56 protein-coding genes, 1 tRNA gene and 2 pseudogenes (1 of these 59 running past the window's edge) are annotated in these 56933 nt (G+C 70.0%); 30 read left to right on the top strand and 29 right to left on the bottom strand.

Annotated features, from left to right (window positions below):
• The 4 genes from WBA97_RS40350 to WBA97_RS40335 form a co-directional block, all read left to right on the top strand.
• Positions 1–517, top strand: the end of a protein-coding gene (locus tag WBA97_RS40350; RefSeq protein ID WP_424236575.1) for an AMP-binding protein. 626 nt of this gene lie to the left of the window's left edge; only the last 517 of its 1143 coding nucleotides appear in the window; its start codon lies off the left edge, out of view; the stop codon is at positions 515–517.
• A gap of 62 nt (positions 518–579) precedes the next feature.
• On the top strand, positions 580–1635 hold the full coding sequence (locus tag WBA97_RS40345) for a CHAP domain-containing protein (RefSeq protein WP_424236573.1): 1056 nt from the start codon (positions 580–582) through the stop codon (positions 1633–1635).
• Positions 1632–1928 (top strand): YbaB/EbfC family DNA-binding protein, encoded by a 297-nt coding sequence (locus tag WBA97_RS40340; protein WP_424236571.1) that lies wholly within the window; start codon positions 1632–1634, stop codon positions 1926–1928. The genes WBA97_RS40345 and WBA97_RS40340 overlap by 4 nt, the downstream gene beginning before the upstream one ends.
• Positions 1925–2341: a hypothetical protein gene (locus WBA97_RS40335; RefSeq protein ID WP_424236569.1), complete on the top strand. Its 417-nt coding sequence runs from the start codon at positions 1925–1927 to the stop codon at positions 2339–2341. Before WBA97_RS40340 ends, WBA97_RS40335 begins: the two co-directional genes overlap by 4 nt.
• 6 nt (positions 2342–2347) lie before the next feature.
• Here the strand turns inward: WBA97_RS40335 and WBA97_RS40330 are convergent, their stop codons facing one another.
• The 4 genes from WBA97_RS40330 to WBA97_RS40315 all read right to left on the bottom strand — a co-directional run bounded on the left by WBA97_RS40330 (position 2348) and on the right by WBA97_RS40315 (position 6624).
• On the bottom strand, positions 2348–3481 hold the full coding sequence (locus WBA97_RS40330; protein ID WP_424236567.1) for a glycosyltransferase family 4 protein: 1134 nt from the start codon (positions 3479–3481) through the stop codon (positions 2348–2350).
• Positions 3482–3490: 9 nt separating this feature from the next.
• Complete coding sequence (locus WBA97_RS40325; RefSeq protein WP_424236565.1) at positions 3491–4846, bottom strand: hypothetical protein; 1356 nt, start codon at positions 4844–4846, stop codon at positions 3491–3493.
• Positions 4847–4923: 77 nt separating this feature from the next.
• Complete coding sequence (locus tag WBA97_RS40320) at positions 4924–5997, bottom strand: C40 family peptidase (RefSeq protein WP_424236563.1); 1074 nt, start codon at positions 5995–5997, stop codon at positions 4924–4926.
• Positions 5998–6408: 411 nt separating this feature from the next.
• Entirely contained in the window at positions 6409–6624 is a 216-nt protein-coding gene (locus WBA97_RS40315) for a hypothetical protein (protein WP_424236561.1), read from the bottom strand.
• Between the two features lie 190 nt (positions 6625–6814).
• Between WBA97_RS40315 and WBA97_RS40310 the strand changes: the two genes are divergently transcribed.
• On the top strand, positions 6815–8473 hold the full coding sequence (locus WBA97_RS40310; protein ID WP_424236559.1) for a D-alanyl-D-alanine carboxypeptidase family protein: 1659 nt from the start codon (positions 6815–6817) through the stop codon (positions 8471–8473).
• Here WBA97_RS40310 and WBA97_RS40305 read toward each other — a convergent pair.
• Positions 8470–9024 carry an isochorismatase family protein gene (locus WBA97_RS40305; protein ID WP_424236557.1) on the bottom strand — a complete coding sequence of 185 codons (555 nt, stop codon included), beginning with the start codon at positions 9022–9024 and terminating at the stop codon, positions 8470–8472. The genes WBA97_RS40310 and WBA97_RS40305 overlap by 4 nt on opposite strands.
• Positions 9025–9054: 30 nt before the next feature.
• A complete protein-coding gene (locus WBA97_RS40300; protein WP_424236555.1) occupies positions 9055–10413 on the bottom strand; it encodes an NYN domain-containing protein in 1359 nt (452 codons plus the stop codon).
• A 72-nt stretch (positions 10414–10485) separates the two neighbouring features.
• On the opposite strand from WBA97_RS40300, the gene WBA97_RS40295 reads away from it, so the two are divergent.
• The 4 genes from WBA97_RS40295 to iolB are packed head-to-tail and all read left to right on the top strand — an operon-like array spanning position 10486 to position 14836.
• A complete protein-coding gene (locus tag WBA97_RS40295) occupies positions 10486–12198 on the top strand; it encodes a DEDD exonuclease domain-containing protein (RefSeq protein WP_424236553.1) in 1713 nt (570 codons plus the stop codon).
• Entirely contained in the window at positions 12191–13135 is a 945-nt protein-coding gene (gene iolC / locus WBA97_RS40290; RefSeq protein ID WP_424236551.1) for a 5-dehydro-2-deoxygluconokinase, read from the top strand. The genes WBA97_RS40295 and iolC overlap by 8 nt, the downstream gene beginning before the upstream one ends.
• Positions 13125–14039: a Cgl0159 family (beta/alpha)8-fold protein gene (locus WBA97_RS40285; protein ID WP_424236549.1), complete on the top strand. Its 915-nt coding sequence runs from the start codon at positions 13125–13127 to the stop codon at positions 14037–14039. Before iolC ends, WBA97_RS40285 begins: the two co-directional genes overlap by 11 nt.
• 5 nt (positions 14040–14044) lie before the next feature.
• The gene (iolB, locus tag WBA97_RS40280; protein ID WP_424236547.1) at positions 14045–14836 is read left to right on the top strand and encodes a 5-deoxy-glucuronate isomerase; all 792 of its coding nucleotides are present in this window, start codon (positions 14045–14047) and stop codon (positions 14834–14836) included.
• A gap of 241 nt (positions 14837–15077) precedes the next feature.
• Here iolB and WBA97_RS40275 read toward each other — a convergent pair whose 3' ends face one another.
• The 5 genes from WBA97_RS40275 to WBA97_RS40255 form a co-directional block, all read right to left on the bottom strand.
• Positions 15078–15926 (bottom strand): tat pathway signal sequence, encoded by an 849-nt coding sequence (locus WBA97_RS40275; protein WP_424236545.1) that lies wholly within the window; start codon positions 15924–15926, stop codon positions 15078–15080.
• A gap of 17 nt (positions 15927–15943) precedes the next feature.
• On the bottom strand, positions 15944–17629 hold the full coding sequence (locus tag WBA97_RS40270; RefSeq protein ID WP_424236543.1) for a cytochrome b: 1686 nt from the start codon (positions 17627–17629) through the stop codon (positions 15944–15946).
• 73 nt (positions 17630–17702) lie between these two features.
• Positions 17703–18833 (bottom strand): ubiquinol-cytochrome c reductase iron-sulfur subunit, encoded by a 1131-nt coding sequence (locus WBA97_RS40265; protein ID WP_424236541.1) that lies wholly within the window; start codon positions 18831–18833, stop codon positions 17703–17705.
• Positions 18830–19636, bottom strand: coding sequence for a c-type cytochrome (locus WBA97_RS40260; protein ID WP_424236539.1), 807 nt, complete (start codon positions 19634–19636; stop codon positions 18830–18832). Before WBA97_RS40260 ends, WBA97_RS40265 begins: the two co-directional genes overlap by 4 nt.
• A 58-nt stretch (positions 19637–19694) precedes the next feature.
• Positions 19695–20240, bottom strand: coding sequence for a cytochrome c oxidase subunit 3 (locus WBA97_RS40255; protein ID WP_424236611.1), 546 nt, complete (start codon positions 20238–20240; stop codon positions 19695–19697).
• A 224-nt stretch (positions 20241–20464) separates the two neighbouring features.
• Between WBA97_RS40255 and WBA97_RS40250 the strand changes: the two genes are divergently transcribed.
• Positions 20465–20872, top strand: coding sequence for a hypothetical protein (locus WBA97_RS40250; RefSeq protein WP_424236537.1), 408 nt, complete (start codon positions 20465–20467; stop codon positions 20870–20872).
• Between the two features lie 6 nt (positions 20873–20878).
• On the top strand, positions 20879–21913 hold the full coding sequence (trpD, locus tag WBA97_RS40245; RefSeq protein WP_424236535.1) for an anthranilate phosphoribosyltransferase: 1035 nt from the start codon (positions 20879–20881) through the stop codon (positions 21911–21913).
• Positions 21914–21976: 63 nt separating this feature from the next.
• Here trpD and WBA97_RS40240 read toward each other — a convergent pair whose 3' ends face one another.
• A complete protein-coding gene (locus WBA97_RS40240; RefSeq protein WP_424236533.1) occupies positions 21977–22378 on the bottom strand; it encodes a cytochrome c oxidase subunit 4 in 402 nt (133 codons plus the stop codon).
• Between the two features lie 20 nt (positions 22379–22398).
• Entirely contained in the window at positions 22399–23373 is a 975-nt protein-coding gene (locus WBA97_RS40235) for a cytochrome c oxidase subunit II (protein ID WP_424236531.1), read from the bottom strand.
• A 152-nt stretch (positions 23374–23525) separates the two neighbouring features.
• Between WBA97_RS40235 and asnB the strand changes: the two genes are divergently transcribed.
• Positions 23526–25448, top strand: a complete 1923-nt coding sequence (gene asnB / locus WBA97_RS40230; protein ID WP_424236529.1) for an asparagine synthase (glutamine-hydrolyzing) — start codon at positions 23526–23528, stop codon at positions 25446–25448.
• A gap of 6 nt (positions 25449–25454) precedes the next feature.
• Here the strand turns inward: asnB and WBA97_RS40225 are convergent, their stop codons facing one another.
• Together WBA97_RS40225 and WBA97_RS40220 are read right to left on the bottom strand one after the other, a co-directional pair.
• Entirely contained in the window at positions 25455–26282 is an 828-nt protein-coding gene (locus WBA97_RS40225) for a hypothetical protein (protein ID WP_424236527.1), read from the bottom strand.
• 38 nt (positions 26283–26320) lie between these two features.
• Positions 26321–27253 carry a carbohydrate kinase family protein gene (locus WBA97_RS40220; RefSeq protein WP_424236525.1) on the bottom strand — a complete coding sequence of 311 codons (933 nt, stop codon included), beginning with the start codon at positions 27251–27253 and terminating at the stop codon, positions 26321–26323.
• Between the two features lie 194 nt (positions 27254–27447).
• Here WBA97_RS40220 and WBA97_RS40215 point away from each other — a divergent pair, with 194 nt between their 5' ends.
• A complete protein-coding gene (locus tag WBA97_RS40215) occupies positions 27448–27618 on the top strand; it encodes a hypothetical protein (RefSeq protein ID WP_424236523.1) in 171 nt (56 codons plus the stop codon).
• A gap of 55 nt (positions 27619–27673) precedes the next feature.
• Here WBA97_RS40215 and WBA97_RS40210 read toward each other — a convergent pair whose 3' ends face one another.
• Together WBA97_RS40210 and WBA97_RS40205 are read right to left on the bottom strand one after the other, a co-directional pair.
• The gene (locus WBA97_RS40210; RefSeq protein WP_424236521.1) at positions 27674–28036 is read right to left on the bottom strand and encodes a HesB/IscA family protein; all 363 of its coding nucleotides are present in this window, start codon (positions 28034–28036) and stop codon (positions 27674–27676) included.
• Positions 28037–28148: 112 nt separating this feature from the next.
• The gene (locus WBA97_RS40205; RefSeq protein ID WP_424236519.1) at positions 28149–29258 is read right to left on the bottom strand and encodes a glycerate kinase; all 1110 of its coding nucleotides are present in this window, start codon (positions 29256–29258) and stop codon (positions 28149–28151) included.
• Between the two features lie 38 nt (positions 29259–29296).
• Between WBA97_RS40205 and WBA97_RS40200 the strand changes: the two genes are divergently transcribed.
• From WBA97_RS40200 to WBA97_RS40190, 3 genes are read left to right on the top strand one after another with little or no spacing between them, the layout of a single operon-like run.
• Positions 29297–29947, top strand: coding sequence for a DUF3043 domain-containing protein (locus WBA97_RS40200; protein ID WP_424236517.1), 651 nt, complete (start codon positions 29297–29299; stop codon positions 29945–29947).
• A complete protein-coding gene (locus tag WBA97_RS40195; protein ID WP_424236515.1) occupies positions 29940–30725 on the top strand; it encodes an SDR family oxidoreductase in 786 nt (261 codons plus the stop codon). Before WBA97_RS40200 ends, WBA97_RS40195 begins: the two co-directional genes overlap by 8 nt.
• 38 nt (positions 30726–30763) lie before the next feature.
• Positions 30764–31750, top strand: coding sequence for an aldo/keto reductase family protein (locus WBA97_RS40190; protein WP_424236513.1), 987 nt, complete (start codon positions 30764–30766; stop codon positions 31748–31750).
• Between the two features lie 9 nt (positions 31751–31759).
• Here WBA97_RS40190 and WBA97_RS40185 read toward each other — a convergent pair whose 3' ends face one another.
• The gene (locus WBA97_RS40185; RefSeq protein WP_424236511.1) at positions 31760–31933 is read right to left on the bottom strand and encodes a hypothetical protein; all 174 of its coding nucleotides are present in this window, start codon (positions 31931–31933) and stop codon (positions 31760–31762) included.
• A 24-nt stretch (positions 31934–31957) separates the two neighbouring features.
• On the opposite strand from WBA97_RS40185, the gene WBA97_RS40180 reads away from it, so the two are divergent.
• From WBA97_RS40180 to WBA97_RS40170, 3 genes and pseudogenes are all read left to right on the top strand, one after another.
• Positions 31958–32470 carry a bifunctional adenosylcobinamide kinase/adenosylcobinamide-phosphate guanylyltransferase gene (locus WBA97_RS40180; protein WP_424236509.1) on the top strand — a complete coding sequence of 171 codons (513 nt, stop codon included), beginning with the start codon at positions 31958–31960 and terminating at the stop codon, positions 32468–32470.
• Between the two features lie 16 nt (positions 32471–32486).
• Positions 32487–33533: pseudogene (gene cobT / locus WBA97_RS40175) on the top strand (nicotinate-nucleotide--dimethylbenzimidazole phosphoribosyltransferase); the annotation flags it as partial.
• A gap of 224 nt (positions 33534–33757) precedes the next feature.
• Entirely contained in the window at positions 33758–34456 is a 699-nt protein-coding gene (locus WBA97_RS40170) for an adenosylcobinamide-GDP ribazoletransferase (protein WP_424236507.1), read from the top strand.
• On the opposite strand, the gene WBA97_RS40165 is transcribed toward WBA97_RS40170, so the two are convergent.
• Together WBA97_RS40165 and WBA97_RS40160 are read right to left on the bottom strand one after the other, a co-directional pair.
• A complete protein-coding gene (locus WBA97_RS40165) occupies positions 34449–35546 on the bottom strand; it encodes a branched-chain amino acid aminotransferase (RefSeq protein ID WP_424236505.1) in 1098 nt (365 codons plus the stop codon). The genes WBA97_RS40170 and WBA97_RS40165 overlap by 8 nt on opposite strands.
• A gap of 106 nt (positions 35547–35652) precedes the next feature.
• Positions 35653–36582 (bottom strand): hypothetical protein, encoded by a 930-nt coding sequence (locus tag WBA97_RS40160; protein WP_424236503.1) that lies wholly within the window; start codon positions 36580–36582, stop codon positions 35653–35655.
• Positions 36583–36681: 99 nt separating this feature from the next.
• Here WBA97_RS40160 and WBA97_RS40155 point away from each other — a divergent pair, with 99 nt between their 5' ends.
• On the top strand, positions 36682–38181 hold the full coding sequence (locus WBA97_RS40155; protein ID WP_424236502.1) for a leucyl aminopeptidase: 1500 nt from the start codon (positions 36682–36684) through the stop codon (positions 38179–38181).
• Between the two features lie 14 nt (positions 38182–38195).
• Here the strand turns inward: WBA97_RS40155 and WBA97_RS40150 are convergent, their stop codons facing one another.
• From WBA97_RS40150 to WBA97_RS40140, 3 genes are all read right to left on the bottom strand, one after another.
• Entirely contained in the window at positions 38196–40244 is a 2049-nt protein-coding gene (locus WBA97_RS40150) for an Hsp70 family protein (protein WP_424236500.1), read from the bottom strand.
• Positions 40241–41329 carry an Hsp70 family protein gene (locus WBA97_RS40145; protein ID WP_424236499.1) on the bottom strand — a complete coding sequence of 363 codons (1089 nt, stop codon included), beginning with the start codon at positions 41327–41329 and terminating at the stop codon, positions 40241–40243. The genes WBA97_RS40150 and WBA97_RS40145 overlap by 4 nt, the downstream gene beginning before the upstream one ends.
• Positions 41330–41577: 248 nt before the next feature.
• On the bottom strand, positions 41578–41892 hold the full coding sequence (locus WBA97_RS40140) for an oxidoreductase (protein ID WP_424236498.1): 315 nt from the start codon (positions 41890–41892) through the stop codon (positions 41578–41580).
• A gap of 134 nt (positions 41893–42026) precedes the next feature.
• Here WBA97_RS40140 and lpdA point away from each other — a divergent pair, with 134 nt between their 5' ends.
• The 4 genes from lpdA (at position 42027) to lipB (ending at position 46945) form a co-directional block, all read left to right on the top strand.
• Positions 42027–43397: a dihydrolipoyl dehydrogenase gene (lpdA, locus tag WBA97_RS40135; protein WP_424236496.1), complete on the top strand. Its 1371-nt coding sequence runs from the start codon at positions 42027–42029 to the stop codon at positions 43395–43397.
• Between the two features lie 41 nt (positions 43398–43438).
• Positions 43439–45175: a 2-oxoglutarate dehydrogenase, E2 component, dihydrolipoamide succinyltransferase gene (sucB, locus tag WBA97_RS40130; protein WP_424236495.1), complete on the top strand. Its 1737-nt coding sequence runs from the start codon at positions 43439–43441 to the stop codon at positions 45173–45175.
• Positions 45176–45290: 115 nt separating this feature from the next.
• Complete coding sequence (locus WBA97_RS40125) at positions 45291–46175, top strand: TIGR01777 family oxidoreductase (protein WP_424236493.1); 885 nt, start codon at positions 45291–45293, stop codon at positions 46173–46175.
• 35 nt (positions 46176–46210) lie between these two features.
• Positions 46211–46945, top strand: coding sequence for a lipoyl(octanoyl) transferase LipB (gene lipB, locus WBA97_RS40120; RefSeq protein ID WP_424236491.1), 735 nt, complete (start codon positions 46211–46213; stop codon positions 46943–46945).
• Positions 46946–47151: 206 nt separating this feature from the next.
• Here lipB and WBA97_RS40115 read toward each other — a convergent pair.
• Together WBA97_RS40115 and WBA97_RS40110 are read right to left on the bottom strand one after the other, a co-directional pair.
• Positions 47152–47382, bottom strand: a pseudogene (locus tag WBA97_RS40115) (GNAT family N-acetyltransferase); the annotation flags it as partial.
• Positions 47383–47525: 143 nt separating this feature from the next.
• Positions 47526–48128: a TetR/AcrR family transcriptional regulator gene (locus tag WBA97_RS40110; protein WP_424236489.1), complete on the bottom strand. Its 603-nt coding sequence runs from the start codon at positions 48126–48128 to the stop codon at positions 47526–47528.
• Positions 48129–48214: 86 nt separating this feature from the next.
• On the opposite strand from WBA97_RS40110, the gene WBA97_RS40105 reads away from it, so the two are divergent.
• The 3 genes from WBA97_RS40105 to WBA97_RS40095 all read left to right on the top strand — a co-directional run bounded on the left by WBA97_RS40105 (position 48215) and on the right by WBA97_RS40095 (position 50545).
• Positions 48215–48715, top strand: coding sequence for a hypothetical protein (locus tag WBA97_RS40105; protein ID WP_424236487.1), 501 nt, complete (start codon positions 48215–48217; stop codon positions 48713–48715).
• A 31-nt stretch (positions 48716–48746) separates the two neighbouring features.
• Entirely contained in the window at positions 48747–49754 is a 1008-nt protein-coding gene (lipA, locus tag WBA97_RS40100) for a lipoyl synthase (protein ID WP_424236485.1), read from the top strand.
• Between the two features lie 104 nt (positions 49755–49858).
• Positions 49859–50545: a DedA family protein gene (locus WBA97_RS40095; protein ID WP_424236483.1), complete on the top strand. Its 687-nt coding sequence runs from the start codon at positions 49859–49861 to the stop codon at positions 50543–50545.
• An 11-nt stretch (positions 50546–50556) separates the two neighbouring features.
• Here the strand turns inward: WBA97_RS40095 and WBA97_RS40090 are convergent, their stop codons facing one another.
• The gene (locus WBA97_RS40090) at positions 50557–50766 is read right to left on the bottom strand and encodes a KTSC domain-containing protein (RefSeq protein ID WP_424236481.1); all 210 of its coding nucleotides are present in this window, start codon (positions 50764–50766) and stop codon (positions 50557–50559) included.
• A 405-nt stretch (positions 50767–51171) separates the two neighbouring features.
• Between WBA97_RS40090 and WBA97_RS40085 the strand changes: the two genes are divergently transcribed.
• Positions 51172–52155: a hypothetical protein gene (locus tag WBA97_RS40085; RefSeq protein WP_424236479.1), complete on the top strand. Its 984-nt coding sequence runs from the start codon at positions 51172–51174 to the stop codon at positions 52153–52155.
• A gap of 295 nt (positions 52156–52450) precedes the next feature.
• Here the strand turns inward: WBA97_RS40085 and WBA97_RS40080 are convergent.
• The 3 genes from WBA97_RS40080 to WBA97_RS40070 form a co-directional block, all read right to left on the bottom strand.
• Positions 52451–52522: transfer RNA gene (locus tag WBA97_RS40080), tRNA-Val, on the bottom strand.
• A gap of 32 nt (positions 52523–52554) precedes the next feature.
• Positions 52555–53004 carry a peroxiredoxin gene (locus WBA97_RS40075; protein ID WP_424236477.1) on the bottom strand — a complete coding sequence of 150 codons (450 nt, stop codon included), beginning with the start codon at positions 53002–53004 and terminating at the stop codon, positions 52555–52557.
• 49 nt (positions 53005–53053) lie between these two features.
• Positions 53054–53485, bottom strand: coding sequence for a DUF3052 domain-containing protein (locus WBA97_RS40070; RefSeq protein ID WP_424236475.1), 432 nt, complete (start codon positions 53483–53485; stop codon positions 53054–53056).
• A gap of 230 nt (positions 53486–53715) precedes the next feature.
• Here WBA97_RS40070 and aceE point away from each other — a divergent pair, with 230 nt between their 5' ends.
• Positions 53716–56490, top strand: coding sequence for a pyruvate dehydrogenase (acetyl-transferring), homodimeric type (gene aceE, locus WBA97_RS40065; protein WP_424236473.1), 2775 nt, complete (start codon positions 53716–53718; stop codon positions 56488–56490).
• Between the two features lie 242 nt (positions 56491–56732).
• On the top strand, positions 56733–56933 hold a 201-nt coding region (locus tag WBA97_RS40060; protein ID WP_424236471.1), incomplete at its 3' end, for a hypothetical protein.

The raw sequence follows: 56933 nt of genomic DNA, 5'->3' as shown, positions 1-56933 counted from the left end.
GGCGGAGGTGCGCGCGACGATCGCGACCCACCCGGCGCTGCTGCGGGCGGGTAACTCGCTGCTGGTGCTCGCGCCGCTCGCGGACCTGCCGACCAGGCTGATCACGCTGGCCTGCGTGTACACGCGCACCACGCTCGGCCACGCCCCCGACTCCGAGGACCTGTTCACCGACCTCGGCGTGTTCCGCCCCCGGGTGATCGTCGCCGACGCGGAGTTGTTCGGCCGCTTCCACGAGACGGCCCGCGCGAAGGCCTACGCCGAGGGCAACATGTTCGTGTTCGACACCGCCGAGTCGGTGGCCATCTCCTACGGCGCGCGGGGCGGGTCCGTTTCGCTCGCGCTGCGGCTCCAGCACGCGGTGGCGGGCAGGGTCGTGTACCCGAAGCTGCGTGCCGCGTTCGGCGGCCGCTGCTTCGCGGCGCTGACCTCCGGCGACCCCCTCGACAAGCAGCGGGTGAGCTTCTTCCTCGGCATCGGCATCGACGTCCGCGCGCTGGGAACAGCACTGCCCGAGTAGCGCGTGTGCCTGTCCGTGCACCGGCACTTCCACCGGTGCACGGCACGCCGGATCGTGGGCACATGGACTCGCAGGTGATCGCGCGGAAGGTGGCGGGGCAGCTCGTCGCGCACCGCAACAAGCTGGCAGGCAAGGCGGAGGACGCGCACCGGGCGCAGGCGGCGCTCGAGGCGACCGCGCGTGCGGTCGAGCGCCATCACGCGGACCACAAGTCGACCGCGGCGACCGCCACCAGCCATTGGGAGGGCAAGGCCGCGGCGGGCTTCGACCGCAAGTCCCGCACGATGTCCAAGGCCCTCGACGTGACGGCGGCGTCGTCGGCGAAGGGCGCGTCGATCGTCGCGGCCACGGCGTCGTCGCTGGACACCAACCACCGCGCGGTCGCGCACCTCGTCGACGAGTACACGACCAGGGCCGCCGCGATCCTCGACAGTGCGCGGGCCGTGCAGGGCGCGGGGCAGCGGGCGGCGCTGCTGCGTGCGGTCGGCCAGGTCGTGGACCTGGTGCGGACGTACACGAACGAGTCGGTCAAGCACCTGCGTGCCGTCCAGGGCGAGATGAAGGACGCGGCGGAGGACCTGCGCAAGCTGGAGCGCCGCGTCGAGCACGACGGCTTCGCGGACCCGGGGAACCGGAAGAAGAAGCACCCGGCGGGCAACGGCGGCAAGGGTGATGGCAAGAGCGGCGGCAAGGGCGGCGGCGCGGTCGGCAAGAGGGTGGTCGACCGCGCCCGCAGCCAGCTCGGCTACCACGAGGGTGCGGGCAACAGGAACAAGTACGGCCCGACCGGCCCGTGGTGCGCCAACTACGCCACGTGGGTCTGGCAGAAATCAGGGGTTGACATCGGGATCCTTCCGTTCACCGGCGACGTCTACGAGTGGGGCCAGGATCGCGGCCTCGCGTACGGCAAGAACAGCCTCGACCATGCGAGGCCGGGTGATGTGCTGCTGTTCGGCACCGGGCCGCAGAGCCCGCAGACGAGCACGCACATCGGGATCGTCGAGAAAGTGGACGGCAACCAGGTCACCCTGATCGAGGGCAACTCATCCGACCAGGTGCGGCGCGTGACGCACACCTTGTCCAGCTCGACCTTCTACGGAGGGGTGCACCCCAAGTGAGTGAGATCAAGGGCGCGGCGACGCTGCGCGGTGTGACGGCGGAGGTCCTCCCCGGTGGCGCGCTGGCGGGCCTCACGCTGTCGCAACAGGCCGTGGACCAGGGGGCCACGGCGCTGGCCTGCACGGTCGTCGAGGCGATCACGCTGGCGACCGCACAGGCGAACCAGCGCACGAAGCACGCGCTGCGTGCGGCCCTGACCGGCGTGGACGTGTCGGCGCTGGGCCTCACACAGTCCGCGTCGCTCACCGAGCAGGCCGAGTCGACGGTCCCGGACACCTGGCGGGCGCAGTGAACTACGACGCCTACAGCGTGGACGAGCTGATCGAGCTGAGCAGCGAAGCGGCACCCGAGATCTTCGACCGCCTGAGCGCGATCACGGCGACCGCGACAGGCGACGGCATCACGGCCACCGTGAACCTGGAAGGCCGCCTGGTCGCGCTCGCGCTCGAACCCCACGCGCTGGCGGCCGGCCCCGGCCCGCTCGCGGCGGAGATCTTCCGCCTCGTCCAGGAGGCGTCCGCTGCGGCGCTGAACACGGGCATCGAGATCCTGGCACCCGTGGCGGGCGACGACCTGGCCGCCGAGCTGCGTGCGCTGGTGCTGCCGGAGCCGGTGAAGCCGGAGCCCGTCAGGCCGGCGCCCGTGCGACCGAGGCCCGCGGTCGAAGACGACTTCTCGACCGTGGAGACGTGGGCCGTGCGGTGAGGTAGCTCAGAACGCGGAGCCGTCGAGCAGGCGGGTCAGCCGGCGGGCGATGTCCTCCCAGCGCCAGTGGCGGGACACCCACCGGCGGCCCGCTTCGCCCATCTCCGTCGCCAACGTCGGATCGGCGAGCAGGTCGCCGATCTTCTTCGCGATGTCCGGCAGGTCGCGACCGTCGACCACGTTGCCGGTCACCCCGTCCAGCACCGTCTCCGGCGCGCCGCCCGAGTCGCCTGCCACCACCGGCAGCCCGGACGCGGACGCCTCCAGGTACACGATGCCGAGGCCCTCGACGTCCAGGCCGCGCCCGTGCGTGCGGCACGGCATCGCGAACACGTCACCCGCCACGTAGTGCGCGGGCAGCTCCTCCCACGGCACCCGCCCGGTGACGATCACGTGCTCCGCCACGTCCAGCTGGGTGGCGAGCGCCCGCAGCCGGTCCTCGTACGGGCCGCCGCCGACCAACAGCAGCGCCGCCTCCGGCACCCGGCGCCGGATCGCGGGCAGCGCGCGGATCAGCATGTCCTGCCCCTTGCGCGGCCACAGCCGGGACACGCATACCGCCGTCGGCCGGTCGCCGAGTCCGTAGCGGGTGCGGATCTCCTTGCGCGCGGCGAAGTCCGGGCGGAACTGCTCGGTGTCCACGCCGGATGGCAGGTGCTCGAGCGCCGCCATCCGTCCGAACGCCGCCGCGAACCGGGACCGCGTGTACTTGCTGACGAACGTCACGACATCGGTCGTCGACCCGATCCTGCGCAGTGCCTGACGGGCGCCTGGCAGCATCGACCAGCCCACCTCGTGGCCGTGGGTGCTCGCGATCACCCGCTCCGCACCCGCCTTCCGCAGCGTCGGCGCGAGCAGTGCCAGGGGGGCGGCCGCGCCGAACCACACGGTGTCGCAGTCCTCGGCCCGCAGGATCTCCCTGGCCCGCTTCGCCACGTCCGGCACCGGCAGCATGAGACTCGACGAATGCCGCACGACCGGGAACGGCTGCGCCGCGTCGAACTCGCGGGCGCCTTCCCACGCCGGGGCGTAGACGACGAGGTCGTCCTCCGGCAGCCGCGTCGCGAGGGCGTGCAGATAGGACTGGATACCGCCATTGCGCGGCGGGAAGTCGTTGGTCACCACCAGGGTCCGGGACACCCCGGAACCCTACTGGAGCGCCTTCCTGAGATATGACCGCCAGCCATGCACCAGCTCCGCGCGGGTCACGCCGAGCACGTCGCGCAGCATCCGGTCGGTCTCCGTGGCCGACACCGCGCCCGCGGCCGCCAGCTCGCGGTACATCTCGATCAGCGATTTCTCGCCGTAGGCGTCGGCGACGTAGCGGGCCAGTGACCAGCTCTGCTGGTAGGCCAGGTCGAGGTCGGAGCCACTCGAGCGGAACGCCCTGTCCTCGGGCAACGCGGCGGGCGGATCGTCATCGCGGACCTGTTTGGCCAGGTCAGGAGCGCCTTCGGCGAGCGTGACACCGCTGTCGCGGTAGCCGACGTAGTCCGCGAAACCCTCCAGCAGCCAGGTCGGCGAGCCGTCGACGGTGTCCGCGCGGGCCGCGAGGTGGGTGATCTCGTGGCGCAGCACGACCCGCAGCGACGCGATCGACAGGCTGCGCACCCCGGTCGGGCTCAGCACCACCCGCTGACCCGCGACCGAGCGGGTCTTGTTGTCCACCCGGTCCGCGACCGCGACGGCGACCACCGACTCGACCGGGAAGTCCGGTCCGACCAGCGCACGCATCTCCCCCGCCGAGTCCGGCAGAATCATCACGACCCGCCGCGACCACCGCGTCGGCCACAGCTCGCTGACCGCACGCACGGACGGGTCCAGCTCGCGGATCAGCCGGTCCACCATCGGCTGGCTGCCGGGGTGGCTCAGCACGATGCCGTACTCGGTGGCGGTGACCACGCACGGCCCGAAGTCCCACGGGCCGCGCCACGTGCGCCTGCCCTGGCTGTCGAGGGCGGTGTCGGACCGCAGGTACCAGTCGCCGCCGTGCCGGGCGAACAGGTAGCCCATGGCCCGTTCCGTCGGGATGACGTCGCCGCCACGCAGGGCGTACCGCAGGTCCACCTTGGGCGCCCACAGCTCGTCGGACGGCGAGGAGGTGAACCGGTCCGGCAGGCCGGTGACGTCGAACACCTCGTCGGGGTGCAGCCGGTAGCTCCACTCGTCGAACGGCACACCGGCAACGTTCTGGAACAGCCTGCGCTGGGTGCTGACGAACGCGTCGTCCGCGCGCGGGTCGAGCGTGGCGAGGAACGCCTGCTCGTCGCGGTCCACCAGGGCCTTCGCACGGCGGTTCAGCAGGCCGGTGACGGCGTCGGTGCGACTGTCGTCCGCGTGGTCGACCGGTGGCGCGGGGCTGACCGCCCCCATCGGCCTGCCAGGCCCGCCCGACGTGCCTGCCCGCTGCTCGGTGCCGGGGAACGCCACGAGCACGAGACCCGCGAGCACGGCGACGGCCACCGCCGCGCCGAGCCACGTCCGCACTCTCGCCCTGCGCTGCACAGGAAGCATGTTAGGTGCACAGACACCTCGGGACCGACGCGAACGCGCCGGTCCCGAGGTATTCGATCGTGATGACGTCAGCCCGCGATCCGCCTGGCGCCCAGGTAGTCCTTGCCGCCGCCGTAGGGGGCGTCGTCGACCTTGACCGGGGTACCGGAGGTGGAGGCGTGCACCAGCAGGCCGTCGCCGATGTACATGGCGACGTGGTGGATCGAGCCCGCGCTGCTGCCGTAGAACAGCAGGTCACCGGCCACCCACTGGCCCTGAGGCACCGACTTGCCGTACCCGTACTGCGCACGGCTGGAGTGCGGAAGGCTGATGCCGACCTGCCCGTACGCCCACAGGGTCAGACCCGAGCAGTCGTAACGGTCCGGGCCCTCGGCACCCCACAGGTACATGTCGCCGCGCTGGGTCATGGCCTGCCTGGCGGCTTCGCCACCCACACCGGGCCCGCCCAGGTAGACGCTGTTGTCGCTCTCTCCCATCAGCGCGTCCTTGTCGGCGCCCGACAAGTCGGCGTACAGGTCCTCGACCTGCTCGATCTGCGCGTTCAGATCGTCGCGGGTCTTGGTGACCTTGTCGGTCAGCGCCTTCGCGGCGGCAGAGGCGTCCGCCGCACGCTTCTGGGCGTCGGCGGCCTTGTTCCGCCCGTCCTCGGCCATGTTGACCGCAGAGGTGAGCTTCGAAAGCGCCTCTTCGTTGTCCGACGCGAGGACACCGAGCGCGGACGCGCGCTCGAGGAAGTCGTCCGCCGAGGAACCGGTGAGCAGAGCCGACAGCTTGTTGAACCGGGCGCCCTGGAAGGACGCGCTGGTCAGGTTGTCGACCTGGCCACGGAATGCCTCCTCGTCGGCGGCGGCCTGGTCCTGCGCGGCCTTGGCCGCGGCGAGGTCCTGGGTGGCCTGGGCCAACGCGGCGTTCTTCTTGTCCAGGTCGGTCTTCGCGGCCAGCAGGTCCTCGTTCACCTGCTCGACCTGCGACGTCAGCTTCTCGTACTGGGCGAGAGCTTCCGACTCACTGTTCGGGGGCGGGGGCTGCTGATAAGCGAGGGGAAGCGCGAGAGCTGGTCCGGGAACAGAAGTGAGCAGCGCCGCTGCGGCGGTGACACTCAACCCGGCACGGATTGCGCGCTTGGTTCTTTGCGACGCCACGTCGCGCGTGTCTCCCTTACATCCGAACCGCCGACCGGGTGACGCTGGTGACAAGGAACTGCCGCAACAGCGACGGTCCATCGTCGATGCCCCACCCACCGTGGGGGAATCCGGTCCAGCCTCTCGACAAGGCTGATTTCGGCGGCGATCCCGCGTAGCGGCCTCGGGGTGTGCCACTGTCGGCCGCGAGATCTCGGACAGGTTACGAAACGTGAGTCGATGCGTCTACCTGGGCCGCCGAAAAAAGTGGGTCAGACCGCCACGAACACCAACGGAGCAGTCCCAACTTCACTGTGTGATGACGACAACACCACTGTTCACCGGCTTGCGGTAACTCGGCCAAGCCGCTCAGCGACGTCTGCCGACCGCTCATCGACCGGCATGTTCGGTCTCACGTGTGGCACATTTTGGTCACGCGGATCGATCGACGGGTTCCAGGCGCAGCCTCGGGACGATGCCGGCGCGACCGAGCGTATCTATCGCCCGTTGCTCCAGCGCATCGATTTCCACATTCGGCGGCACACCGAGCAACACACTGACGACACAGTCCCCGCAGGCCAGCCCGCGAACCACGCAGCTGTCGCAGTCGATGATCATGCCGAGCTCCGATCGCTTGTCGTTCGTCATACCGGCGACGCTATGCGACACCACCGACAATTTCGGAGTTCGCCCAGGTCGGAGTCGGCTTCCACACTTCATCGACGGCCGCGTGCCACCCACAGAAAGCGGGGAAATACGGTGAACCGGAAACTCCGCATCCCCGTCTACCCAAGGCGCGTTGTACGCGATGAGGGTTCTGTCGACCGGAAGGCACCGCGTGCGTTTGGCAGTGGGACTGGTGCTGGCCGCCGCGCTGCTCACCGCGCCGCCCGCCGAGCCAGGCCCGCCAGGCGACCCGGCGGCGGACCCCCGGCCCGGTGAGGCGTTCGCCGCCCCCGAGGTGGCACGTCTGCAGCGGACCGCGTCCGACGTGCAACGCGAACTGGCGGGCCTCGCGGATCAGATCCACGTCGCGGAGCGGGAGCTGCGGACCGCGAACGACGCCGCCGACGCGGCACGGGCCGAACGCGCGGCCGCCGACCAGGTCGTGGCGGCACAGCAGGCCGAGGTCGACACATACTCTGCGACCGTCTTCGAGACCCTCGCGCAGCCGGCCGAGCTGCGCGCACTGCTGTCCGCGGACGACCCATCGGAGTTCCTCGACGGCACCGGCCTGCTCGACCGCCTGCGCACCGACCAGGACGTACGCCTCGCGGGCGCGGTGCGCAGGCAGACCGTCGCCTCGGCCGCCGAGGACGCCGCCGAGGCGGCGGAGGGCGCGGCCGGGCGCCGCAAGGCCGACCTGGACCGGCGCGACGCGGACGCGAGTGACCGGGCCGCCGCGGTGTCCTCGGAGCTGCGCGGGGTCGTGACCGACACGAACGCGGCGGTCGTCGCGCAGCAGAAGGCCCAGCGGCAACGCAACCGGACCACGGCCGACAACTGGCGTGCGTACCTCGGCAGACTCGCGGCGGCAGGCATCACGCCACCGCCAGCCGCGCGCCTACGTGATCCTGGTCACTACCCCGCCGGCCTGACCCCGTTGTCGGAACCCGGCGTCGCGGAGCGGACGCTGCCGTCCGGTGATCGGCTACTCGTGCTGCCCGCCGAAACGATCGCGGCCGTCACCCACGCCGTCGACGTGCTGGGCAAGCCATACGTGCCGGACGGCGCGGGCCCCACGGCCTACTCGTGCGACGGCCTGGTCCGCGCCGCCTACGGAGCCGCGGTGCCCGCCGGGGTCGCCGACCAGTACGCGGTGCTCGCACCCGTCACCACGCCGCACCCCGGCGACCTCGTGTTCGTCGGGCCGAAGCGGTACGGCGTGCAGGGCGTTGGCATCGTGCTGGACGAGCGCACCATGCTGGCCGCGGACGCCCGCCTCGCCGGCGTCGTGGTCACCGATCTGCCTGCCGACACGCTCGGCTTCGCCCGCCCCGCGCTCGCGCAGGTCGCGCCGCGGCCCGTCCCAGAGGCGACCGACGGCGGCCTCCCGTGGCGCTGTGGCGGCGTGTCCGTGCCGTCGGGCGTGTGGGGCGGCTATCCCAACGGGTTCATCCCCCCGACCGCCCTGTGCCCTCTCGGCGTCGGCGCGCACCTGCTGCGCTGCGACGCCGCGGCCGCGTTCGACGCGCTGAACCAGGCGTACGCCACCACGTTCGGCACGCCGATGTGCGTGACCGACTCCTACCGCACCTTCGACGCGCAGGTCCGGCTGTACGCGCGGAAACCGGCGCTCGCGGCCGTGCCGAGCACCAGCAACCACGGCTGGGGTCTTGCACTGGACCTGTGCGGCGGCGCGCAGTCGTTCGGCTCGGCGCAGTACGCGTGGCTCCGCGCCACCGCGCCGTCGTTCGGCTGGGTCAACCCGGAATGGGCGTGGCCCGGCCGCGGCCGGGAGGAGCCGTGGCACTGGGAGTTCGGGACCTGGACCTAGGAAGCGAAGTCGACCTCCTCCGCGGTGACCGTCCCGGTTTCCCGCCCAGGTGCCTCCTGGTGGGTCCAGTACAGGTTCGTGTGCGAGATGACCTGGGCGGGCAGCGGCGCACCCCACTTCGTCAGGTCCTCCGTCGTGTGCGCGTCGCTGACCAGGATCGTGTCGTAGCCCCTGGTCAGCGCGCCGTGCAGCGTCGAGCGGATGCACGCGTCCGTCTGCGCGCCGGTGACGACGAGCCTGCCCACCTTCAGGTCCGCGAGCACGGACTCGAGCTTCGTGTCCTCGAACGCGTCCCCGTAGGCCTTCGCCACCAGCGGCTCCGTGTCGCCGGGGACCAGCTCCGGGACGTACTTCCAGCCGTCGCTGCCCTGCGGCATCTCGTCGCTGGAGTGCTGAACCCAGACCACGGGGACCTTCTCCTGCCGCGCCTTCTCCACCAGGCCCGCGATGGTCGCGACCACCGTGTCGCGCTCGTGCACCCGCGCGACCACGTTGTTCTGCACGTCGATGACGATCAACGCGGTGCCCGGCCGGTTCTCCAGTGTTGTCATGCCGCGAACCTAGACCCGGGCACCGACAGTTCAGCTCCGTCCGAGACGGGCCAGCAGAACAGCTGACGGAACGGGGTGCGCGCCACGCCGCCGCACCGAGTCGGCGACCGCGCGGTCGGAGGTCACCACGACCACCGGGCGCCCCTCCGGCTCGGCCGTGACCAGCGCCCGGATCACGTCGTCGGCCAGCACGCCGGGGTCGGAGAACAGGACCCGCACCCCCCGGGGCGCGGTCGTCGGCACCGCGACCACGCCGGCACCGTCGAACACGAGCGTCACCTCGGCCGACGTCCGCGCGGCGAGCGCGGCGAGCTGGCGGATCAGGCGTTCCCGCTGGTCGGAGAGCGACAGTTCGGGGTAGCCGGTCTTGGTGACGTTGTAGCCGTCGACCACCAGGTGCACGGACGGCAGCGCCAGCAGTCGCTCCAGCGCGGCCGGGTCCTCGACACGGCCGACCGACCCGTGCGCCTCCGTCGCGCCCCGCACCAGGTCGGCGGGGCGCGGCCCGGAGCCACCCAGTGCCAGCTCCCGGCGCAGGCCCGTGACCGCGCCGTCGAGCGTGTCGACGAGCAAGGCGAGCCGGACCTCGTCCGCCTGTCTGGCCTCACGCGCGGACTGCCTGGCGATCTCGGCGTCCGCCTCGGCCCGCTCCGCGTGGGCCCGTCCGGCCTCCGCCCGTTCCCGTTCGCGGTCGCGCTGCTCGGTGAGCGCCGCGACCTGCGCCCGCGCCTCGGCGCGGATCCGCTCGATCTCGCCTGCCGCGTTCTCGGCCTCGTCCTTGGCGTTGCGCACCCGCACGCCCTGTTCACGCAGGCGTTTGCGGAGCCGTTCCAGCTCGGCCTCGCCCTCCGCGCGGACCCGGTCCACGGCACCCTGCACGGCGTCGAGCTCGGCACGCACCTTCGCCAGCTCGGTCTCGGCCTTCTCGGCGCGGACGACCGCGGCGTCCCGCTGGGAGCGCAGGCTCGCGTCGGACGCGCGGCGCGACACCAGTTCCAGGTAGTGGGGCGCGTTGTCCGCGCTCAGCAGCACCGCGGCGGCGGCGACGGCGGCCGGGTCGTCACCGGCCATGTCGAGCACGGCGGGCCGGTGCTCCCGGCACCACTCGACGACCGCGGTGCGGAACGCGACCGAGTCCCGCAGGCTCGCGACGATCGCGCCGGCACCCAGCCTGGCCCGCTTGGCCGGGGTGAACTTGGCGACCGCGCGCAGCTGTTGTGGCACATCGACCTTGGGCAGCGCGCCGAGCGCGTCGGCGCCCAGCTCCGCGACCCTGGAACGCACGGCGTCCGGTAACGCACCCCAGTCCACAGTGGACTCACTGTCCGGTTCGCCGGACGGTGAGTCCACCGGTTCGACCGGATCTACCGGCTGGATCGACGGCGCCATCCCAATAGGTTAGTCCGCTGGTCGTGAGGCCACCGACCGGCTTTTGTCGGTGCTCTGTTCTAACTTGCCGGCATGACGAAACCGGGGGTCGGCGGCCAGCTCGCGTTCGACGAGCTGGGCACGCCACTGCGGGCCACCACCTTCGTCGTGTTCGACCTCGAGACCACCGGGGTCAGCGACGAGGACACCATCACCGAGTTCGGCGCGGTGAAGGTCCGCGGCGGCGAGATACTCGGCGAGTTCGCCACGCTGGTCGACCCCGGCCGTGGCATCCCGCCCGAGGTGGTCTCGCTGACCGGCATCACCAACGCGATGGTGTACACGGCGCCGCGCCTCGACGCGGTGCTGCCTGCGTTCATGGAGTTCATCAACGGCGCGGTGCTGGTGGCGCACAACGCCGGGTTCGACACCAACTTCGTGCGCAAGGCCTGCGAGCGGCACGGCTACCGCTGGCCGAAGCCGGCCGTCGTGTGCACGGTGCAGCTCGCCAGGCGGGTGCTGACCAGAGAGGAGGCCCCGAGCTGCCGGCTGTCCGCGCTGGCGGAGCTCTTAGGCGCGTCGACCAAGCCCAACCACCGCGCGCTCGCGGACGCCCGCGCCACCGTCGACGTCTTCCACTCGTTGCTGGAACGGGTCGGGTCGATCGGTGTGCAGACACTGGAGGAGCTGCACGACTACATCCCGGACGTGACGCCGGAACAGCGGCGCAAGCGGTCCATGGCGGCGCACCTGCCGTCCACGCCGGGGGTCTACCTGTTCCGAGGGCCGGGCGAGGAGGTCCTGTACGTCGGCACGGCGAGCGACCTGCGCAGGCGGGTGCGGCAGTACTTCACGGCCAGCGAGACCCGCCGCAGGCTGCGGGAGATGGTGGCGCTCGCGGTGCGGGTGGACCACGTCGAGTGCGCGCACTCGCTCGAGGCGCAGGTCCGGGAACTGCGCCTGCTGTCGGCACACAAGCCCGCCTACAACCGGCGGTCGAAGAACCCGAAGCAGGCGTGGTGGCTGACCCTCACCGACGAGGCGTTCCCGCGTCTGTCGCTGGTGCGGACACCACGCGGCGGCGCGCTCGGCCCGTTCCGGTCGCGGGGGCTGGCCGAGGACGCGATGGTGGCGCTGCAGGACGCGACCGGCCTCCGGCCGTGCACGGTGCGGATCCCGGCACAGCGGGCCTCCGCGGCCCCCTGTGTGCTGGCGGAGCTGCGCCGCTGCCAGGCACCGTGCGCGGGCAGGCAGACCGTCGAGGAGTACGCGCCGTCCACGTGGTCGTTCGTGTCGCTGGTGGCGGGCAGGCTGCTGGACCCGCTGCGCGTGCTGGAACAGCGGCTACGGACGCATTCGGCGGCCGAGCGGTTCGAGCAGGCGGGGGTCGACCGGGACCGGCTGAGCGTGCTGGTCCGCGCACTGGACCGGGGGCAACGGCTGGCCGCGCTCGCCGAGGTGCCGGAGCTGATCGCGGCCAGGCCGGACGGCGACCGCGGCTGGGAGTTCGCGATCGTGCGGCACGGCAGGCTGGCGTCGGCGGGGGTGGCGCGGCGCGGGGTGCCGCCGATGCCGGTGGTGGACGCGCTGGCGGCGTCGGCCGAAACCGTGCTGCCCGGCGAGGGGCCGTTGCGTGGCGCACCAGCGGAAGAGGTGGCGTTGGTGCTGCGATGGCTGGATCGGCCGGGCACCAGGATGGTTCGATGCTCACAGCCGTGGACCGAGCCCGCACTGGCGGCCGCGAGCTGGCGCGGCTGGCTGACCAGGGCCGAGGCGGCACGCAGCATGGAGGTGGCGAGTGGGTGACCCGTTCGACGTGATCGCGATGGGCCGGCTCGGGGTGGACATCTACCCGCAGCAGACCGGGGTCGGGCTCGCCGACGTCGAGACCTTCGCCAAGTACCTCGGCGGCACCGCGGCCAACGTGGCGGTCGCCGTCGCGCGGTACGGGCACCGAACCGCGCTGGTCAGCAGGACGGGCGCGGACCCGTTCGGCGAGTACCTGCACCGCGCGCTGCGCGACTTCGGCGTCGACGACCGCTATGTCACCGACGTGCCGGACCTGGCAACCCCGGTCACGTTCTGCGAGATCTTCCCGCCGGACGACTTCCCCATCTACTTCTACCGCTTGCCGAAGGCACCCGATCTGGTGATCCATGAGCACGAACTGGACCTGGACGTGGTCCGTGCGGCGAAGATCCTGTGGGTGACGGTGACCGGGCTGTGCGAGGAGCCGAGCCGCTCCGCGACGCTGGCCGCACTGCGTGCCCGCGACCCGGCGGCGATCACCGTGCTGGACCTGGACTACCGCCCGGTGTTCTGGACCTCCCGCGAGTCGGCGCGCGGGTGGGTGCGCCAGGCGCTCGAACACGTGACGGTGACGGTCGGCAACCTCGACGAGTGCGACACCGCGGTCGCCACCCGCGACCCGGTGGAGGCCGCGAACGCCTTACGGGACAAGGGAGTCCGGCTCGCGGTGGTGAAGCAGGGGCCGAAGGGCGTGCTTGCGGTGGACGACACGGGCGCCGTCGAGGTGCCGCCGCACCCGGTCGAGGTCGTGAACGGCCTCGGCGCGGGTGACGCGTTCGGCGGCGCCCTGTGCCATGGCCTGCTGTCCGGCTGGGACACCGAGCGCACGATGCGGTTCGCGAACGCGGCGGGCGCCATCGTGGCGTCCCGGCTGTCCTGTTCGGCGGCGATGCCCACGATCGACGAGGTGGAGGCGGTCCTGGATGCCGGCTGAGTGGCCGACGACCGAAGCGCTGGAGTCCGCGCTGCGTGAGATCACGGAGACGCGGGCCCGCCACCCGGAGCACGTCGGGGAGCTGGCGCAGGCCCGCACCCGCCGCGAGTCCGTGCTGGGCGAGACGGGAAAAGCGCTGGTCATCGCGGCGGACCACCCGGCACGCGGCTCGTTGCGGGCAGGCGCCGACCCTCTCGCGATGGCCGACAGGGCGGACCTGCTGATGCGCCTGTGCGTGGCATTGGCACGGCCTGGCGTCACCGGCGTGCTGGGCACCGCGGACATCCTGGAAGACCTGCTGTTGCTGGGCGTACTGCACGACAGAAGCGTGTTCGGGTCGATGAACAGAGGCGGCCTCGCGGGCGCGGACTTCGAGATCGACGACCGGTTCACCGGCTATGACGCGCGCTCACTCGTCCGCTCACGGTTCGACGGCGGCAAGATGCTGCTCCGCATCGACTACTCCGACGACCGCAGCGCCCCGACACTGGCGGCCTGCGCGGACGCGGTGAGTGCGCTGGCGGACGAGCATCTGATCGCCATGGTCGAACCGTTCATCTCCACGAGGGTGGACGGCAAGGTACGCAACGACCTGTCGGTGAACGCGGCGACCACGGCGATGGCGGTGGCGTCGGGCCTGGGCACGACGTCCGCGTACACGTGGCTGAAGGTGCCGGTGATCGGCGACGGGGGTGATGACATGGCAGAGGTGCTGTCGGCGACGACCCTGCCGACCCTGCTGCTGGGCGGCGAGGTGGCCGCCGACCAGGACGCGACGTACGAACGCTGGTCACGCGCGCTGCGGCCACCGCCGGTGCGGGGACTGGTCGTGGGCAGGTCGCTGCTGTACCCACCGGACGGCGACGTGGTGCGTGCCGTGGACACCGCGGCGGGGCTGTTGTGACGGGCGTGGAGGTGACCCCGGCGTCGGCGGGCTGGACGTACAGCGGGCTGAAGGTCGTCACGGTCACGGAGCCACTGGAGCTGACCACGGGCGAGTCGGAGACGCTGGTGCTGCCACTCTCGGGCGGCTGCACGGTGACCGTCGGGGACGAGCGGTACGAGCTGACGGGCCGCGAGTCGGTCTTCACGGCGAAAACGGACTTCGTGTACCTACCCCGCGACTGCACCGCGGTGGTCACGGCCCAGAAACCCGCGAAGATCGCCTTCCCGTCCGCCGTCTGCGAGAAACGCCTGCCGGTGAGGTACGTACCGGCGGCGAACACCCCGGTGGAGCTACGCGGCGCGGGCAGTTGCAGCAGGCAGGTCAACAACTTCTGCACCCCGGAAGCCTTCGAGGCGAACAAACTGATCGCGTGCGAGGTCCTCACCCCAGGCGGCAACTGGTCGTCGTACCCCCCGCACAAACACGACGAGGCACGTGCGGGCGAGTGCGAACTGGAGGAGATCTACTACTTCGAGGTCGCGGACGGCGGCATGGCATACCAGCGCGTGTACGGCACCCCAACCCGCCCGATCGACATCCTGGAAGAGGTCCGCACCGACGACGTGGTGCTCATCCCCCACGGCTGGCACGGCCCGTCGATGGCCACCCCGGGCTACGACCTCTACTACCTGAACGTCATGGCAGGCCCAGGCACCGAACGAACGTGGCTGATCAGCGACGACCCCGCACACGGCTGGATCCGCGAAACGTGGAAGCAGCAAGAACAGGACCCGAGGCTGCCCTTCTACCGCTGACAGCCACAACCACCCCGTCCCAACGCACAAACGCACCCTCAGCGCAACGGGGCAAGCAACGAAATGAAGGCGCCCTTCAGCGCGCTGAGCCTGGATCCACCGGTTGCGTTTTGCCTCGCCGGTTTGCCAAACCTGCAAAAACACCCAGGCACGGCCGCGGCCCCCCGAAATCCAGCGTAGACGGCAGCACCGACAAAACCGGTCGGCAAACCAGCGTGAATGGACCACTCACTCCGAAAGCCTAAAACCGCCCAGCGAACAAGAGCTTCGCCACGTGCGTGACCGTTTCCCTGCCTGCGTCGTATCCGCCTTCACCTCGAAGGTTGTTCATCTCCGCCAGGGTGTACCGCTCCCCGGGACCGACGACCCCGACCGAGTTCATGACCCAGCCACCGTCCTCGTCGGACCACCCGTTCTTGTTCCCCGGCGCGGCAGCGGCCCCGGCGCCCCACACCCCCCACTGCTGGTTCTGCGCCACTTCCCGCATCTCACCGAGAATGTAGGAACGGTCGGCCTCGGGGAGATCGGTCAGCACATAGTGGATCAGCCGGTCCAGATCCTCCGGGGTGCACTTCTGGAACCCCCAGTACGGGAAGACGTCCGTGTAGCCCTTCTGTGGCACCAGCGACGTCATCCCGTACGCGGAGAAGCGTTCGTTGAACGTCGTGTGGTCGTCGCCCGAGTAGCGGTGCCACAGCGTGTCCGCCGCGTGGTCGTTCGATGAGTGCAGCATCGACCTGATCAGCCCTCGGTCGTCGTCGGTGAGGGTGATCTCGCCTGCGTGGTCGCGGGTGAACAGGTCGACGACCATCGCCAGCTTGATCGTGGACGCGGTCCACGTCGGGTCGCCTGCGTGGTCGTTGCGCCACACGGCGCCGGTCTGCTGGTCGTGGAGCACGATGCCGGTCGTGCCGGGGCGACTCGTCAGGTAGTCCTGCACCGCCGCGATCCTGCGCTGGAAGTCGCAGTCGAACCCCGCGTCGGGAAGGGGGCAGTCCTCGCTCGGCGGAGGCGATGCCGGCGGGGGCGGTGTGCCGCCGCACCCGGCAACGGCGATGGCGGCCGCCGCGATGAGTGCGGCGGCCGCCATCGGCCGGGTGACTAACCTCAAATCTTCTTGGAGGGGTCGTCCTGGGTCTTCGCGACCTCGGTGCCCGTCTCCGTCTCACCGGAACCGGACTCCAATTCGGCGCCGTGGCCGTGCTGGGCCGCGCGTGCCTTGGCCAGCGCCGCCGTTTCCTCCGGCGGGTCCGGCCGCAGCAACGACCCGGCGACCGGCTCACCGGCCGAGCCGAGCTTGTTCATCTTCTTCGGCACCGACGTGCCCTGGTACTCGAGCGGGATCGGGTGGCCGTGCTCGTCCACGCCGGCGAGCGGCTGGTGGACCTCGATGAACTCGCCGTGCGGCAGCCGCTTGATGATGCCGGTCTCGACACCGTGCTCCAGCACCATCCGGTCGGACCGCTGCAGGCCGAGGCACAGGCGGTACGTGATGGCGTACGCCAGCGGCGGCAGCAGCAGCAACCCGATGCGGCCCATCCACGTCGTCGCGTTCAGCGAGATGTCGAACTTCTCGGCGAGCACGTCGTTCGCGGCGGACAGCAGCGACACCATGAAGAAGGTGATCGCCATGACACCGAGGCTGGTGCGGACGGGCACGTCACGCGGCCGCTGCAGCAGGTTGTGGTGCGCGAGGTCCTTGGTGAACTTCTTCTCGATCCACGGATAGACCAGCGCCACCCCGCCCAGCAGAGGCAGGCCCATCATGAACGGGAAGAACGCCGCCGGGATCGTGTAGTTCCCGATGTAGACCTCCCACGCAGGCCACAGCCGGACGAGGCCATCGGTCCAGCCCATGTACCAGTCGGGCACGGTGCCCGCCGAGACCTGCGCGGGGGAGAACGGTCCGAAGTTCCACACCGGGTTGATCTGGAACAGACCGCCGAGCAGCGCGGTGATGCCGATGACGACGGCCGTGAAGCCGCCGGCCTTGAGCGCGAACGTCGGCATGATGCGGACGCCGACGACGTTGGTCTCCTTGCGCCGCACACCGGGGAACTGCGTGTGCTTCTGGTACCAGACCAGGCCGACGTGCACACCGATCAGCGCGAGCAGGATGCCCGGGACCAGCAGGATGTGCAGCGTGTAGAGCCTGGGGATGATCTCCGTGCCGGGGAACTCGCTGCCGAACAGCAGCCAGTTCGCCCAGGTGCCGATCACCGGGATCGACATCGTCAGACCCGAGGTGATGCGCAGGCCCGCGCCGGAGAGCAGGTCGTCCGGCAGCGAGTAGCCCGCGAGGCCCTCGAAGCAGCCGAGCAGGAAGATCAGGACGCCGATGACCCAGTTGACCTCACGCGGCCTGCGGAACGCGCCGGTGAAGAACGTGCGGAACATGTGGATCGTCAGCGACAGCATGAACAGCAGCGCCGACCAGTGGTGCACCTGGCGCACGAACAGGCCGCCGCGCACGTCGAACGTGATGTACAGCGTCGACTCGTACGCCCTGGACATCTCGAGGCCACGCAGGTTCGCGAACGAGCCCTGGTAGGTGACCTCGGCCATCGACGGGTCGAAGAACAGCGCAAGGTACGTGCCGGAGAGCAGCAGCACGATGAAGCTGTACAGCGCGATCTCGCCGAGCAGGAACGACCAGTGGGTCGGGAAGACCTTGTTCAGCTGCTTACGCATGCCGCGCGACAGGTGGTACCGGTCGTCGGCCCACTTGGCCGCACCACCGGCCGCGCGCATGACCACGTTGTCGGGCTTCGTCGGCGAAGTAATTCCGCTCATGACTCCCCCTCGCAGGCTCCGGGGAGCCGCTCGCGGTCGCCCTGTGTCAGATGATTCGCTCCGCAAGCTCTGCTCATGACTTCCGCTCCCAGTATGCGGGTCCGATCGGCTCGATGAAGTCACCGGTCGAGATGAAGTAGCCGGTCTCCTCGTCCAGCGCGATCGGCAGCTGCGCCAGCTTCCTGGTGGCCGGGCCGAACACCGGCTTGGCGTACTGCAGCGCGTCGAACTGGGACTGGTGGCACGGGCAGAGGATGCGGTTGCTGCGCTGCTCGAACAGGGAGGTGGGGCAGCCGACGTGGCTGCAGATCTTCGTGTAGGCGTAGTAGTCGCCGTAGTTGAAGTCCTCCTGGCCCTCGTGCTTGATCACCCGGGCCGCGTCGGCGGGCCGCAGGCGGATCAGCATCACGGGGCTGTCACCGCGCTTGAGGAGCTTGACCCACTCCTCGTGGGTGTCGCCCTCGCGGTACGGGAACACCGTCTCCATGGCGCCAGCGTCCATGTCCTCCGGCCGTACCAGGGACACCTCGTCGTTGTTGCCCGTGACGCGGCGCAGGAAGACCTTTTCGCCCTTTTCGGTGTGCTGCCACGGGGTGTGCAGCAGGCCGTCCTTGTTGTCGGACTGCGCGTGCGGGTTGCGCAGGAGGCTGCCCAGCGGCAGCGCGGTGAGCGCGAGCCCCAGCACGCCGCCACCGAACCCCAGCGACCGCTTGATCATCGGACGGCGGGCGATGGTGCTGCGGTTGCCCGCGTCGGCCAGGTTGGCGAGGATGGTCGCCTTGTCCAGCTCGGCGGAGCCACCGTCGTGCCGGTCCTGGACCGCGATCTCGTGCGGGACGAACTTCCGCGTGTAGTTCAGCACGCCGATGCCGATGCCGAGGATCGCGAGACCCAGGGTGACGCCGATGACCGGCGTGTACAGCGAGTACATGACGTACCCGTCGTCATCGGGGGCCACGTACCTCGCGGGCCACCAGATGAAGGTGACGACGAACGCGAGCCCGGCCAGACCCGCGAGCACGAACCAGAACGCGACCATGCGCTCGGCCCGCTTCTCCGCGCGGGTGCCCTTGACCGGCCACGGGTCCGGGTACTCCACCAGCTCGACGCCGTCGAGCTTGCTCCCGAGCTTGACCAGCTCGTCCCGGGACATCTGCGCGAGCTCCTCCTCGCTCGGCAGGTCCTCAGGCTTGTCCGTGCTCATGCTTTAGCCCCGATCCACAACGTGATGCCAAGGAGGGCGACGATCCCCACGACGAACGCGATGAACCCCTCCGACTGCGGGCCGAGACCGCCGATCGGGCTACCACCGGGGTTGTTGTTGCCGTCCGTCACCGACTTGACGTAAGCGATGATGTCCTTCTTCTCCTCCGGCGACAGCTGGCGCTCGGAGAAACGAGGCATGTTCTGCGGGCCGGACAGCATGGCCGCGTACATCTCCTCCGACGTGACGCCGTCCAGGGCCGGTGCCTCCTTGCCGGACGACAGCGCACCGCCACGGCCGGTGAAGTTGTGGCAGGACGCGCAGTTGAACCGGAACAGCTCGCCGCCTCGGGCGGGATCCTCCCCGACCAGCGCGTCGCCCCGTCCCTCCGGCATCTCCACGCCGCCGCCGTTGGCCTGGACGTAGGCCGCGACCGCGTCGACCTCCTGCGGCGTGAGCACGCGGGGCTTGTCGGGGATCTGCGCGCCCTGGGAGGCGGCAGGCATGCGGCCCGTCGAGGTCTGGAAGTACACGCTGGCCTCGCCGATGCCGATGAGGCTCGGGCCGCGGTCCTTCACACCTTCGAGGTTCGAGCCGTGGCAGCTGATGCACGTGTTGCTGTAGACCTTCGCGCCCTCGCGCACGATGACCGGGTCCTGCTGTGCCTGCGCGGTCTGCGGCTCCGGGACCAGCACGCTGTACAGCGCGCCGACGCCCATCAGCGCGATCCCCAGCGCCAGCAGCCCCGCGACGCGGCGCCGGAGCTTGGTGCGTGCCCTGCGTTTCTTGGGCTGTGTCGTCATTGTGCGGCTACCTCTACTGAAGTCAGTTCGGACCCGGCGAGTCGGCGGCTCGGTCGCATCACGGAATGAAGTAGATGACGGTGAACAGGCCGATCCAGACGATGTCCACGAAGTGCCAGTAGTACGACACGACGATGGCCGACGTGGCCTGTGCCGGTGTGAACTTGCTCATCTTGGTGCGCATGAGCAGGTACACGAACGCGATGAGACCGCCGGTCACGTGCAGGCCGTGGAACCCAGTGGTCAGGTAGAACACCGTGCCGTAGGCCGAGGAGGGGATGGTGAGGCCCTCCTCGATGAGCGTGCGGTACTCGTTCGCCTGGCCGAGCACGAAGATCGCACCCATGACCAGCGTGACCGTGTACCACCGCCGCAACCCGAACACGTCGCCCCGCTCCGCCGCGAACACACCCATCTGACAGGTGAGGGACGAGGCGACCAGCACGATCGTGACAACGAGCGCGTAGGGCACGTTGAGGTGGTAGGGCGGAGGAGGCCAATGACCGGTGTCGTTCTGGGCCTTCACCGTGAAGAACATGGCGAAGAGGCCGGCGAAGAACATCAGCTCGCTGGCCAGCCACACGATGGTGCCGACGCTGACCATGTTCGGCCGGTTCAGCGAGTGCACACGCTGGCTGATTGAGGGCGCTGCTGTCGTCACGCGGGCATTATTGCCTGTGCTTGCGCCGGTCAGCTGATCGGGGTTGCGGCGCGCCGGGGGTATCGGGAGATCATCGGGGCTCGGTCGGGCACCTGTGGGCGGTGCAGGGGTGCCGGATAGCATCGAGGTGTCCGGACCTGCCCTATTTCGATCGCCGGAGGCACCCCATGAGCTCCCCGCTGAAGATCCTCGTGTTCAGCCACCGGCCGGAGGTCCGGGAGAGGATTGTCACAGCCGTCGGGCGCCGTCCCGCCGCTGATGTCGGCCGGGTGACCTACCACGAGTCCGCGACCATCGCCGACGTGCTGATGGAGATGGACGCCGGCGACGTCGACCTGGCCATTCTCGACGGCGAGGCGCAGCCGACCGGCGGCATCGGGCTGTGCAGGCAGCTCAAGAGCGAGATCGACGACTGTCCCCCGATCGTGATCGCGATCCGCCGCCGGGACGATCGATGGCTCGCCACCTGGTCGCAGGCCGACGCGGTGATCGTGCACCCGCTCGACCCGCTGACCGCCGCCGAGACGGTCGCAGACGTGCTGCGGAACAAGCAGCTACCCGTCGTACAGGGGTGATTCCGGATGTCACAGACCTGGCCCGGCCTGCTGGGCCGGTTAGTCGCGCGTGAGGACCTGACCGCCGACGACACGTCGTGGGCGATGGAAGAGATCATGACCGGCCGGGCGACCGGCGGCCAGATCGGCGCGTTCGCCACCGCGTTGCGCTCCAAGGGTGAGACAGCCGATGAGGTGGCAGGCCTCGCGGCGGTGATGTTGTCGCACGCACGCCGGGTGCAGCTGGACGTGGCCGCCGCGGACGTCGTCGGCACCGGTGGCGACCAGTCCGGCAGTGTGAACATCTCCACCATGAGCGCGGTGGTGACGGCGGCCGCCGGGGTGCCGATCGTGAAGCACGGAAACCGTGCGCAGTCGTCACGCTGCGGAGCGGCCGACGTGCTGGAGTCACTCGGCGTGGTGATCGAACTCTCACCGGAGGCCGTCGCCACCTGCGTGCGTGAGCTGGGCATCGGCTTCTGCTACGCCCCCGCGTTCCACCCGGCGCTGCGCCACGCGGGCCCGACCCGCAAGGAGCTCGGTATCCCGACGGTGTTCAACATCCTCGGCCCGCTGACGAACCCGGCACAGCCGACGTCGGCACTGGTCGGCTGCGCACACGAGCGGCTCGCACCGGTCGTGGCGCAGGTACTCGCCTCCCGGGGCTTCTCGGTGCTGGTGGTCCGCGGCAACGACGGTCTGGACGAGATCACCACCACCACGACGACCAGGGCATGGGTGGCGTCGGGCGGCACGGTCCGCCACGAGACGATCGACCCAGCCGAGCTGGGCGTGACCCCCGCCGCACCGAACGCACTGGCGGGCGGCGACGCCTCCGACAACGCAAAGGTCCTGCAGGCCCTGCTGGCCGGCGACGCGGGTGCGGTGCGAGACACCGTGCTGATCAACGCGGCGGGCACGATCGCGGCGTTCAGGGGGCTCTCAGCCGACCTGACGGCCGACCTGCGGGCGGGCCTGGACATCGCCGCCGAAGCCATCGACTCCGGCAAGGCCGCGAAGCTCCTGGACCGCTGGATCACCCGCAGCAAGGAACTTGCCTGACCCAGCACCCAACGCAAAGGCGCGTCCCGGAACCCCGGAACGCGCCTTGCGTACGTCTACAGCTCAGTCAGTGGCGTTGGGCCGAGTGTGGTACTCGAAGATCAGCCCGCCCACGGCGGCCAGCACCAGCACGAGTGCGACCACCAACAGCCATACCTGCCAGAACGCGATCGAGATGGCCGCAAGACCGCCGGACGCGGCGATGCCCACCGGCCAGTAGCTACCGGCCGAGAAGAATCCCACCTCACCAGCGCCATCGCTGATCTCGGCGTCCGGGTTGTCCTCCGGGCGTCGCTCGACGCGCCGGGCGACGAAGTGGAAGTACGAGCCGATGATCAGCGAGAGGCCGCCGGTCAGGATGAGGCCAACACTGCCGACCGGCTCCTTGGCCCACAGGCCGTACACGACGGCGGCGATGAAGAAGAACGCCGTCGTCACGTCGAAGAGCCTGGCTTCGACCTTCATGAGTCAGTCCTCTCCAGACGTCAGTTCGACGAGGTCCGCGCGGTGCGGTCGCTGTTGAACGGGGACGTGGTCACTGCGGTCGGGCTGCACAGCTCACCGCACGACGGGTCTTCCTCGCCCATGCGGGCCAGGGCCTCGGCCGCCGTGTACGGCTTGCCGGTGTCCTCGTTCGTGGTGACGCGCAGTTGCATGTAGTCGTCGAAACGCTTCGGGCTCAGGGCGCGAACTTCGAAGTTCATGCCCGAGTGGTAGGTGCCGCACAACTCGGCGCACCGGCCAACGAACGAGCCTTCGCGGTCGATCGAGTTCTGGAACGTGTGGTCCTGGTTGTTCTTCTCCGGGGAGGGGAAGACGTCCCGCTTGAAGTGGAACTCCGGCACGAAGAACGAGTGGATGACGTCGCCGGTGCGGGAGCGCAGGTCATAGTGGATGGTCGTCTCCGATGGGAGCACCAGCAGCGGGATCTCGGTGGTGCTGCCGGTGGTGGTGACCAGCTCACCGTCGGAGGTGCGCGGCACCATCGTGCGGCCTTCGGCGGTCTTGTACCCGTTGTAGGTGAACTGCCAGTTCCACTGGAAGGCCATGACGCCGACGTTCACGCCGACCTCGTCCTCTGGTTCCTCGGCGAGCACGAAGTTCTGCGTGGTCACCGTGAAGTAGAACAGCACCACCACGATGATCGACGGGACGCCGGTGTAGATGAACTCGAGGAAGTGGTTGTACTGGAACTGTTTCGGGAGCTTGTCGCCCTTCTTGCGGTGCGCGACGACCGGCCACAGGATCAGCGCCCACATGACGACGCCGACGATCAGCGACGCGATGACCGTCCAGGTCCAGAAGTCCACCATGCGCTCGGACTGTGGGGTGACCCCCTCGGGCCAGCCGAAGCGCAGTACCTCGCCGCCGGAGCAGCCCGTCGCGGTGACGGCGACCAGCCCGACGAGTCCACCGATGGTGGTCAGTCGCGATGCCCGCGAACGCCCCGTTCCGCCCACTGCGCGATCCCTCCTAGGAAGACCGGTGATCACAGCGTTGGAGCGTAGCCCAGAGGCGCAGGCCACACCGCTGAGGGGCCGCACTGGCGGAAGCGGCCATACTTGCCCCTTACAAGCACTCGACCACTCGACAGGGAAGGTGGTGCCGAACCGTGTGCGGTCTGCTTGGTGTGGTGTGTCCGACGGAACAGGATGCCGTTGCCGCCAGGGACGCGGTCGCCGCGGCGATGCGGTGCCAGCGCCACCGCGGGCCGGACGAGACGGGCACCTGGACCGGCGACGAGGTGGTCTTCGGCTTCAACCGGCTGTCCATCATCGACGTCGACCACTCCCATCAGCCGCTGCACTGGAGCCCCGAAGGGGTTCAGGAGCGCTACACGCTGCTGTTCAACGGTGAGATCTACAACTACGTCGAGCTACGCGAAGAGCTGATCGAGAAGCACGGCGCGACGATGCGCACGCACGGTGACAGCGAGGTCATCGTCGCCCTGTACCACTACCTCGGTCCGGCCGCCGTCCAGAAGCTGCGCGGCATGTTCGCGTTCGTCATCTGGGACTGGCGGCGGCGCGAGGTGTTCGGCGCCCGCGACCCGTTCGGCATCAAGCCCCTGTTCTACGCCGCCGGCGCAGGCGGAGTGGCGTTCTCGAGTGAGAAGAAGGCGCTGCTGGAGCTGGCCCCGCACCTGCGACTGCGGCCGGAGCTGGACCGCACCGCGCTGCAGCACTACCTGACGATGCAGTACGTCCCGGAGCCGGAGACCCTGCACACGGAGATCCGCCGGATCGAGTCCGGCCACTCGTTCACCATCTCCCCCGGCGGCGAGCTGCGGACGGACCGGTACTTCTTCCACACCTTCCGCCCGACGTCGGTCAAGGGTGACCCGGAGAAGCTGTACGACGAGATCGCCGAGGTCATGCGCGACTCGGTCGCCAAGCACATGCGCGCGGACGTGACGGTTGGTTCCTTCCTCTCCGGCGGCATCGACTCCACGGCCATCGCCGCGCTGGCCCGTGAGCACAACCCGAACCTGATCACCTTCACGACGGGCTTCGAACGCGAGGGCTACTCCGAGGTCGACGTCGCGGCCGAGTCGGCGGCGGCGATCGGTGTGAAGCATGTGGTCAGGACGGTCAGTGCGGACGAGATGATGGAGGCTCTCCCGCTGATCGTGTGGTACCTCGACGACCCGGTGGCGGACCCGGCGCTGGTGCCGCTGTGGTTCATCGCGCGGGAGGCCCGCCGCCACGTGAAGGTGGTCCTGTCCGGCGAGGGCGCGGACGAGCTGTTCGGCGGCTACACCATCTATCGCGAGCCCATCTCGCTGGCCGCGTTCGAGAAGGTCCCCGGCGCACTCCGCAAGGCGATGGGCAACCTGTCGACGAAGATCCCGGACGGCACCCGGGGCAAGGACCTACTGCGCCGCGGCGCGCTGGGCCTGGAAGACCGCTACTACGGCAACGCGAGAATCTTCCGGGACGACCAACTGCGGGCGGTGCTGAAGACCTTCGACCCGTCGATCAGCCACAAGGACATCACGGCGGGCCCGTACAGCGAGTCGGAGGCGTGGGATCCGGTGACCCGCATGCAGCATGTGGACCTGTTCACGTGGCTGCGTGGCGACATCCTGGTGAAGGCCGACAAGGTCACCATGGCCAACTCACTGGAACTGCGCGTCCCGTTCCTCGACGCGGAGGTCTTCAAGGTGGCGGCGAAGATCCCGCTGGAAGAGAAGATCACCAAGGAGACCACGAAGTACGCACTGCGCCAGGCATTGCGGCGAGTCGTGCCGGAACACGTGCTCAACCGGCGCAAGCTCGGCTTCCCGGTGCCGATCCGGCTGTGGCTGAAGGACGAGATGTTCGACTGGGCGCGCCAGATCATCCTCAAGTCCCAGACCGAGGAGGAGATCGACAAGAACGCGGTGCTGAAGCTGCTGGAGGAACACCGCGCGGGCACGCTCGACCACAGCAGGCGGCTATGGGCGCTGCTCGTGTACATGCTGTGGCACGGGATCTTCGTGGAGCAGAACATCCGCCCACGCATCCCGGAACCGCACTACCCGGTCAAGCTGTAGTCGGGCCTACCGCCGGAACCGCCACGTCTTGCTGTCGAACACAACACAGACGCCGGGCGAGAGCACCACGACCCGCAACGTCCCGTCGCGCTCGTCGTAGTCGATGCCCTCGGCCTCGAACTCACCGGAGCAGCCGCTCTCCAACGGCAGCTGCCCGAGCGACGTCACCGTCCCGGCCACGTCAGAAGCACCCACCGGGGCACCGAGGTCGACCTGCAACAACGGCTTGGTCACCCCGAACAGCGACCCATCAGGATCATCCGAGGAACACACCAGCTGCGTGGCCGAGGAGAAGTCGCACCCCTGGATGTCGCGCACCGGCCGGTCGAGCCGGACGGCCGAGGCGTACGGCAGGTTCGCGGCGGGATCGGTGTGCGCGACCCCCGGCATGGGATGGACGAGAAGCCGGGACATGGTCCCCCACTCACCCGCGACCATCCATCGCCCGTCCGGCGACACGGCGGCGAACGAGTTGTTGGACGCCTCCCACGACTCAAGCGCGTGCTGGTACTCGGCCCACGTCCCGTCCGGTGCCTCGACGCGGAACAGCTTCGCGCCGCGGTCGTCCCGCTGGTAGGGCTCGACGTAGTACCCGCCACCCGCGCCGGGATCACCGACGTGGTTCCACCCGCGCGTCGCCAGCGACGGCGGCACGGTGCCGATACCGGTGTACCGGACGACGGTCCCCGACGGGCGCGTGACGACGGCCGGCCCCTGACTCTCGTCCAGGGGCCGCGCCACGTCGGAACCCACGGTCCGCCACGGTCCGACGTCGGCCGACGCGACCCCGGCGAACAACATCAGACACGCAGCGGTGACCGCGAGTGCACGCATGGTAACCAGAGATACCAGGCGTGGGTGAAAAGGGGAACCTACGGGAGGATGGCGCCGATCTGCTCAGCGGCTTCCGGCCCGTACGCGCCGCCGATCCGCACGAGGGCGAGCTCCCTGTCCAGGGTCCACTCCTGCGGGCCGACGGTCTCGAGCACCAGCACCGCGATGTAGGACCCCAGCTGCGCGGCCCGCTCCAGTTCGAGGCCCTTCTCCAGACCGGAGAGCAGCCCGGCGCGGAACGCGTCGCCGACGCCGGTCGGGTCGGCCTTCATCGTCTCCGGCACCGCGCTGACGTGGATCGACACGCCGTCGGCGTCGACCAGCTCGACGCCCTTCTCCCCGAGCGTGGTGATGCGCATGCCGACCCTCGACATGACGTCCTGCTCCGACCAGCCGGTCTTCTGTCGCAGGAGCTCCCACTCGTAGTCGTTGGAGAACAGGTACTTCGCGCCGGTCACGAAGTCGCGGATCTGCTCGCCGGACATGCGGGCGAGCTGCTGCGACGGGTCGGCGGCGAACTCGTAGCCGCGATCCCGGCACTCCTGTGCGTGGCGCAGCATCGCGTCCGGGTCGTCCGGGCTGATCAGCACCAGGTCGAGCCCGCCGACGCGCTCAGCGACCGGCAGCAGCTCGATGAGCCGGGCCTCGGCCATGGCACCGGCGTAGAACGACGCGATCTGGCACATGTCGTCGTCGGTGGTGCACACGAACCGCGCGGTGTGGGCGGTCTCCGACACACGCACACCGGAGCAGTCGACGCCGTGCCGCTCCAGCCACGACCGGTAGTCGGCGAAGTCCTCGCCGACCGAGCCGACCAGCACCGGCGAACTGCCGAGCACGGCCATGCCGAACGCGATGTTGGCTCCGATCCCGCCGCGCCGCACGACCAGGTCGTCGACGAGGAAACTCAGTGAGATCCGGTGCAGCTGCTCCGCGACGAGCTGCTCGGCGAACCTGCCTGGGAAATGCATGAGGTGGTCGGTCGCGATGCTTCCGGAGACGGCTACGGGCACGAGGGATTCCCCTGTCTGGTGGTCGTCAGTAGCTGTGAATGGCGGTTACCAACGATAGTGGCCCAGACCAGTCAAGCCTCTATAGGGCATTCACTGGACACTACCGATTGGTAAGGGTGTGCGACCGGAGGCGTTCGACCTAGATTCGAGCGGTGACCTCACATGAAGCCGAGTCGTTCGCCGAGCTCATCGCGGACTGCGCCGACATCCCACCGACCCTCCGGGACGGCGGACCGACTCTCCCCGGCCAGCGGGAACCCGCGCCGTGGGAAGTGAACGAGACGACATTCGCCCAGGTGAACGACCTGGAAGAGTACGTATGACGACCACGGGCCGCGACGAGTTCGTCGCGGCCCGTGCCGTGGAACAGTCAGCGACTCAGTGGAACGAGTCACCGCACGCGCAGGAACCACCGGCATTGGGGTTGTCGATGGTGAAGCCCTGCTTTTCGATCGTGTCGACGAAGTCGATCGTGGCGCCCTGGACGTACGGGGCGCTCATCCGGTCCACGGCCACCTTGAGGCCGTTGAAGTCCCGGAACAGGTCCCCGTCAAGCGTGCGCTCGTCGAAGAAGAGCTGATAGCGCAGGCCGGCGCAGCCACCAGGCTGAACGGCGATACGCAGGTGCATGTCGTCGCGACCTTCCTGGTCCAGCAGGGCCTTGGCCTTGCTGGCAGCCGCGTCCGACATGAGTACGCCGTGCGTCTCCGTCTCGGTGGTGTTCTCCTGGGCGGTCGTCATGGTTCTCCCTCGACCTGTCGGCTCCTACTATCTGGGGTCAATCTCGGCCGAACCGTGGTTTATTCCCCGTGCTTGTCATCCCATGGTGACACATGTGCGTCGAAGCCGGCTGTTACTGCCGCCACTGTCCGGCCACCTGCGTCGCGAGCCGCGTGAGCGTGCCGGCCGGGTCGGCGAGCGACGCCTCGGCCGAACCGGCGTGCTCCGCGACCGCATATGCCTGCTTGACGCCTGCCGACGCGGCCCTGCGGCGGCCGACGCTGACCTGACCGGCGAGCACCAGGCACGGCACGCCGCGCTCGGAAGCCGCGCCGGAGACCCTGGTCACGAGTTTGCCGCGAAGGGACTGGAAGTCGAAGCTGCCCTCGCCGGTGACGACGAGCTGTGCCTGGTCGAGCGCCTTGTCGAGGCCCGTGAGCCGCCGGACCACGCCCGCACCCGACTCGACGGTGGCGCCGAGTGCGATGAGCGCGGCGCCGAGGCCACCGGCGGCACCCGCGCCCGGTTCGTTCCGGATGTCGCGCCCAGCGACCCCGCCGAGGAGGTCCGCCCACCTGGTCAGCGACCGCTCCAGCCTGCGGACGGCCAGGTCGTCCGCGCCTTTCTGCGGACCGAAGACCCGCGCGGCGCCCTCCTTGCCGAGCAGTGGGTTCTCCACGTCGGACGCGGCGATGAGCTTGACGCCCCGCAGGTCGACGTCGCCGACGAGCCGGGTGGCGTCGATCAGCGGGCCGCCACCGGGGGGAAGAGGTTCGCCGTCCTCGCCGACCGGGATCGCGCCGAGCGCGTGGAACAGGCCGGAGCCGCCGTCGGTGCTGCCGGAGCCGCCGAGCCCGACGACGATCGTGTGCACGCCGGAGTCGAGCGCGTGCCTGATCATCTCGCCGACACCCATCGTGTGGGCACCGACCGCGTCCCGTTCGTCCTTCGGGACCAGCGTCAGGCCGCAGGCCTGCGCGCACTCGATGTAAGCCGTGCCGTCGTGTTCGAGCCAGACGGCGTCGGTGAACGCCCCGAGTGGGCCGGAGACCGAACGGTGCCGGAGGTGCCCGCCGAGCGCGGAGTACAGCACGTCGACGAAGCCGGGACCGCCGTCGGCGAGTGGGCAGAGGGTGAGCTCGTCCTCCGGCGCACCGCCGCGCCATCCGGCGGCGATGGCCGCCGCGGCCTCCGGCGCGGTCAACGTCCCACCGAAGCAGTCAGGAGCGATCAGGACCCGCATGGTCAGAGCGTAGTCGCGCCTCCTTTACCCTCTGGCGTGTGAGGTTCCTTCGCCGCAAAGAAGCAGAGACCACCGACGCCGATGCCGTCGTCGACCCCGCGGAGGAGGAAGCCGCCCAGAACAAGGCCCACACGCCGGGCAAGGGCCGTCCGACGCCGAAGCGCCGCGAGGCCGAGCAGCGCAAGCGCGGCCCGGTCGCGCCGCCGCCACGCACGACCCGCGAGGCGATGAAGCGGGCGCGCGGCAACAAGGACGAGCGCAAGGAGCTCTCCGCCAAGCGCCGGGAGATCCGCGCCACACAGCGCGAACGCATGATGGCGGGCGACGAGAAGTACCTGATGCCGCGCGACCGAGGGCCGGTCAAGTCGTTCATCCGGGACTCAGTGGACTCACGCCGCAACCTGCTCGGGCTGTTCATGCCGCTCGCGATCCTGATCTTCGTCGCGCTGCTGGTGCCGGACCCGAGGGTGCAGAGCTTCACGACGCTGCTGTGCCTGCTGATGCTCGTCGCGATGATCATCGAGGGCATCCTGCTCGGCAGCCGCATCACGCGGCAGGTCCGGGCGAAGTTCCCGAAGGAGCCGGTGCGCGGGCTGTCGATCGGCTGGTACTCGTTCATCAGGGCGTCGCAGCTGCGCAAGCTGCGGGTGCCGAAGCCGAAGGTGCGTGCCGGAGACAAGATTGCCTGAGCCAGGTCGCGACCCGTTTCCGTTGCGGGGGCGGGTGGCGCTGGTGACGGGCGCGTCCCGGCGGGCAGGCATCGGGTACGCGACGTGCAGGCTGCTCGCCGCGTACGGGGCGAGCGTGTACGTCCACCACTACTCCCCGCACGACGCGGCGCAGCCGTGGGGCGCGGACGACGTCGCGGCCGTGGTCGACGGGGTGCGTGAGGTGGCGTCCGCGCCGGTCGCGCACGGGTCGGCGGACCTTGCCGCCGCCGAAGGGCCCGCCGCGCTGGTCGACGCGGTGGTTGCGGAGCTCGGCGGGCTGGACATCGTGGTGTGCAACCAGGCGCTGTCCGGTTCGGACGGTCCACTGTCGAGCCAGACGGCGGCGATGCTGGACGCGCACTGGGCGGTGAACGCACGGGCGTCGATCCTGCTCGCGCGGTCGTTCGCGGCGCTCGGCGGGCCGGGGCGCCTGGTGTTCATGACATCGGGCCAGAACCAGGGGCCGATGCCCGACGAGGTGGCGTACGCGGCGAGCAAGGGCGCGCTGTGGTCGATCACGGCGACGCTGGCCGACGAGCTGGCCGACCAGGGCATCACGGTGAACTCGGTCAACCCGGGCCCGGTCGACACCGGCTACGCGTCGGGGGAGACGAAGGCCGAGGTGGCGGCCCGCTTCCCGGCCGGCCGATGGGGTGAGCCGGACGACCCGGCCCGCCTGATCGCCTGGCTGGCCACGGACGAGGCACGCTGGATCACCGGCCAGGTCCTGAACACGGAAGGCGGCTTCCGCCGCTGACCCGCGAGTCCAACCGTTCGGGACACTAGGTTGGGGGCATGGAGTTTCGTCGTCTTGGCCGTAGCGGCCTCAGTGTCAGTGAGATCTCCTACGGGAACTGGATCACGCACGGGTCCCAGGTCGAGGAGGAGCAGGCGCTCGCCTGTGTGAAGGCCGCCCTCGACGCGGGAATAACGACCTTCGATACCGCCGATGTGTACGCGAACACGCGCGCCGAGTCCGTGCTGGGGCGGGCGCTCGCCGGGCAGCGGCGGGAGAGCCTGGAGATCTTCACGAAGGTGTTCTGGCCGACCGGGCCCGGCGGTCCCAACGACAAGGGGCTCGGCCGCAAGCACATCATCGAGTCGGCGAACGCGTCGCTGACACGTCTCCAGACCGACTACGTCGACCTCTACCAGGCCCACCGGTTCGACAGCAGCGTCTCGCTCGAGGAGACGTTCCTCGCGTTCGCGGACCTGGTCCGCGCGGGCAAGGTGCTCTACATCGGAGTGTCCGAGTGGACCGCCGGGCAGATCACGGCGGCCGCCGAGCTGGCCCGCGAGCTGAGGGTGCCGTTGATCTCCAACCAGCCGCAGTACTCGATGCTGTGGCGGGTCATCGAGTCCGAGGTCATCCCGGCGAGCGAGGAGGCGGGGCTCGGCCAGATCGTGTGGTCGCCGATCGCGCAGGGCGTGCTCACCGGCAAGTACCAGCCGGGTCAGCCGCCGCCAGAGGGCTCGCGCGCCACCGACGAGAAGAGCGGCAAGGAGTTCATCGCCCGCTTCCTGCGGAACGACGAGCTGCTGGCGAAGGTCCAGGACCTCAGGCCGATCGCCGAGGAGCTGGACCTGTCGATGGCGCAGCTGGCGGTCGCGTGGGTGCTGCAGAACCAGAACGTGTCCTCGGCGATCATCGGCGCCACCCGGCCCGAGCAGGTGCACGAGAACGTCAAGGCCGCTGGCGTGCGGCTCGAAGCCGACGTGCTGAAGAAGATCGACGACGCCCTCGACGGCGTCATCATGCGCGACCCCTCGCGCACGGGCTGACGGACTGGCTCAGCCCTCGGGGTGGAGGCTCATCGGCCCGTAGACGACCTCGTCGCCGTCCAGCAGGGTCACCTCGTCGACGCCCGCGTCGCGGAGGTCCTGCCAGCTGGCCGACAGCCACTCCTCGGCGGCGGCCTGGTCGTCGAAGGTGGGCGAACCGTCCTGGCTCCAGCGGTAGGTCACGGCCGCACAAGATAGCGTGCGGCCGTGACCACCCTGGTGCTCGGCGGTGCCCGGTCCGGTAAGTCCGCGCACGCCGAGGGACTCCTGACCGCCGACGATGCCACCTACGTGGCGACGGCCCGCGTGGACCCGGCCGACACCGAATGGCAGGCCCGCATCGCCGCGCACGTCGCCCGCCGCCCGCCGGGCTGGCGCACGGTCGAGCCCCCGGACCTGCCCGGCTACCTCACCACCGCGCACGGCCCGGTGCTGGTCGACGACGTCGCGACCTGGCTGACCAGCGTGATGGACGACCACCACGCGTGGGACGGCGATCTCGGAGGGGTGCGCCGCGAGTGCGACCGGCTGGTCGCCTCGGTCGCGGACTGCCGGGCGGAACTGGTCCTGGTGTCGTCGGAGGTCGGCCTCGGCGTGGTGCCCGCGACGCGTTCTGGCAGGCTCTTCCGCGATCAGCTCGGCACGCTGAACGCGGGCCTTGCGGAAGTGTGCGCATCGGTGTCGCTACTCGTGGCCGGTCTTCCGCTGCGACTGCGCTGACTGGAGGAATTCTCAGATGGAGTTCGACGTCGTCAGCCAGCCCGACGAGTCAGTGCGGCAGGCGGCCCAGGAACGGCATGCGCGGCTCACGAAGCCGCTCGGCGCGCTGGGCAGGCTCGAGGAGCTGGGCACCTGGCTCGCCGCGTGCCAGGGCGAGTGCCCGCCGCGGCCGCTGCGGCGCTCGAGGGTGGTCGTGTTCGCCGGTGACCACGGGGTGGCGGCGAAGGGCGTTTCGGCGTACCCGCCGGAGGTCACCGCGCAGATGGTGGCGAACTTCCAGGCGGGTGGCGCGGCGATCAACGTGCTGGCCGGGATCGCGGGCGCGACCGTGCGGGTCGTGGACATGTCGGTCGCGGTCGACACCACGGCGGGCGAGAAGAAGGTGCGCCGCTCGTCCGGCTCGATCGACCGCGAGGACGCGCTGTCCGAGGACGAGGTCGAGGCCGCGCTGGCGGCGGGTAAGGCGATCGCGGACGAGGAGGTCGACTCGGGCGCGGATCTGCTGGTCGCGGGCGACATGGGCATCGGCAACACCACCCCGGCCGCGGTGCTGGTGGCGGCGCTGACCGGCACGGAGCCGGTCGCGGTCGTCGGCCGTGGCACGGGCATCGACGACCAGACATGGATGCGCAAGACCGCCGCGATCCGCGACGCACTCCGCCGCGCGAAGCCGGTCACGGCCGACCCGGTGGCGCTGCTGCGCACGGTCGCCGGCGCGGACATCACGGCGATGGCGGCGTTCCTGGCACAGGCCGCCGTGCGGCGGACCCCGGTGGTGCTGGACGGGATCGTGTCGGGCGCGGCCGCGTTGCTGGCGGAGGAGCTGGCGCCGGGCGCGCGGGCGTGGTGGGTGGCCGGGCACCGGTCGACGGAGCCCGCGCACTCGCTCGTGCTGGAGCAGCTGGACATGAAGCCGCTGCTGGAGATGGACATGCGCCTTGGCGAGGGCTCCGGCGCCACCGCCGCGATCCCCCTGCTCACGATGGCCGTCCAGGTGCTGGCCGACATGGCCACGTTCGCGGACGCCGGCGTGAGCGGCCCGGCGGCCGACGCGGCGGAACCGGAGGCAACCGAACCGGAAGACGCCGAGCCGGAGCCCTCGGAAGACGCCGCGACCCAGGAAGACGCCGAGAGCGAGCCGGAGACCGCGGAGAGCAGGGCGGAGGCTGCCGAGCGCAGGGCGGAAGCCGCGGAGCGCAGGGCGCAGGCCGCGGAGCGCAGGGCGGAAGCCGCCGAGCGCGGGACGCGGGACGCGGAGCCCGACGCCACTCCGCCGTCCGACAGCTGATGCTCGCCGGGCTGCGGCTCGCCTTCTCCTGGTTGACCGTGCTGCCGGTGCACGCGCGGCACGTCGACCGGGACGTGGCCCGCTGGGCCATCGGGCTGGCGCCGGTCGTGGGACTGGTCCTCGGTGGCGCCGCCGCGGGCCTGCTCGTCCTCCTCGACAAGGGTCTGCTCGGCGGCGTACTCGTCGTCGCGTTCCTGGCACTCGCCACCCGAGGCATGCACCTCGACGGCCTGGCCGACACCGCAGACGGGCTCGGCTCCTACCAGGGCCCCGAGAAGGCTCTCGCCATCATGCGGGACGGCCCCGTCGGCCCGTTCGGCGTCGTCGCGATCGTCCTCGTCCTCGGCGCTCAGTCCGCCGCCATCCACGACTGGCGAGCGCTGGTGCTCGCCGTCGTCACCGGGCGGGTCGCGTTCACGATCTGCTGCCACCACGCCGTGCCATCGGCAAGGCAGGAAGGGCTTGGCGCGCTCGTCGCCGGGACGCAGCCCGCCGCAGTCCCCGTCGCATGGGTGGTGGCGGTGGCCGCGGCGTCGATCGTCACAGGATGGCGAGGCCCGGTGGCCATCGTGCTCGCCACCGGGCTCGTCGTGCTCCTCGTCCATCACACGAAGAAGCGATTCGGCGGGATCACCGGCGACGTGCTCGGCGCCGCGGGTGAACTCGCCACCACCGTCGTGCTGGTGGTCCTCAGCTGAGCTTGGTCATCCACCCGTGCGTGTCCGGCGCGGTGCCGCGCTGGATGGCGGTCAGCGCGGCACGCATGCGCATCGACACCTCACCCGGCATGCCGCCGTTGATCGTGAACGACCCCTCGGCGTGCTTCACCGAGCCGACCGGCGTGATCACGGCGGCCGTGCCGCACGCGAACACCTCCGTCAGCTCACCGGACTCGACCTTCTTCTCCCACTCCTCGGTCGAGATGCGCCGCTCCTCGACCTGGTAGCCCAGCTCGGACGCCAGCGTCAGCAGCGAGTCCCGGGTGATGCCCGCCAGCAGCGACCCGGACAGCTCCGGCGTCACCACCCTGGCGTCGGCACCCGAGCCGAAGACGAAGAACAGGTTCATCCCGCCCATCTCCTCGATCCACCGGCGCTCGACCGCGTCCAGCCATACGACCTGGTCACAGCCCTGCTCGGCGGCCTGCGCCTGCGCGATCAGCGACGCGGCGTAGTTGCCCGCGAACTTGGCTGCGCCCGTGCCGCCCGGCGCGGCGCGCACGTACTCGGTCGACAGCCAGACGCTCACCGGCTTGACGCCGCTCGCGAAGTAGGACCCGGCGGGCGAGGCGATGAGGAGGTACAGGTACTCGGTGGCGGGCCGCACCCCGAGACCGGCCTCGGTGGAGATCATGAAGGGCCGCAGGTAGAGGGACTCCTCGTCCTGTTCTGGTACCCAGTGCCCGTCGACCTCGATCAGCTCACGCAGCGAGTCGAGGAACAGCTCGTCGGGCAGTTCCGGCATGGCGAGGCGGTGTGCTGAGCGGCGGAACCGCTCGGCGTTGGCCTCCGGGCGGAACGACTGGACGGATCCGTCGACGTGCCGGTACGCCTTGAGACCTTCGAAGATCGCCTGGCCGTAGTGCAGCACCATGGCCGCGGGGTCCAGTTCGATCGGGCGGTACGGTTCGACCGTCGCCCCGTGCCAGCCTTCGGTGCGGTTCCAGCGTGCGGTCACCATGTGGTCGGTGAAGTACACCCCGAAACCCGGCTTGGCCAATACCTCCGCGATCCGCTCCGGGGTCGCCGGCGCCGGATGGGGAGTCCTGGTGAATGACTGCTGTGTCATGGGAAGCACCGTAACTCTCGACGGGCCGCACAGAGAATCACTTCTGAGCGGAGCTTGCGGAGCTTGCGGAGCGAACAACGTGATGGACAGACTGTCTGACGTCCTACTATGCCCGACCTCGGCGACCGCTCAGCACGCGGATCACGGCTTCACTCAGTAGCAGTACAGCCGCTCCGACCAGGGCATGTTCGGGTTCCAGCACCAGCGCGCCGAGGGCGGAGACCGCCGCCGCGAGCCCCACCGCGGCCACCGGAGACCGGCTGTCGGATGCGATCTCACGGATGTCGGTCAGGCAGGCACGGAGCGCGAACAGGCACGCGACGGTGACGCCGACGGCGAGCAGGCCGTCGATGGACGCGGCGTCCGCCGCCGTGAGCACGTCCCGCAGCGGCGCGGGCGACAGCGCGAGCCGCTCCCCACCCAGCTGGTGCAGCGCCCCGACGGCGACCGCGACACTCACCACGAGCACCACCCCGATCACAGCGGGTCGCGCCCGGCGGGTGGTCCTGCCGCCGACGAAGCACAGGAACAGCACCGCGGCCGAGGGCAGCAGGCCGAGCAGCGCGTCCGCGCCATCGGCGTCCGGGCCCGGCGCGACCGGGGGCGCGACGGGCGCGATCGTGAAACAGGCCACAGCCACGGTCATCAGCACGACCAGCACGACCACCGCGGCGATCCGGTCGACGGCCGGGGGCAGCGGCGGCGAGAGCAGGACCACGGCCGCGACCGCCACCACGAGCACGACCGCGCCGACTGATGGCCGCTCCGGCACCACGTACGCCCCGAACGTGGCCGCGACCGCCACGGCCGCGGCAATCCTTCCCAGTATTCCCAGTGAAGACGCCGCCAGACCGGGTGTCTCGTCCGGTGTGGACAGTGCGAAGAGGACGGCAATGGCCCCGGCCAGCACCATGCCGGCCACCAGCCACCACCCCGCGAACGCGGAAGCCGGCGCCAGGCCAAGGAAAAGTCCGGCGCCGAACGCGGGCGCCACCCCGCGCGCCAGCCCGTCCACCGTGAGTACCCGATCGGTCACCTGACCACCGTGTCAGACCTCCCTACCACTACCTGACAGTGGGCAGGCCTGAAACAAGTCGTTAGCATGCGTCAGCAACCCGACCGACAGGAGCATTCGTTGACCGCGCCCAAGCTGTCACTGACCACCACCACGGCAGACGAGGCCACCGCGGACGCGGTGATCATCGGCACCGTGTCCGACAGCACCACTGGGGCCGTCGCCCTGGCGCCGGGGAGCGAACGGGTCGACGCGGCGTTCGGCGGTACCCTCGCCGAGATCCTGCGCACCGTCGGCGCCACCGGTGCCCAGGACGAGATCGTGAAGATCCCGAGCATGGGCAAGATCTCCGCCGGGCTCGTGATCGCCGCCGGGCTCGGCAAGTCCACTGACGACGGACCGACCGCGGAGCAGGTGCGCCGCGCGTCCGGCGCCGCCGCCCGTGCGCTCGCAGGCACCAGGCGCGCGGTCACCACGCTGTCCACTGTGGACCTGCACGCGGCGGTCGAGGGCACCGTGCTCGGCGCGTACCGGTTCACCGAGTACCGCTCGGAGAAGGGTGACGCGCCGGTCGAGCGCGTCGACGTCGTGCCGCCCGCCGAGGGCACCGCGAAGGACCACCGCGCCGCGCTCAAGGCCGCGACCGCGATCGGCGAGGCCGTGTGCACGGCCCGCGACTTCGTGAACACGCCGCCCAACGACCTGTTCCCCGCGTCGTTCGCCGACCGGGCCGCCGCGCTCGCGAAAGCCGCCGGGGTGGACGTCGAGATCCTCGACGAGAAGGCGCTGCGCAAGGGCGGCTTCGGCGGTGTGCTCGGCGTCGGCATGGGCTCGACGCGGCCGCCGCGCATCGTGCGGTTGAGCTACAAGGGCCCGAAGGCACGCAAGAAGGTCGCGCTCGTCGGCAAGGGCATCACGTTCGACACCGGCGGCATCTCGATCAAGCCGGCCACCGGCATGGAGGAGATGACCTCCGACATGTCCGGCGCCGCCGCGGTCGTCGCGACCGTCATCCTCGCCGCCAAGCTGAAGTACCCGCTGGCGATCACCGCGACCGTGCCGATGGCGGAGAACATGCCCTCCGGTGCCGCGTACCGGCCTGGCGACGTGCTCACCATGTACGGCGGCAAGACCGTCGAGGTGCTCAACACCGACGCCGAGGGCAGGCTCATCCTCGCCGACGCGATCGTCCGCGCGTGTGAGGACGGCCCCGACTACCTGGTGGAGACGGCGACGCTGACCGGCGCGCAGATCGTCGCGCTCGGCCGCCGCACGCCGGGGATCATGGGCTCGGACGAGTTCCGCGACCGCGTCGCCGCCATCGCGCAGGCCACCGGCGAGGGCGGCTGGCCGATGCCGCTGCCCGACGAGCTGCGCGGTGACCTGGACTCGAAGCTCGCCGACATCGCGAACGTCACCGGGCACCGGTGGGCAGGCATGCTCGCCGCGGGTGTGTTCCTGCGCGAGTTCATCGCCGAGGGTGTGCCGTGGGTGCACCTGGACGTGGCGGGCCCGGCGTTCAACAACGGCGGCCCGTGGGGCTACAACCCCAAGGGCGGCACGGGTGTCCCGGTGCGCACGCTGGCCGCGGTGCTCGCGGACATCGCGGAGAACGGCTAGATGGCCCGCGCCATCTAGGAGAGGCGCCAGGTCGGCCAGCGGGTCACGTCGGGGCCCCTGCCCTGCAGGGTGACCCCGGTGACCGGGGTTTCCGCGGCGATCTCGAACACCTCGCAGCCGTACACCGGGTCCTCCGGCCCCAGCACGCTGGGCAGCGGCGGGCACCCCGTCGCCGCCGTGACCATGCTGGACAGGAACGCGCCGCGGTCGTCCCGCAGCAGGACGGTGACCTGCCGCTGGCCGGTCGCGGTGACCGCCGCGCGGACGACCACGAACCGGTGCCCCGGCGCGGGCACCTGACTGCCGAGGTAGCCGGACGGGTCGAGGACCAGGTCGACCCGGACCCGCAGGCCGTCGACGGTCTCGGCGGGCCCGCCGAGCGTGCCGACGACGCGGGTTGGCGCGGCCCGGTCCCGGACGGCGGGCACGTCGACGGGGAACCGGAGCGGCGCCTGGGCCTCCGGTGACCGCTCCCCGAACAGGACCGCGGTGACGGGTGTCGCGTCCGGCACGGACACGACACCGCACGCGTCGACCTCGGCACCCGCCGGGATCCGGATCACCGGCGGGACGCCCTCGGTGCACGCGATCTGCCCGTAGCCGTACGGCTGCCGCAGCCACTGCCCCCGGTCGTCGAGGACGGCGACGAGCTCCATCGGGTCCTGGGGGAAGTCGGGCCCCTCGGTGTTCGCCACGTGCAGGCGAATGACGAGCCAGCGGTACCCGTCCGGGGCCACCAGGTAGGGCTGCGGCGCGGTCACGACCGTCTCGACCCCGGTGACCGTGACCGCGACGGTGTTGCCCGATGGGTGGCGGTACTCGGCGGCCTTCCCGAGCGAACCCGAGGTGTAGGTCGCGTTGTCGGCGTTGACCACCTCGTCCCCGGCGACGGCGGGCGGGATGGGTGCCTCTGGCAGCGGCGGCGGCAGGTCGATGGCGACGGGGTGACCGCTCGTGGCCTGTTCACCGCCGAACACGACGGCGACCGCCGCGACGATGAGCAGCAGGACCACGACCGCGAGCGTGCCCCTGCGCGGGACGGCAGCGGTTCTCACGGGCGGCCGCACCGGCTCCTCGGACGCCTGCGTGGCGGCGGCGGTCGGCGGCACGGCTGAGGCGGGCGGCGGCACAGGGCGGGCCGGTTCAGCGTCGGCGGGCGGTGGGGCGAGTGGGTCCTCCAGTGCCGAGGGCCGGGCCAGCAGCCGCGCACCCCGCACCACGGCCGTCTCCGGCTCCGGGTCCGTGGTCACCGGCAGGCCGGTCACCTCCCCGATGCGGCGCGCGAGCAACGGCATCCGGCTCGACCCGCCGACCAGCAGCACCCGCGTCGCGCCGGTCGGCACGCCGACCTCGGCCACCAGCACCGCCAGCCGGTCCACGCCCGGCGACACCAGGCGTTCGAACTCCGCCCGGTCCAGCCGAACGGCCCGGTGGTCGGGCAGCACGATCTCCGTCGACTCGTGGCGGGACAGCTGTTCCTTGGCCGCGCGTGCCGACTCCAGCAGCGCGCCGTCGGTGGCGACCGACCGCAGCGACGGCCGCACCCGCTCGACGACGATCCGGTCGACGTCGTTGCCACCGAAGGAAAGCGACGCGGCGGTGACGACCACGTACTCGCCGCCGTGCCCTCGGACCGCGGTGACGTCCCACGTGCCGCCACCCGCGTCCACGACGAGCACGGTCTCCCCCGCACCGACCCCGTGCCCTGCCGCGACCGCCACCGGTTCCGGCACCGGCCGCGCCCACGCGCCCGCGGCCGACACGAGCACGTCGACCCGCTCCCTCGGCCACCCCGCCGGGTGCGTGACCAGCACGGCGCCGACCACGCCGCCCTGGTCCCGGGCCGCCGACAGCACCCGCGCGAACAGCGCGGCCACCTCGTCCGGGTCGAGACGCTCCTTGAGGTCCCGCGCCGCCAGCCCGTTGGCCAGCTCCGCCGCGTCCGCGCCGACCAGGCCCTCGTGCACCACCGACGGCAGCCACGGCGCGCCGTCCACCGTCACGAGCCGCCCGTCGAGCATGGCGACCGTGTTGACGGTCCCGAAGTCGATCACCAGCGTCATCGCAGCCGCCAGAAGAACGGGCGCGCGTCGGCACCCGGCGATGGCACCACGGCGGGCGGGACGCTGTGCGACACGGCGACCGCGCACGCCCCCAGCGCCACCACGGACTCCGGCTGGTCGTCCAGCTGGATCGGCACCGGCACCACCTCCGCCAGCAGCCGCCACAGCAGCGGGATCCGCGTCGACCCGCCGGCCAGCTGCAACGCGGTCAGCTGGTGCGCCTCGACGCCGGACAGGAGGACCGTCCGCAGCGTGAACGCCGTGATGCGGTCGAGGTGGCTGTGGAGCACCCGTTCGAGGTCAGCCCTGGTCAGAGCCGTGTTCGGCAGGCCACCTGGCAACCGCAGCTCCACCCGCTCGTGCCGCGACAGCAACTCCTTGGCACGCCGCACGTCCTGCCGGAACGCCACCGCCTCCCGCATCCGCACGAGGTTCGTCCCGGCCGGGTCCGCGAGCCGGTCCGCGAGCCCCGGCACCGTCTCGCGGAGATGGTCGATGATGAGCCGGTCGAAGTCGCCGCCGCCGAGGCCGGGGATGCAGGCGCGGCCGACCACGACGATCCCGGTGTGCTCACGCCGCACGACGGCCACGTCGACGGTTCCGCCGCCGACGTCCAGCACGCCGAGCACGCCACCGAGCGGCAGCCGGTCGGCACCGTCGACGCCGAGCTCGCCCCGCGTCGCGAACCACACCCCGGCGCCGACGGGTTCCGCGATCGTGCTGATCCTCGGCGCGACGCCGGTCGCGGCGGCGAGCAGGCCACTCAGCCGTTCCCCGCTCCAGTCGGGCGGATGGGTCAGCACGAGGTGGTCAACGGGTGCGCCCGCCACGGCGGCGGCCGCCCGGACGGCCCGCGCGAGCAGCGCCAGCACCATGGTCGAGACCGGCACGACGGTGTCGCCGAGGAGGACCTCGCGCTCGCCGAGCCGCGCCTTCACCCGGTTCTCCAGCCTCGACGGGTCCGCGACGCCCATCCGCAACGCGTCCGCGCCGACGACGAGCGCGTCGTCGCGGCTCAGGAACACGGCCGACGACAGCCACGGCTCCCCGTCCACGGTGACCACGCGGGGCACGGAGCCGGACACGTGCACCACGGTGACGGTGTGCGAACTGCCGAAGTCGACAACAGCAGTAACGCCCTGCGTTCGATGGTTCGCTACGCAAGCTCCGCTCACGACGCCCCCTCGCAGGCTCCGTCACGCCGCTCGCGGTCGCCCTGCGCCCGATGGTTCGCTACGCAAGCTCCGCTCACGCCCACCTCACCAACACGACGGGATTCGCGCGTCAGCCTGTCAGACGTCCCCGTTCTTGGGGAGACCGCAACGGGAACCGGTCAGCCGTTCCTGCGCTTCTGCCGCTCCTGGTAGTCCCGCATCCGCTTCGGGTAGCCGACCCGTTCCACCTCGTACAGCGGCATGGACCGCTTGCGCGCGAACTCCCGCGCGGCGTCGAAGTCGGCGATCCGGCGCCGCGTCCACTCCCCGTCGTGCGCGACGAGCAACACAGTGGTTTCAGTCACATGGGTGCGGGGCTCCACGAACGCCTCGACACCCGTCCGGGCCGACGCCCAGTCATCAAGGTGCGAGGTGTCCGCCTTGCTGGCGCTCCGAACCTGCCCAGCACTCTTCTTCCGGCGGAACAACCCCACGGCGACTACCTCCGTTACGAGAACTTCGTCCCCTTCATTGTGCCTGTCCGGCCACCTCGCAAGCCTGCCGCACGTAGTGACAAGATGATGTGTGGTTGCCCAGAAGGCACACCTGCGCACCCCGAGGAGAACCCGTGACTGATACTTCCGCTGACCTCGTGATCCTGGGTGGCGGTTCGGGCGGCTACGCCTGTGCTTTCCGCGCGGCGGAGCTGGGCATGTCGGTGATCCTGGTCGAGAAGGACAAGCTGGGCGGCACCTGCCTGCACCGGGGCTGCATCCCCACCAAGGCGCTGCTGCACGCGGCGGAGGTCGCCGACCTCGCGCGCGATGGCGACCAGTTCGGGGTGAAGTCCTCCCTCGATGGCATCGACATCGCGGGCGTCAACTCGTACAAGGACGGGATCATCAGCGGCCTGTACAAGGGCCTGCAGGGTCTCGCGAAGGCCAACAAGGTCAAGCTCATCGAGGGTGCCGGCACGTTCGTCGGCGAGAACACCGTCGAGGTCGACGGGCAGCGCTACACCGGCAAGAACGTCGTGCTCGCCACCGGGTCGTACGCGAAGACGCTCCCCGGGCTGGAGATCGGCGGCCGGATCCTCACCAGCGACCAGGCGCTGAACCTGGACTACATCCCGCAGCGCGTCGTCGTGCTCGGCGGCGGCGTGATCGGCGTCGAGTTCGCGAGCGTGTGGGCGTCCTTCGGCGCCGAGGTCACGATCGTGGAGGCGCTGCCCCGGCTCGTGCCGCTCGAGGACGAGTGGGCGTCCAAGCAGCTCGAACGGGCGTTCCGCAAGCGCGGCATCAAGTACAAGACGGGTGTGAAGTTCACCGGCGCGGAGCAGGGCGAGAACGGCGTGACCGTGTCGCTCGAGTCCGGCGAGACCATCGAGGCGGACACGCTCCTCGTCGCCGTCGGCCGCGGCCCGAACAGCGCGGGCCACGGGTACGAGGAGGCGGGCGTGACGATGGAGCGCGGCTTCGTCATCACGAACGACCGCCTGCGCACCAACCTCGACAACGTCTACGCCGTCGGCGACCTGGTGCCGGGCCTGCAGCTCGCGCACCGCGGCTTCGCGCACGGCATCTTCGTCGCGGAGGAGATCGCGGGGCTGGCCCCGCGCCCGATCGACGAGGCAGGCATCCCGAAGGTCACGTACTGCAAGCCGGAGGTCGCGTCCGTCGGGCTGACCGAGGCGCAGGCGAAGGAGAAGTTCGGCGGCGCGCAGACCTACGTCTACGCGCTGAGCGGCAACGGCAAGTCACAGATCCTGAAGACCTCCGGCGGCGTCAAGCTCGTGAAGGCGCCGGACGGTCCGGTCGTCGGCATCACGATGGTCGGCGAGCGGGTCGGCGAGCTTGTCGGAGAGGCACAGTTGATCTACAACTGGGAGGCGTACCCCGAGGACGTCGCGCCGCTCATCCACGCCCACCCCACCCAGACCGAGGCGCTGGGCGAGGCGTTCCTCGCCCTGGCCGGCAAGCCACTGCACGTGCACGGCTAATCGCCGCGCGCCTGTTCACAGTTCAAGGAGTCAGCGAAACCATGGCGTTCTCCGTCCAGATGCCGGCGCTCGGCGAGAGTGTCACAGAAGGCACTGTCACCCGGTGGCTCAAGCAGGTGGGCGACACCGTAGCGGTCGACGAGCCGTTGCTCGAGGTGTCCACCGACAAGGTCGACACCGAGATCCCGTCCCCCGCGGCCGGTGTGCTGCAGAAGATCGTCGCCGGGGAGGACGAGACCGTCGAGGTCGGCGCCGAACTGGCGGTCATCGGCGACTCGGCCGAGGGCTCCGACGACTCCGGTGACGCCGGCGACTCGGGTGCCGAAGCCACCGAGGAGCCGGAGCCCGAGCCCGAGCAGGAGCCCGAGCAGGAGGAGGCGCCCGCGCAGGCCGAGGAGCCGCAGGAGTCCGAGGACTCCGGTGGGTCCGGCGAGGGCACGCCGGTGACCATGCCCGCGCTCGGCGAGAGCGTCACCGAGGGCACCGTCACCCGCTGGCTCAAGCAGGTCGGCGACTCGGTCGCCGTCGACGAGGCTCTGCTGGAGGTGTCCACCGACAAGGTCGACACCGAGATCCCGTCGCCAGTGGCGGGCACCCTGCTGGAGATCACCGCGGCCGAGGACGAGACCGTCGAGGTCGGCGGCCGGCTCGCGGTGATCGGTTCCGGCAGCGCGGCGCCCAAGAAGGAAGCGCCGAAGCAGGAGACGCCCAAGCAGGAGGCCAAGCCGGAGCCGGAACCCGAGCCGGAGCCGGAGGCCAAGCAGGAGCCCGAGCCCGAGCCGGAGCAGGAAGCCCCCAAGCAGGAGGCACCCAAGCCCGCCCCGCGGCCCGCGGCGGCCGACAACGGCGCCCGTGGCGACGGCCCGTACGTCACGCCGCTGGTGCGCAAGCTCGCCACCGAGCACAAGGTCGACCTGTCCTCGGTGAAGGGCAGCGGTGTCGGCGGCCGCATCCGCAAGCAGGACGTGCTGGCCGCGGCCGAGGCCGCGAAGAAGCCCGCCCCCGCCGCGAAGTCGGCGCCCGCCGCCAAGGCCGCCCCGGCGGCGTCGGCGGACCTGCGTGGCAAGACCGAGAAGATGAGCCGCCTGCGCCAGACGGTGTCGCGGCGCATGGTCGAGTCGCTGCAGACCGCCGCGCAGCTGACCCAGGTGGTCGAGGTCGACGTGACCAAGATCGCCAAGCTGCGGACGCGGGCCAAGTCGGCGTTCGAGGCGCGTGAGGGCGTGAAGCTCACGTTCCTGCCGTTCTTCGCGAAGGCCACCGTCGAGGCGCTCAAGCAGCACCCGAAGCTGAACGCGTCGATCAACGACGAGACCAAGGAGGTGACCTACCACGGCGCGGAGCACCTCGGCATCGCGGTGGACACCGACCGCGGTCTGCTCACCCCGGCCATCCACAACGCGGGTGACCTCTCCGTCGCGGGCCTCGCACACAAGATCGCCGACCTGGCCGAGCGCACCAGGGCGAACAAGGTCACGCCGGACGAGCTGTTCGGCGCGACGTTCAACCTGACCAACCTCGGCAGCCAGGGCGCGCTGTGGGACACGCCGATCATCCAGCTGCCCCAGGTGGCGATCCTGGGTGTCGGCCTGGTCGTGAAGCGCCCGGTGGTGGTCACCGACGAGGACGGCAACGACACCATCTCGATCCGCTCGATGATCTACCTCGCGCTCACCTACGACCACCGCCTCGTGGACGGCGCGGACGCGGGCCGGTTCCTGACGACCATCAAGAACCGCCTGCAGGAGGGCAACTTCGAGGGCGAAATCGGCCTGTGAGCGGAGCTTGCGGAGCGAAGCAACGACGCTGGGAGACCCGAACGGCCGCTCGGAGCCTGCGAGGAGCGGCCTGTGAGCGGAGCTTGCGGAGCGAAGCAATGAGGCTGGGAGGCCCGTGAGAATCGTGGTCGCCGGTGCGTCCGGCCTCATTGGGTCCGCGCTCGTCGCCGAGCTGTCCGGGGCGGGGCACGACGTGACCCGCCTCGTCCGGCGCGAGGCGATGACCGCCGACGAGCGGACGTGGGACCCACCGGCCGGACGCGTCAGCGACCTCGTGTTCGCGGGGGTGGACGCCGTGGTGAACCTGTGCGGCGCGCCGATCGCTGGCGGCCGGTGGAGCCACGCACGCAGGCAGCTGCTGGTCAACAGCAGGGTCGAGCCGACCGAGGTGCTGGCCGCGGCCGTCGCGGAGCACGGCATCCCGCTGCTGGTGAACGCGTCCGCGGCCGGTTACTACGGCGACAAGGGCAACCAGGTCGTCGAGGAGTCCGCGCCACGCGGCGCCGGGTTCCTCGCCGACCTGTGCGACCAGTGGGAGTCCGCGACCGAGCGCGCGGCCGGCGCGGGCGCCCGCGTGGTGCTGCTGCGGACCGGGCACGTGCTCGCGGGCAAGGGCGGCTTCGTCGGCATGCTCAAGCCGCTGTTCAAGCTGGCGCTGGGCGGCAGACTCGGCAACGGCCGCCAGTACATGCCGTGGATCCACGTCGCCGACCAGACGGCGGCGATCCAGCACGTCCTCGAGCACGACACCATCTCGGGCGCGGTGAACGTGTGCTCACCGAACCCGGTCACCAACGCCGACTTCACCGCCGCGTTCGCCCGCGCGGTGCACCGCCCAGCGCCGTGGTTCGCGCCGTCGCCCGCGATCAGGCTGGCGGTCGGCGACAGCGACGGGGAGATCCTCTACAGCCAGCGCATGGTGCCTGCGGTGCTGGCGAGCGACGGGTTCACCCACCGGCACACCGACCTCGACGAGACCTTCCGTGACCTGCTCCAGTAGTGCTCTGGGCTGTCGCGAGTGGACGGCGTAGGGTCGTGGAGGTGACTTCCTGTCGCGCGTCTGGCGCTCCCGTGCACATCCGTGAGCTCGGCACGATCGACTACCTCGAGGCGTGGCAGCTGCAACGCGAGGTGGCCACGGCCCGTGCCGACGAGACGGGGCCCGACACGCTGCTGCTGCTGGAGCACCCGTCGGTGTACACGGCGGGCAAGCGCACGGAGCCGGACGAGCGGCCAGACGACGGCACCCCGGTGGTGGACGTCGACCGCGGCGGCAAGATCACCTGGCACGGCCCCGGCCAGCTGGTCGGCTACCCGATCGTGAAGCTGGCCGACCCGGTCGACGTCGTGCAGTACGTGCGCCGCGTCGAGGAGGCACTGATCGCCGTGTGCGACGAGCTGGGCGTGCACACTGGCCGCGTCGAGGGCCGCAGCGGCGTGTGGCTGCCGGGCAACGACCACCAGTGGGAACGCAAGATCGCCGCCATCGGCATCCGCGTGCAGCGCGGCGTCACCATGCACGGCTTCGAGATCAACTGCAACGCCGACCTGTCCGCGTTCGACCGCATCGTCCCGTGCGGCATCCGCGACGCGGGCGTGACGTCCCTGTCGAAGGAGCTGGGCCGCACCGTGTCCGTCGACGAGGTGGCCCCGCTCGCGGCGAAGCTCGTCCTCGAGGCCCTGGAGGGTGCGCTACCGGTCGAGGATCGCTGGCTGCCGAGGTGGACGCCGTCCAGCCCGGGCGTCAGCTTCGAGTTGGCGCAGCGGTAGCAGGTCCCCGGAGGCGGCGTCGACCCCGGCCCGCCCGGCTCGGAACCGTGCAGTCGCACGCCTGGTGAGTGGCCGAGCGGCAGCATCATCTTCACGTCGTCGAAGCGGTCGTCGCCGACCACGATCCGGTTCGGCAGCCTGCCCCATTCGCGGAAGCCCACCTCCTCGTACAGCTGGATGGTGCCGTGGTTGTTGCCGCGGACGCCGAGCGTGAGCAGCTCGATCCCGGCGCGCCGCGCGTCGTCCACCAGCGCGGTCATCACGCGCCTGCCCAGCCCCAGCCCGCGGGCGGCCGGATGCGCCATGACCTTGCCGACCTCGGCCGACGTCCGGAACACCGGCGGCCGCTCGCGCCGCCACGTGCCCATCGCCTCGACCACGCCGTCGACCCGCGCGAGCACGAGCGCGCCGTCGCCGTCGCCGACATCGGCGAGCACGTCGTCCAGCCACGAGTCGGTCTCCGCGCGGGACGGCGGTTCGAGGTAGCCGACCGCGCCGCCGTCGGCGACCACCGCGTGCAGCACGCGGTGCACGGCTTCGCGCAGTGCTTCCGGTGCTTCTGCGGGCCAGTGCAGCTCGATCACGACGGCAGGGTCGCCCGCCGCATGCCGGTCATGACCGCGGTGATGGTCTTCGTCACGTCGGCCGCCGCCCCCTTCGGGTCCGACGCGGTCGCGATGGTCTCCGCGCCCGCCGACAACGCGCCGAACAGGATGCGGGTGGTGGCCTCGACCGGCAGCCGGTCGATCTCACCAGCCTCGATCAACGACTCGATCGCACCGCGGACCAGCCCGAAGCAGAAGTGCTCCTCGGCCTCCCGCCAGCGCTCCCAGCCCATCACCACGGGCGCCTCGTGGATGACGATCCGCTGGTAGGAGGGCTCCAGGCAGACCCCGACGTAGGAGTGGATGCCGACCATGGCGCGTTCCCACGCGGCTCCGTCGCCTTCGACCACGTTCGTGAGGCGAGCGACGGCGGCGGTCCCCACCTGGTCGAACACCGCCTCGAACAGTGCCTGCTTGCCGCTGAAGTGGTGGTAGAGGGCGCCCTTGGTCACGCGGGCGGTCTTGACGATCGCGTCGAGCGAGGTGGCCGCGTAACCCCGCTTCGTGAACAGCTGAAGCGCCGAGTCGACCAGGGCCTGTCTGGTCGACTCGGTGTAGTCGACGCGTCTGGACCGCATTGTCACCACGCTCACAACCGTACGACACATAGGGGCCACATACCGGTGGTACGTTGATGTTGTTCGACCATACCGACGGTATGTCAATGACCAACGGTATGACCGAGATCACCCAGGGGGCAGCTATGGGTTGGCAGGATTTCTACGCCCGCAGGGACGCACTGAACGCGGCCGTCGAGCAGGGGGAACTGCGGCCGAGCGACGCCTTCCCCGACGAGCGTGACCTACTGGCCGCGCTCCAGCACCGCTGGTCCCAGCGGCTCACCGCCCGCATCGAAGTGGCCGGGCTCGAGCACACCGACCCGATGGACACGGTGGGCGAGGCATGGCGCAGCACGGCGAAGGACAACCCTGACCTGCGTGCCCTCCTCGACACCCACGCGGACGACCCGGCACTGCACCCGCTCATCGACGCGGAACACCGCGGGCTGGCACGCGCCGCCGGACTGACCGAACCCGGCGACTCCCCGGCCGAAGAGGCATCGATCGGCGCCGCGTTCGTCGCACTGCAACGCACCGCCCCGGCGGGCACCCCGCGACGCAACCCGGTGGAACGCCTGTTCCGCCGCCTGGGCGCCTCAGCCTGACGCGCCGGTGAGTGGGCGTAGCCTGAACGGCGTGACGATCGCCCCCGAAGGTCGAAAGCTGCTGCGTCTCGAGGTACGCAACAGCGAGACGCCGATCGAGAAGAAACCGGCGTGGATCAAGACGCGCGCGAAGATGGGCCCCGAGTACACCGAGCTCAAGAGCCTGGTGCGGCGTGAGGGCCTGCACACCGTGTGCGAGGAGGCCGGCTGCCCCAACATCTACGAATGCTGGGAGGACCGGGAGGCCACGTTCCTCATCGGCGGCGAGCAGTGCACGAGGCGATGTGACTTCTGTCAGATCGACACCGGCCGCCCGGCCGAGCTGGACCGCACCGAGCCGCGCAAGGTCGCGGAGTCGGTGCAGGCGATGGGCCTGCGGTACGCGACGGTCACCGGCGTGGCCCGCGACGACCTGGAGGACGGTGGCGCGTGGCTGTACGCGGAGACCGTCCGGCAGATCCACACGCTCAACCCCGGCACCGGCGTCGAGCTGCTGATCCCCGACTTCAACGCCGACCCCGACCAGCTGGCCGAGGTGTTCGGGTCGCGGCCGGAGGTGCTCGCGCACAACCTGGAGACCGTGCCGCGGATCTTCAAGCGCATCCGGCCCGCGTTCCGCTACGAGCGGTCGCTCCAGGTGATCACCGAGGCCCGCGAGTTCGGCCTGGTCACCAAGTCGAACCTGATCCTGGGCATGGGTGAGACGCCAGAGGAGGTCACGACCGCGCTGCAGGACCTGCACGACGCGGGCTGCGACATCATCACGATCACCCAGTACCTGCGGCCCTCGCTGCGCCACCACCCGGTCGACCGGTGGGTGAAGCCGGAGGAGTTCCTCGAGCACAAGGAGTCGGCGGAGGCGATCGGCTTCGCCGGGGTGATGGCCGGGCCGCTGGTCCGCTCGTCCTACCGCGCGGGCCGGCTGTACGCGCAGGCCATCGCACACCGCGGCGAGGAGGTCCCCGACGCGTTGCGGCACCTCGCGGCGGCCGGCCCGGCGTCGCAGGAGATTTCGTCAGTCCTGAGTAGGCAGGCGTAGTCAGCTCCTGGGTTGATGTCAGGGGGAACCCGGATGTGATTTCGTCGGTCCTACTGCCAGACTTGGCGCGTCTGCCGGGGGAAAACATCTGAGGGGAGCGGATCGTGGCTTTGGTGACCGACGTCCTGGAGTGGTTGCAGGCTTTGCCGCAGCCGGCACTGGTGGGGGCCACGGGGGCGCTGGTCTTCGCGGAGTGCACGATCGGTCTCGGATTCATCGCACCGGGCGAGGGCGGCCTGCTGGTCGCGGCCACCACGGTCGACTCGGTATCGCGGTTCCTCGTGCTGTGGGGTGTGGTCACCGTCGCGGCGGGCATCGGCGACTCGATCGGATACGCCATCGGCCGCCGCTTCGGCCCTGCCCTGCGCGAGACGAAGCTCGTGCAGAAGTACGGCGCGGAGGGCTGGGACAAGGCCACGGACATCCTGCGGCGCAAGGGGGCGTGGGCGGTGTTCTTCGCCCGGTTCCTGCCGGTGGTCCGCACACTGACACCGGCGGCGGCAGGCACGTCCGGGCTGCCGTACCGCAAGTTCCTGCCCGCCGTGGTCGCGGGTGCGGCCTGCTGGTCGGCCATGCACATCGCGATCGGCGCCGCGCTCGGTGAGGCCGCGAAGCGCATCGAGGGCGTCATCAGCACCGGTGGCCTGGTCGTACTGGCCGTCGCCGTGGTGGCCGCCATCGTGATCGTCACGGTCCGCAAGCGCCGCAGGAAGGCCCGCACCGAGGTAGTGGTCGCCGCGATCCCGATCACCACCGGCGACGCGGACCCGGAACTCGAACCGGCAACCTGACCGGTCGTCAATCAAACGCGGCGGAATTCGTAATTCGCCTTGATCTCCTGGTTGTAATACCGCCCGACGCTGCCCGCACTCACGAGCGCGAAATACTCCCGCGCGGGCACGTCGAGGTACTGGTACACGGCACCGCCGTCTACTTCCACCTCGAGCATGCGGCGCTTCTTGTCGTACCCGACAGACACCACAACGGACGACGTGACCGGCTGGCGGTACATGCCCACCACGCTACGCCCGTTTCTCACCCTCGCGGGTGATTAGCCCCGCCAGAAGTAACGCACTGTCACCACGGGCCGATCAACACCACGTAGGAGTACAGCGGACCGAGGCCCGCGGCACTCGAGCACTGGGGATCTTTTCCACACCCGCACAGATCGTTCCCAGTAACGATCAGGATTCCCGCTCGGCGCCGCGGCCGCCTCTTCCCCGGCAGCCTCCACACCGGACGCGACCTCCCCGGCATTTGCCCCCGGCCCACCTACAAGGCCGACAGCGGTCCAGAAGCGACCATCCGCTTCTCCACCCGGTGAGAAGTGACACTCGCGAGGTACAGATACTCGTCGCCGTCGCACCGCGTGAGGTGATCTTCTTTGCCAGGCGACCGCCTACACTGATGCCTGCACGTGCAGACTCACCTGCCTTCGAAGAAGTACCCGATCGCAATACAACCAGGTACCTTCCTCGCTTATTCTGAGCTGAAGTCCTTTGTTGCGGGGGAGGCACACGACATGCTCAAAGGCTTCATCGACTGGTTCGATTCCCACATCACCCGCGAGGAACCCTCGGCGATATTGAAGTCTCTTATCGGGTTCATGACGTTTGCCGGCCTGCTTGGCACCATCTTCGGCAACCACGCGATCCGCGCGGGGGCATTTGCCGTCGTAATCACGTTCGTGCTGTCGGTCATGCTCCTTCTCATAGCCGATCGACGACGCCTCAAGCGGGCCTACGACCTGCAACGTGCCCGTCTCGCCCGGTACTGCGACTACGTCATCGAGAACACGCCCGCCCCGCAGATCTCGATCGAGTCCTGGCAGCAGGCGGTGTACGTGCGGCCGAACGGGGACGTACGCGAGGTGCTCAACCTGAAGGCCGTTGCGCTCGGAGAGAAGGTGCACTTCGTTCGACTGACGGCCGGAAGCAGATGGGACCAACCCGACAGGTACAGACGCGATGTGAAGGTGACCGCCCGGAGTATTTCGGCCGATGGGACACCCGGTCCACATTGGTACGTAACCACCTCATGGCAGTCGGCGCACAAGATGGTCTCGATCCCTCATCTCCGTCGCGCCATCGGCCGCGGCGAGGAGGTCTCGTTTGAGATGGTCCGCGATTGGCCTGCGAAATGCTTGCCCATGATGCGACAGAAAGAGGCCGAAGACTTCACCCTCTGCACAACGAGTCGCCTGCCAGTACAAAGCGCCGAGTACCGCGTGGTGCTTCCTCGGGGATTCGACGCCGTGCACGAACTCATCGGGTCAACGCAGCCCGACGTGCACCTGTCCGCGGAAACAAAATACGACCAGGAAAACCGCAGGGTTTTCATATGGCGCTCGGACAGCATACCCACACTCACCACCGTGGGAATACGGATCGAACTAAAGTAGCCGCTCCCCGACAAGCGGACTACTTCGACATAATGGCTACGTGTCGCCGTCTTCTCCACCATGGAGCATGATAGATCCTTCAATTGAGCGATTGACTCAATAGAGACACCGCCACACATTGAATTCCACATTCAACGCAAGTTGATCTGCCACCAATATCACAGGTGACGCCGAAAATGGGATGCCTCTACGTCCAGGTGCACCGGGCTTATGGAGAGGCGGGGGTTCCCGGCTCTGTCCACTGCGGCACGATACTGGGTCCGCCCCGCGATGACCATCCATTCGGGGGGGTCGGTGGGCGCAGCAGGGATCGAACCTGCGACCGCTCGGGTGTAAACCGAGTGCTCTTCCGCTGAGCTATACGCCCGTGGTGGCCGAGCTCGCGCCCGGCCGGAACGGTCACAGACTCGCGACCGCCTTCTTCCACGCTTCCTGGTCCCTGGCCTCGCCGGGCTGGTTGACCTCCGCGAACCGGACGACGCCGCCCTTGTCGATCAGGAACGTGCCCCGGTTCGCCATGCCCGCCTTCTCGTTGAAGACGCCGTACTGCTGGGCGACAGCACCGTGCGGCCAGAAATCCGACAGCAGCGGGAACTGGTAGCCCTCCTCCTCGGCCCACTTCTTCAGGCTGAACGGCGTGTCGACGGACACGCCGAGCACCTGGACGCCCTCGAACGACGAGAGGTCGTCGCGGAGCTGGCAGAGCTCACCGGTGCAGATGCCGCTGAACGCGAAGGGGTAGAAGACCAGCAGCACTGGCTTCTCCCCGACGTACGACGACAACGACACGTCCTGCTTGTTGTAATCCTTTAGCGTGAACTCCGGCGCCTTGGAACCAACGTCGACCACCGAGCTGCCTCCTCCGATACGTGAGTGCCGAAGGACAGCCTAACGAAGCTCAGCGCTTGGTCTTCGCCGACTTTGGTGACACAAGTCTCGTCGCCGACCAGTCGCTGCCGACGCTGGCGCTGGACGTCTGCGCCAGCCCCGCCGTCGGCACGGCCTCGGCGATCTCACTCGGCTCGACGTGTCCGTCGCGGCCGGTCTTGGGGGTGAGGACCCAGATCACACCGGTGTCGGCGAGGGGGCCCATGGCATCCATGAGCGCGTCCACGAGGTCGCCGTCCTCCTCGCGCCACCACAGCAGCACGACATCGACAACATCGTCGGCATCCTCGTCCAGCAGATCACTGCCGATCTGCTCCTCGATAGCGGCACGGACGCCGTCGTCGACGTCCTCGTCCCACCCGAGTTCCTGGACGACCATCCCCGGCTCGATCCCGAGCCTCTCGGCGACACCGGCCCTGCCAGCGTCTCCCGCGGCGACCACGGCTTCTCACTCCTCCTCGAACGCCACCGCGGCGGCCACAAATCGGCCTACCGCGAATCGTATTGGCACAGCGAACACTGACCTTGCCCTACCGCGCAACCACCCACGCCGGGTTTGCCCTGGACGGACCATCTCAAAACCGGCACTTACTCGTCGGTAAGGATGACCTGAGCGGCCATCGAGACGACGATGGCAGAGTTACCGGCATGAGCGCAGGCACTGGAGACCCCTTGGCTACGCAGAACAGCGAAAACAGCAGGAAACAGCCCGAGCGGGTCCGGGTCATCCGCGACGGTCTCGCGGCGCACCTTCCGGACATCGATCCGGACGAGACCGCGGAGTGGCTCGAGTCGTTCGACTCGATGCTCACCGCCGGCGGCCAGCAGCGTGCGCGCTATCTGATGCTTCGCCTGCTCGAGCGTGCCAGGGAAAGCCGGGTCGGCGTACCGTCGCTGACCAGCACGGACTATGTCAACTCGATCCCCACCGACCAGGAACCGTGGTTCCCTGGCGACGAGGAGACCGAACGCCGCTACCGGGCGTGGATCCGCTGGAACGCCGCGATGACCGTGCACCGCGCGCAGCGGCCCGGCGTCGGCGTCGGCGGCCACATCTCGACCTACGCGTCCTCGGCAACGCTCTACGAGGTCGGCTTCAACTGGTTCTTCCGCGGCAAGGACCACCCCGGCGGCGGCGACCAGGTCTTCTTCCAGGGCCACGCCTCCCCCGGCATGTACGCGCGTGCCTTCCTCGAGGGCCGCCTGTCCGCCGACCAGCTCGACGGCTTCCGGCAGGAGTACTCCCACGGCGGCCCCGGCGCGGGCCTGCCGTCCTACCCGCACCCCCGGCTGATGCCGGACTTCTGGGAGTACCCGACGGTGTCGATGGGCCTCGGCCCGATGAACGCGATCTACCAGGCGCGGTTCAACCGCTACCTGCAGGCGCGCGGCATCAAGGACACCTCCGACCAGCACGTCTGGGCGTTCCTCGGCGACGGCGAGATGGACGAGCCGGAGTCGCGTGGCCTGATCCACGTCGCCGCGAACGAGGGGCTCGACAACCTCACGTTCGTGATCAACTGCAACTTGCAGCGCCTCGACGGCCCGGTGCGCGGCAACGGCAAGATCATCCAGGAGCTGGAGTCCTACTTCCGGGGCGCCGGCTGGAACGTCATCAAGGTCATCTGGGGCCGCGAGTGGGACTCGCTGCTGCACGCCGACCGCGACGGCGCGCTCATCAACCTGATGAACACCACGCCAGACGGCGACTACCAGACGTACAAGGCCAACGACGGCGCGTTCGTGCGCGAGCACTTCTTCGGGCGGGACCCCCGCACGAAGGAACTCGTCACACCCATGTCCGACCAGGAGATCTGGAACCTCAAGCGCGGCGGCCACGACTACCGCAAGGTCTACGCCGCCTACCAGGCCGCGAAGGGCCACCACGGTCAGCCGACGGTGATCCTCGCCAAGACCATCAAGGGCTACGGCCTCGGGTCGCACTTCGCCGGGCGCAACGCGACGCACCAGATGAAGAAGATGACCCTCGCCGACCTGAAGCAGTTCCGGGACTCGATCCACATCCCCATCTCCGACGCTGACCTGGAGAAGAACCCGTACCTGCCGCCGTACTACCACCCCGGCCCCGACGCGCCGGAGATCCAGTACCTGCTGGAGCGGCGCCGCCAGCTCGGCGGGTTCGTGCCGGAGCGGCGGGCCAAGACCAAGGCACTCGTGCTGCCCGGCGACAAGGTCTACGACGTGGTCCGGCGCGGCTCCGGCAAGCAGGAGGTCGCCACCACCATGGCGTTCGTCCGGCTGGTCCGCGACCTCGCCAAGGATAAGGAGATCGGGCACCGCCTCGTGCCGATCATCCCGGACGAGGCACGCACGTTCGGCATGGACTCGATGTTCCCGACGCAGAAGATCTACAACCCGCACGGGCAGATGTACACGTCCGTGGACGCCTCGCTCATGCTCAGCTACAAGGAGAGCGAGCAGGGCCAGATCCTGCACGAGGGCATCAACGAGGCCGGGTCGACCGCGTCGTTCACCGCGGCGGGCACCTCGTACGCCACGCACGGCGAGCCGATGATCCCGATCTACATCTTCTACTCGATGTTCGGCTTCCAGCGCACCGGCGACGGCCTGTGGGCGGCGGCGGACCAGATGGCACGCGGGTTCATCCTCGGCGCCACCGCGGGCCGCACCACGCTCACCGGCGAGGGCCTCCAGCACAACGACGGGCACTCACTGCTGATCGCCGCGACGAACCCCGCCGTGCTCACCTACGACCCGGCGTGGTCGTTCGAGATCGCGCACATCGTCAAGGACGGCCTGCGCAGGATGTACGGCGACCAGGCGGAGGACATCTACTACTACCTCACCATCTACAACGAGCCGTACGTGCAGGCACCGGAGCCGGACGGCCTCGACGTCGAAGGCCTCCTGCGCGGGCTGTACCGGTACGCGAAGGCACCGGATGGCGACGGCCCGAGGGCCAACATCCTCGTGTCCGGTGTCGCCATGCCGTGGGCACTGGCCGCGCAGCAGAAGCTCGACGAGGAATGGGGCGTCTACGCCGACGTCTGGTCCGCCACCTCCTGGGGCGAACTGCGCCGCGACGCCGTCGAGACCGACCGGCACAACTTCCTGCACCCGGAGGCCGAACCACGCAAGCCATACGTGACCTCCGCCCTGGAAAACGCGGACGGCCCGGTCGTGGCGGTCTCCGACTGGATGCGGGCCGTGCCCGACCTCATCCGGCCGTGGGTCCCCAACGAGATGCTGACGCTCGGCACCGACGGCTTCGGGTTCTCCGACACCCGTCCGGCCGCCCGGCGCCACTTCCTGGTCGACACCGAGTCGATCGTCGTCGGCGTGCTCGCGGCACTGGCCAAGGCAGGCGAGATCGACCAGAACAAGGTCGTGGAGGCCGCGAGGCGCTACCGGATCGACGACATCACGGCCGCGGGACCACAGACGTCCGACCCGGGCGTCTCCTGACGCTCGGTCACTCTCGGACCTGCACTGATGAATCAGTAGCACGATCGGGGTACTGAGCTTGGCATCCGCTCCCCGCACCCTCCATAGTGGAGTCACCGGTGGGGACCGGGGAGAGGCCCCGCCCGGCGAAGCCGGGCGGGGCTGTTCGGTGTCTGCGCCACCTTCCCCTTGCTTCGCCTCAGTGTCTGCCGGGGGGCCGAGCCCCCCGAACCCCCCACGGTGCGTTCGGTTGCCAACCCAGCGTGGTTGCCTTCGGCTTCGGCTTCGGCTTCGGCTTCGGCTTCGGCTTCGGCTTCGGCTTCGGCTTCGGCTTCGGCTTTGGCTTCGGCTTTGGCTTCGGCTTTGGCTTCGGCTTTGGCTTCGGCTTTGGCTTCGGCTTTGGCTTCGGCTTTGGCTTTGGCTTTGACTTCGGCTTTGGCTTTGGCTTTGGCTTTGGCTTCGGC

Source organism: Actinophytocola sp. (genome assembly GCF_049647105.1).
In the GTDB taxonomy this organism is placed as follows: Bacteria; Actinomycetota; Actinomycetes; order Mycobacteriales; family Pseudonocardiaceae; genus Actinophytocola.
This window is presented reverse-complemented; position numbering and strand designations above follow the sequence as displayed.

Excerpts from the sequence above, each read along its gene's own strand:
- WBA97_RS40170 (WP_424236507.1), top strand. The coding sequence starts at position 33,758 with ATGCTCGCCGGGCTGCGGCTCGCCTTCTCCTGGTTGACCGTGCTGCCG.
- WBA97_RS40260 (WP_424236539.1), bottom strand. The coding sequence starts at position 19,636 with ATGACGACACAGCCCAAGAAACGCAGGGCACGCACCAAGCTCCGGCGC.
- trpD (WP_424236535.1), top strand. The coding sequence starts at position 20,879 with ATGTCACAGACCTGGCCCGGCCTGCTGGGCCGGTTAGTCGCGCGTGAG.
- WBA97_RS40275 (WP_424236545.1), bottom strand. The coding sequence starts at position 15,926 with ATGGCGGCCGCCGCACTCATCGCGGCGGCCGCCATCGCCGTTGCCGGG.
- WBA97_RS40205 (WP_424236519.1), bottom strand. The coding sequence starts at position 29,258 with ATGCGGGTCCTGATCGCTCCTGACTGCTTCGGTGGGACGTTGACCGCG.
- WBA97_RS40285 (WP_424236549.1), top strand. The coding sequence starts at position 13,125 with ATGCCGGCTGAGTGGCCGACGACCGAAGCGCTGGAGTCCGCGCTGCGT.
- WBA97_RS40190 (WP_424236513.1), top strand. The coding sequence starts at position 30,764 with ATGGAGTTTCGTCGTCTTGGCCGTAGCGGCCTCAGTGTCAGTGAGATC.
- WBA97_RS40210 (WP_424236521.1), bottom strand. The coding sequence starts at position 28,036 with ATGACGACCGCCCAGGAGAACACCACCGAGACGGAGACGCACGGCGTA.
- WBA97_RS40295 (WP_424236553.1), top strand. The coding sequence starts at position 10,486 with ATGACGAAACCGGGGGTCGGCGGCCAGCTCGCGTTCGACGAGCTGGGC.
- WBA97_RS40240 (WP_424236533.1), bottom strand. The coding sequence starts at position 22,378 with ATGAAGGTCGAAGCCAGGCTCTTCGACGTGACGACGGCGTTCTTCTTC.
- sucB (WP_424236495.1), top strand. The coding sequence starts at position 43,439 with ATGGCGTTCTCCGTCCAGATGCCGGCGCTCGGCGAGAGTGTCACAGAA.
- WBA97_RS40265 (WP_424236541.1), bottom strand. The coding sequence starts at position 18,833 with ATGAGCACGGACAAGCCTGAGGACCTGCCGAGCGAGGAGGAGCTCGCG.
- WBA97_RS40250 (WP_424236537.1), top strand. The coding sequence starts at position 20,465 with ATGAGCTCCCCGCTGAAGATCCTCGTGTTCAGCCACCGGCCGGAGGTC.
- WBA97_RS40270 (WP_424236543.1), bottom strand. The coding sequence starts at position 17,629 with ATGAGCGGAATTACTTCGCCGACGAAGCCCGACAACGTGGTCATGCGC.
- WBA97_RS40255 (WP_424236611.1), bottom strand. The coding sequence starts at position 20,240 with ATGGTCAGCGTCGGCACCATCGTGTGGCTGGCCAGCGAGCTGATGTTC.
- WBA97_RS40220 (WP_424236525.1), bottom strand. The coding sequence starts at position 27,253 with ATGCATTTCCCAGGCAGGTTCGCCGAGCAGCTCGTCGCGGAGCAGCTG.
- WBA97_RS40150 (WP_424236500.1), bottom strand. The coding sequence starts at position 40,244 with ATGACGCTGGTGATCGACTTCGGGACCGTCAACACGGTCGCCATGCTC.
- WBA97_RS40105 (WP_424236487.1), top strand. The coding sequence starts at position 48,215 with ATGACCAACGGTATGACCGAGATCACCCAGGGGGCAGCTATGGGTTGG.
- WBA97_RS40305 (WP_424236557.1), bottom strand. The coding sequence starts at position 9,024 with ATGACAACACTGGAGAACCGGCCGGGCACCGCGTTGATCGTCATCGAC.
- WBA97_RS40165 (WP_424236505.1), bottom strand. The coding sequence starts at position 35,546 with ATGACACAGCAGTCATTCACCAGGACTCCCCATCCGGCGCCGGCGACC.
- WBA97_RS40300 (WP_424236555.1), bottom strand. The coding sequence starts at position 10,413 with ATGGCGCCGTCGATCCAGCCGGTAGATCCGGTCGAACCGGTGGACTCA.
- WBA97_RS40315 (WP_424236561.1), bottom strand. The coding sequence starts at position 6,624 with ATGACGAACGACAAGCGATCGGAGCTCGGCATGATCATCGACTGCGAC.
- WBA97_RS40090 (WP_424236481.1), bottom strand. The coding sequence starts at position 50,766 with ATGTACCGCCAGCCGGTCACGTCGTCCGTTGTGGTGTCTGTCGGGTAC.
- WBA97_RS40110 (WP_424236489.1), bottom strand. The coding sequence starts at position 48,128 with ATGCGGTCCAGACGCGTCGACTACACCGAGTCGACCAGACAGGCCCTG.
- WBA97_RS40225 (WP_424236527.1), bottom strand. The coding sequence starts at position 26,282 with ATGCGTGCACTCGCGGTCACCGCTGCGTGTCTGATGTTGTTCGCCGGG.
- WBA97_RS40345 (WP_424236573.1), top strand. The coding sequence starts at position 580 with ATGGACTCGCAGGTGATCGCGCGGAAGGTGGCGGGGCAGCTCGTCGCG.